The sequence below is a fragment of the Butyrivibrio sp. YAB3001 genome (assembly GCF_900112195.1).
Taxonomy (GTDB): domain Bacteria; phylum Bacillota; class Clostridia; order Lachnospirales; family Lachnospiraceae; genus Butyrivibrio.
Genome location: NZ_FOKR01000014.1, coordinates 1 through 57,671, shown reverse-complemented (window position 1 = coordinate 57,671; position 57,671 = coordinate 1). Strand labels below are relative to the sequence as shown.

Below are 57,671 nucleotides of genomic sequence, written 5' to 3'. Positions count from 1 at the left end.
ATCTCAAGTAAATCATCTACAGTTGAATTAACCTCTTTGAGTAAAGCACCTTCATTCTGAAGCTGATTTTGCCACCATTCATAACATCCATCCAAGAAAAAGATTTTTTGATCGTTCAGTTTTTCTAATGCTGCTGGATGCCATGGTGGAACAATACAAGCAGCAATATCTTTTTCACACTCCAGGACATCACAGGATGTTTCTATATTAAACGAATGAATATAAGCATCCAAAATCCATTTCATATTCTCTGGAAGAAGTTTTTTTGATATAAACTCACCAAGGTTACCATAGGAAGATATCAGTTCTTTTAAAGATGAATCATACTTACCTAATTCCGTATAGTAGCCATTCTTAGCTATATCAAATGCAAACTTAGCAAATGCTCTCCCCACTTTATCAAATTGCGCAGAGTATTCTAAGTGTGATTGTGGAATCTTCTTATCAACAAAGTCGCAAATATTAAACGAAAAGTCTAGTTCCCTTTCTTCATAAGCATCAAAGAATTCTTCGCTGCTCTTAGTAAATAACAGTGGGTTCAGCTTGTTTATTGTAGTTAACGGGATATAGCTAAAACCATCAGCCTTTGCAAAATCCTGTTCACATAAATCTCCAAAATAATGATTCCAGCTGCAAGAAGCCTCAAAATTCCACTGAAAAGTCTGTTTTTGAACAGGATGTGAATCATCTTCCGAATAGCAACAAACATCAAAAATCACCTTGTTCAAAGTTTTATTTGTACTCGCTGCTGATATAACTCCAGAAGTATCTATGTTCAGTTTCGCGCATGAAGGATCAAAAATATTTTCTGGTTTAGTAGATAATTGTATTCCATCCTCTCCCACGCTCCAGCCATAGGAATCTAATAATTCTATTGCTCCGTTTGTATGCCTGCAAATAGATTTCCAAGCATTTAATAATTGAATATCAACATCATCTTCATCAGAATTTGCAGCCCAAGAAACAATCTCTGCCTTTTTTATGTTAAATACAATCCTATCAGCACAGATCTCATCATTAAGCATATTAGTCAAAGAAATAAGCAGCGCTCTTGTGAATATTTCCAGTGGCTCACCAGACATTTTGATTACTGTATCTCTTTGCTTTTTTACTTTTTCAATTGGCACGCCAAAAATAGCTTCAATTATTGCAAAGTCAGTATGAAGAAATCTTTCAACGTTTCTTTCGAAGTCACTTCCGATAATAAAACCTCTTAATATCTCGCTAAGTTCATCATATGATTTAATTGCTTGCTGACTCCAGCCTTCCCAATCATCTGAAAACTCCCTATTCTCATCCTCGCCGTATTTTTCTATCTGTTTCAAATACTTTTCATATTGTGTTTTATTTACATTTGTAAACATGCCTCCACTTATAAAGTCATGCTCCAACTTAAGAACGTTCCTCGAAGAGTTAATATTTCTGACTGTCGGATAGTTATGTTTTCTTCCTGGAAGTCCCCACTCGCTTAACTCAGAATAAAATAGTTCTATAAAGTCCTGTAATGTATCAAATTTGCCTTTCCATCTATCCGCAATACTACTTAACTTGCAAATATCAACAGGAACATATTCAAATAAGTTCTTAAATAAAGCATCAACCGTATCACATTCTGATTCACTAAAACCGCAATCTTCCAGCTCGAATATTTCATTATAATTTTTGTTTAAATTAGCTATCAGAATGTCTGGAGTAATTGTAAAGCAATTATCTAATCCGCCCTTATCTTCTTCAGTTTCTGTTCCTAAAAGTATTAGGAGATCACTTTCATGTAAGTTTCTATAATAAGTTACACTTTCAGACTGAATCACCCATTTATTTTGAATTAAAGAATTCCTTATGGTTGTGTTATCACAGTTTTTCTCAAGTGAGTCCATCTTGGTTTTTGTCAGCTTAACATCAACCTTCAATCCAGAATCTTTGTAGGCTTCAACAATCCTTCTTGCAAAGTTCTCATATATTTCCAAGCTTTCAAATCCATCCACTCTTATAATGGTTTCTGTGCCTTTGGTAGGTGCTTGGTTCTCTATAAGCTGAACTAAACTGTTAACTACGTATTTCATACTAATCCTCCAACGTGTTGTGATATGGATTTACAACAATTGATGTAGCATCAGACAATTCTCTCAAGAATCCTGTATTCTTTAAAAACTGTTGAAATGCCACCATATTGTCACTAAAGCTGTTAGCCAATGATTCTGTTAAATCTTGAGAACTTATAGATTTTTTATACTCTTCAGGTCCAATAACAATGTTGTAATTGTCATAAAGCTTTTTCAAAAAAGTTGTTACTGTCATCTTCTCTCCAGGAGCGACCAATGCCAACACTAAAAAGCGAATAATATCCTCTGATAATGTCATCCTCTCAAACGAGCCTTTAATGGGAATGATGCATTGCATTTCCTTCCCTTTTGCCTTAAAAATATCGAACGATGCCTTTTTGGCATCTCGTGTCACTTTAAATAGCTGAGATTTATCGATTTCCCTCTCATCAGCCTCCATATTAATAGCAGTAAGAAAATCTGCCTCAATAGCCTTGTATCCTTTATTTGCAATTTTCTTTACTGTATCTGCATTATTGCCTCTCATATCAATAATCCAAGGCTTTTTTTCTATAGACAAATACTGCGCAACAGCACTTGTCATCATTCTCATTACTTGGAACATTACCCCCTTAGCCAAAATATCAATCCTAGTAATTGGATGAATCTCTGCAGATAGATAATTAATTAATTCGTCTACAGCATGTTCTTCGCAAGACTTATATGCTTCTTCAGGGATATATGCTAGTTTTAACTCTTGTGCTAACTCCTTTTTTGTAAATCCCATATCTTCTTCCCAGGAATTCTGAATGAATGTAGCCATTGTTGATATTTTGCTTGAATGACTAGACAACATATTGGAAAGAAGCCTTTCCAAATGTTCTCTTTTCTCTGAATTCTCATTTAAATACTGCAACAAATGTAAGTAATATAACTCACCACCCCTTGCCAAGAAGTTATGCTTTGTCATATCAAACTTAGTATCAACTGTAATTGGATTCTCTTCCCACTTTACTTCCTTAAGCCTTTTGTTTTCGGTTGGCGCTGCATCATTAAAAATCAATTCTGGACATATAGGTAGTAATGCTTGCGCCATCCAGGATCTCTTTTTTATTACGACAGCATAACCATGCAATAAATCTTGAATACTTTCTAGATATTTCAGCGCCTTTTCATCATCAATGTCCTTCATTCTTTTAAGAAGGATTTCCTCATGTTTTTTATATGCATATTCATCAAATTTTATACAACTGTTTTTTCTTGTCTTTTCATAAAAAAGAAATCTTCTCAGGCCCATTCTTGGATCAACCCAATAAGAGCAATCCTCACCTAAATCCATTCTATGAAATCGCATTTTACCGGTATTCAAATCCTCATTTTTGGCAGAAACAAAGACTAACAAAAACTCTATTAGATATTCATACAATGTCTGATCAGGGATGAATCGATTTCCCAACAGAGCAATTGAGAGATTATTGTTATTGTCTTTTAAATTCGTTGTTTTTGGGAATGTTTCCATTATTTAATCTCCTTAATATGCTTCCTTTATGTGATAAGGATTTGAAAAATCCAGCTGTATATCCTTATTACCGCTATTAGTTAATTCAATCATTTCAATAACATTTTCTATGCTATCATCACAAATAGCAGACAATTGTGATTTCAAGCTTTCTACACCATGTGTTAATTGAGGGTCAACATTTGTCACAACAACCCCTCTCTTTAATTCTTCAAAATAATCCAAAAGCGGAAGTGTTAATACTGTATCTAAGATATCTCCAGCAATCTTTAACCGCATTACATACCTTTCTTTTCCCTCATTAAATGAATTATCGTTTGTTTTCTCAGCTATAACTGACATTCTTCTTGCTGGAATCATACCTGTGATCAACTGAACGTTCTGCATCAAACCTGATTCTCTGCTCATTGTAAGCGGTATATCATTCATTCCACCCTTCTTTAATGTGGATCCTAAATAAATCATAGAAAGTGCATCAGAAACCAGAGAATTTTCACTGCTTCCAGGAGATTGTTTTCCTTCCCTAATATTTATATATCGCCCAAAATTTTTCGAGAATATATCTTTATAATCAGATTCCAAAGCCTTTTCATCAGTTATTATGTTCGCAAATATATAGGCTCGCCTTAAGAACTGATCCCATCCTTCAATATTTCTGTTTTCAATTTCCGCCTCAGCTATAATATTCCCAAATTCATCACTAAATATATATGAGTAGTCACGTTTAATTAAAAGACTCTCATCGGCGCTTAAGCGTTTCTGATCAAATCTATTCTTCTTTGTTTCGCGTATCGCAAGAATAACATCAGATCTAGGATTATCTTCTGTACCAATACACCCAAAAAACAAATTCGTGAACAACATTTTGTACTTTTCTACAGGTTTAACCTCATCACAATTTCTTCCGCCTGTAATCATATACGCCAACTGTTCCGTCATACTTCTAATGGTTAATCTAGTACCATATTCCATCATCCAAATGTAATTCTTATAGATAAAGTCTTCAACCTTCGATCTATTTTCTTTAATTAACCTCTGATTTCTGTACACAAAACAAAAATCTCTCTTTTCGCAATGACTGCAGTCTTCCCATAGTTCATCCTTAATGAGGTTATTTAGAAATTCTTTGGCAAAATATGTATTATCGACTCCTGCAACGTTAATCAACCGAATTGACTTTCCGTTTATATCTGTAATCTTCCCACTATTCTCATCAAGAGCTTCTATGATTTTGCTTTCTGTTTCTTCTTGATTCTCCGTATATATCTGATTGAAAGTATTAATAAGTGGTCCTGTATTAGCAACCATAAATACAAATTTACCACCTGCTGGGTATTCAAGCACTCTCTTTAACGTTTCAACTTTTTCTTCATCAGAAAGCTCACTAAAATCCTTTATGCAGCAACACTGCCTGCCGCTTTTCAAAGTAACTTCGTTTTCTTTTTCATATGCTTTAAATTCGATTCCAAGATCTCTCAAAACCTCATACATGATACTTGTTTTTCCATCTCCAGCATGGCCAGAAAGAATGATAATGTGAGGCTCATCATTCAAGAAAAACTTCTCTATATACTTTGAAAGGCCAATTTCAACTACAGTTTCCTTAAAAAATTCGCTACCTACATTTTTTTCTCCAAATGCATTTTCATTCTGGGCATTATAATTATGCAGCGAATTCAAATATGCTATATACCTTTTAGTTCTTGAATCCATGTTCTTATTCCTCCGCAATCTGCTTAAGCGCATCTATAATTGAGTCAATATCATATTGAGTATTAAACTGACCTAATCCGATTCTCACTGTTCCCAGCGAACTCTTATCCCTTAAGTATTCGTGTATATATGGAGCACAATGAAATCCAGTTCTTACAGCTATATCAAAATCTTCATCCAAAATCATTCCTACATCTTCAGACTTCAAACCATCAAATGTAAGCGAAATAATACCCACATGCTGCTCCAAATCATTAGGCAAATACATATGCACATTTTTTATTGTCTGCAATCGCCTTATTAAATACTCAGTTATTTTCCTCTCATGCTCAAAATTCTTTTTTACATCCAGCGCTTCTAATGCAGCATTTAATCCTGCTATTGCCACTATATTATTACTAGCCGCCTCATACTTTCCTTCTGGATGATTCGGCATATCAAGATTCAAAGAATCACTTCCTGTACCACCGGTAATATATTCCTCAAGCTCAATTCCAGAAACATTTATAAATCCGCCTATTCCAAATGGTCCATAAAGCGTTTTATGCCCAGCAAAAGCTAAGATATCAACATTATTATTTCGCACATCTATAGGTACAAGCCCCAACGATTGAGCGGAATCTAAAACACAAATAGCTTCATATTTCTTAGCTTCTCTAAATATTTCCTCAATAGGAAGTATGTATCCTGTCACATTACTAACATGTGTACAAATTACAACTGATGGTTTTTCTTTTGAAAACTCATATCTTGTTTTATCAAGATCAATCTCGTATCCTGAATCAATAGGCAGTAACTTAACCTTAAAACCAATCTTTTCAGAAACATTGTGAATAGTCCTTGCAACTGCGTTATGCTCATATGGAGACACATAAACTATAGAATTCTTGTTAAAACTAATCCCATGAATGACTTGATTTAATGCCACAGTTATTGAAGGAGAAAAAACTACAGCACTATCTATATCTGCGTGGACAATATCTCTTAATCGCCTTTTGGTATCCGCTATGAGTTCACTTGCTTCCCTTGCCAATTTGTATGAGCCTCTTCCAGCGTTTATTCCAAGCTCTCTATTCGCTTTATCCATGGCAACATAAACGCTTTCCGGCTTCGGAAAAGTAGTAGCTGCATTATCCAGATAAATCATAATTAGTACCTACCCTATTATTTTTTCAACCATTTCAAGCAATATAGCTACTCGATCATTTACACTTAGGTCGTCATATTCTTCAAGCGTATCCTCGAGGATATTTCTTAGGACACTACCCGTTCCTTCACTAACCCGATCATAATACCTTTCAATTTCCTTACCATTTCTTCCTGTAAATGATAATTTCAATTTGCCTTCATTGCTTGCATCTACCATTTTTTCAACGGATTCTTTGACTTCAATTATGCGCTTAGTAAAGTCCTTGTAGGACATATCTGTCCAATTTTCAACATATACGTCTGTTACTGCTTTAGCTACTTTTACAGCAACATCTACATCACTATATACGTTAAGATTTTCGATACATGTCATAAAGGCATTTATTCTACCACCAAGAAGGCCCTGCTTAGAGGTGTTGCTTTGTTTTTCATACCACTCTGTTAGTAAATGATATAGATCAAGTTTCTTCTTTCCGCCAAAGCAATTATAAATATAATCTACAATCTGCCCCTGAATCCATGGCAGATAAGCGCTATAAGCTCTTACACTATCTTTAATAATCTTATAGGCCTCATCTAAGTGTTTTACTTCAAGCTGCTCTGGAATAGTAGCAAACAGTACTTCGTAGGGATTATACTCAACTTGTTGTAGTTCTCTCTTAAGAATCTTCATGGCAAAAGATATTTTTTCATCGTGAACATACTCATTCATTTCAACGAGATTTCTACTAACCTGTGGCAAGGCCCTAAACCAGCGTTGCATACACACAAAAATATCTTTAATTCTATTATCAGAAAGATTTTTGCTATCTTCTACAGAGAAAAGCTGCTTTAGATTATTGATATATTTTTCCTTTTCTATATCTTCTTTCGAGACAAACAAATCGTAATCATCTGGTTTCTCGCACATATTTACAATAATATCAGCTGAAATCTGGACTTCTTTGTCTGCAAAATAAACAACGATATCTTCTTTTCTCTGAGCAAACGCATATGCAAGATAAATTGGAATAACTCCATTTCTAATACCAAATGGCTTTGAACTGAGTTTGTCCACAAGAATTCTCAAGCACTGCCTATTTCCGCTACTTGTTTCTATAAAATCATGGATATTTTCCATGACTTCCTTTAAGTCATCACTTTCCTGTCCTGACCGTAGTTTTGTTACTACAAAAAGAGATCTATATACTGTCGCCTCCTGATTTGTTCCAGAATAAAAATCCACGGTATCTCTGTGACTCAGAATAGCATCTATTATGTTTATCCTTGCCTTTCTAGTCTGACTTGTAGTTATATATGAACGATTAATAAGCTCATTGTTTATTACTGGCGACTTATAGAACAGATTCTTGCAGCAAGAATTAACTGCCATTTCCTCTCTTCCACCGCTCAATTCATGAACCTTACCATCAGCATAGTAGTACACTCTGCTCTGATCAGCTGAATAAACATCATTAAGGACGTCCTCAACTTCTGACGTCAAATCTTCCTCTAACAAAGGTAATTCTCTGTTCAATATTTCATTATCAGAAACAAACGCATGACTATTACGTAGTTCCTGGATTATCTCGTAATCAAGAAGCTTTTTTTCTACTTTGATTGATTTACTTGGTGCAATAAATACCAGTCTCTCACTCGCAAGATCTTTAACATGCTTCTTTACCTTATCCTGATTAGCATTATTCAGGCTAAATAAGGTAATAACTTTGCCATCCGCGTTAGTACCATTAAGCAATGTATCTTCAGAATTAACATTCAAAAACGTATCTACATCAACAAATTCATGCTGAAAATACCTGGTGATCATCTTTTCAGTGTTATAACGTTTTGGCAGTACATAATACTTTCCTGAAATGCTCAACAAAGCATGAGAATAGTCAACAGACCCACTCATCAGATCTCTCTGCCTCTTTATTTCAGTTTTCAACGCAGAGCCAGCTCTTGTCTTAAATGCAAAGGTCCCTGTTGATCCCTTTTGGTATAAAATCTTATTCTCTAAAAGTTCCGTAATAACCTTATTAGCATCTGAAACATCAACAGATAACGAAAGTATTTTGTTGCTCGCAGGCATTTCTTCATCTTTGTTAACTATAAGCAGTATGGCCAATGCCTTTATCAGCTTGATCGCCTCAGTGTCGTCACATTTAGAAATAGCGTATTCTGCTCCAAGCCACACGTTGTGAACCATCTCATTAGTGACTTCTTTTTTGAACAAACCACTAAAATAATCATAAATGAGATCAGCACCGACAAACCATGAATCTTCTTTGCAATGATTCATAACAAATCTAGCCATGCTATTAGGCTCATCATTAGAAATAAATGTGAACAATGTTCTTTCATTCTGAGCAACCTTCTCACTGATGTTTAGCAGAAGATATGCTGTAATAGGATTAAGCGGATAGCAGCCTTTTAAGACAGTACTATCAAAATCCTTATCATCAAAATTACTCTTAAATGCAGGAATCTGATAGTATTGTTGTCTGCTCTCTTCGCTTACAGCTTTCTTGTATTCTATAACCGTGCTAAGCTTCTTTTCATCCTTAACAATCGCATTCTTGATCAATTCATAATTGTTCTTAGATGATGTAACAAAAAACTTTTCTATAATTCTGCCTTCAATTCCAGTAAATGCATTTATTATTTCCTGAGATAAGTAATTTCCATATTCCTTAATACTCTTATGAGCAACCATTGTAATGAATATCTGTGCATTCTGCGAATCTGTCGATAGCTCACAGATATCCTGCAGAAGCTTCATATTCTTTCCAACTGAGCTTTTGTCCTTATCCTGCCCTTCAATGAACTTACTAAATTCATCGAAAACCACATAGATTCCGCTATATCCATATTCCTCTACTAGTTTTTCACTAATACTTTTATATAAGGGCAAAACATCAGAAGCTGCCAATGGATTAAACTCACTTCCTGCAGTTATCTTTGGGTATATCTGTACAAATACATCTAATGCATCCTTTGAGAAGCGCTTAAGTTCTGCACGTAATCCCTTCACTTCTCTGCCACATTTTTGGAGTTCTTTCACAAAGTGCTTGTATGTATCTGGATAATTTGTCTCCCATTCCTCAATTCTTGCATTTGCAAGCGAATAATAAGTATCAGGAGATATGTCTTCAAGCCCGTCTCTTTTTAACGCATCGTTAAGAGCCAACAAGAATACTTGATTAAGGTCTCCTTTCGAATCATTTAAGATAACTGGTAAAAATCTTTTCTTCTTATCCCAAATTCTTCTAATGTTATCAGCAGCTCTCTCTCCTATCTCATCCACTGCTCTAAACTTTTTTTCTAATTCAGAAATAATATGGTCATTCTCAACACTTCTTTCCATTGACAGCACTGCCAACATAACCAGAAGCAGATGTGACTTTCCCTTTCCATATGGGCCAATCATCAGAGTCGCCTGCTCTTTATTATTTAAAACCGCTTCTAAATAATCATTAAGAAACAATAATGATGACTTAGTTGGGATATAGCTTAATACCTTTTCCCCTTTGTTAAGGCTAAGATATAGATTAATTGCAGTTTTGAAATTATTGTTAAATCCCACAACTTCTTTAAGGCTATCTATACTCATTTTCACACGTCCTATCTCTTATTCTTGTAATACTCTTCCAGAACATCCATTGAATTAAACTCTTTAACTTTATAGATCATGTCAAGTCCAGCTGTCCTATCAACATGAATATATCCAAGTGCATCTAGCTTATCCAAAAAGTCATTGATCATCACCAATGTCATCTGATAAATCTTCTGCAGGCCATTTTCATTGGATGTCAGCTCTTCGATAGATATGGATTCTCTACCTTCAAACATATTGGCAAGCTCATACAACACAATCCACTCATTGATTATCCTTTTATCAGCATGTGTCTTTGAATATCTTCCATCGATCTTCTTTAACAATTTCAGTTCTGAAAAAGGAGATATATTCTTATCTTCTGGATCAAATATCTCTTTTGCATTTGAATACATATTCAAAAGAACATCAACATCACTTTTAAGCGAGTTTTCAGAGTATGTTGCTCCTTCAACATGCTTATCCAATTCCTTTTTTAGTACTTGTTGGATCTGATCCCTATTAAGGTCATCAATCTGACAACGGTTAAAAAACAAATACCAAGATGTTGCCTCTTCAACATTCTTTGCAATGTTGGAATGTAAAATCCAAAGTGTGAAAACGTCCTCAAAATACAGATCATTTTCATAAATCATATTTCCAATCTTGGTAAGACTCGCTCCTTTTCCTGGTGCTTCGGTTATAAGCCCAAAAGCTTTAAGCCAATACCTCAGGGACTTTACCATGTTGTTTCCTATGCCAAATACATCCGGAGCCTCTTCACTCTGAAAAATCCCAGGTTTCTCTTTTACAATTATTAATCCTTTATTAAGCCACCCTTCACGAAGGGCAAACTTCTCATGTCCTTGAAGTCTAATCTTTATCTTATTTGCAGCCATTTCAAGCCCTCTTTATTCCCAATACTTTTCTCATATAACATCCAGCATTAAAATGTCCAACACATTCCGTACATCTAACGCACTTATCATTGTCTATCGTATAGCTGATATTGCCTTGGCCATCATCCTTAACGCTTATAGCGTCATGCTTACATACAGCCTCGCAAGCCTTACAGCCCAAACACATCTGATACTTTGTGAGCTGACACTGTATTTTCATTTCAGCGGCAGCCAGGTTCTTCGAACCAGCTATCTTTGTGTCCTTAATAGTTACCTTAAGCTTAGTACTTCCCATTCTTCCTTGAAGAATAAGTACCACTTTTCCGTTCTTATTAAGTACATAAACTTCTCCAAGTCTCTTGTTTCCAAGTTCCTTGTTAATATATCCAAAAGGTTTAAAAAGTTCATAGAATTCATCAGTTATTGGCCTTTGAAGAACATAATTGAATGCATTCTCATCTGTAGCACATGGTTCAAAAGTCACAATAGACTTCTGTGCAGCCTCAAGGCCATTTCCTCCCTGACGAGCTTTCCATCCACCTTCAGCAACATAATCTTCCGGATCTGGTTTACCAATCTGCTTTGCAAATGCCACTAGAATATCATGCCAATGAACGTACTGATCATACATATGTACTTTTGCTAAATATTCAGACCAACCACCATTATTAGGACAACACCAGCATCCCACTCGTGTCCATCCCAATCTGTATGCATAGTTAAAATCTATTCCTGTGGTTAATATGTAAAGCCATACATCAAAATCTATCCATTCAATAATCGGTGATGCCACTGTTTGCTTAGTTATCTTCGGACTTTCGCTTTCTCTTTCATACTTGCTTCTGCTAATAGACTCACTATGTCGGATTCCTTGAAAGCTAAGAATATTAGTCTTATCTTTAAACGCTGATGAAATGGTCTTCTGGATAGCACCTGTCTTAAAAACAGTACAGCACCATCTCATTACTCTACTTGGCGGCCCAACAACATTGCATAGATCCTCAAAATTCTTTTCTCTATTTTTAGCTGTAAGTATCCTAACCCCCATAGATTCTTCGTTTTTGTTGAATCTCTTTTTGTATTCCATTGTGTATGGGAACTCAAGCGTAGTATCGCCAAAAATATGTAAAACCTTGTTTGTTCCTAAAGCTGTATTCACAAGATGTGACGTAACAGTGGAATCCTTGCCTCCACTAAAAGAAACCATCATGTCATCTATGCTATACTTATCTGTGTATTTCTGGATAAAACTTATAGCTTCTTCAGTAATATAATTGTATCTATCAGCATTTGCAGATATGAACTTTTTAATATGCTCATCAAAGTATTCATAGTTTAAGTCTTGTACAGCTTCATCATAAATGTCTTTGACTTTTTTTATCTCTTCTATCGGCTTAGAATTTTCTTTGCTAACTGAAAACTTTACCTTCTTCCCGTTGATAATATAGACATTTGAGCCATACCAAACAGAATCCTTCTGGTATTTAAAAGGATCCCCTGATATCAACGTTGATATTAGAATGTTTTCCTCTGGAAACACTGGACGAATATCTGTTGCGATATATTTACCTTGTTTTCCACATACAGGACATTCCTTTTCATAAATCGGAACTTCACAATGGTCACACCAATATATGGTAGAAGAATTCTCCGTAGGATGTCCACATTTAGTATTTATGCACTTTGCACCATTCATAGGCACTTTGCATTTAGGGCATATTCTTTCAATCATCTTTTTTCTCTTCCTATCATTTTCATACCCTTCTATGATACTAAAAAAGTAACGTTATTCATAGATACCCAGTGAGCGCACAGATTAATTATAATCAAGTTTGAGCGTAAGAGAATAAATTCACTCCATATTTTCAATTTCCCAATTTTAGTTAAAGGAATGATCTCTTTCTCTTACTATTCACTTTCTAACGCGGTAGCTCAGCTCCACATCACCATTATCTGTAACCTCAATCTCCAACTGGTTCTTCACCTTGCGTTTAATATAGTTTTTCACTTCATCATCATTCATGCTAATCCTTGTCCTGCCAAGCACGTCCGTCATAAGGCTGTATAAATTAAGCTCAAGTGATGCCTTAATCGATCTAGCAAGTTCTTTTTGTATCGCCTCGTTCTTGATTTCTTCTGCTCCACCAGCATAAAAACTATCGATGTAGCAATAGAAGATATCATTTTTCATAAGAGCTTCTTTAAGTGCGTAGCTGCACTTCTCATGTTCTACCATTACTAGGAATTTTGCCTGTGGAAGTTCTTCCATAAGTCCCCAGTAATCTGAATCGCTTGAAACTAGAACAAAGGAATCTACATTATTTGCATAAAATTCCCTACAAGTACGAGCAGTAACCTTTACATCAGCTAAAGACTTATTATCTTTAAGACGTTCAATCATAATGTACTCTACAGGGATATTAATGTAAGATCCCAGCAATTCCCATGCTGAGGCAGCATGAACATCATCGAACAGAATTATCTTTTCGATTTTCTTAAGACGCTCCGGTTCCAAGTTTCTAATAGCAGCGCATAAACTATATGGATCAGAATTCTCACAGTCTACTATAAATACGCATTTTTCGCTATTTTCTATAAAATCATATATATTTGCCTTGGTCCTATCACTTACATCAGAAACAAAACTCAGATTTCTGAATTCATCGTTATTCCACTGATATAATAAGGTCACAAACTTTTTATCGTTAAGGAGAATGTTTCCTTCATCCTGAGCAGGCCAGTTAAGGTACTGCTTATACGGATAATAATTCATATTCTCATAGTAGAATGCTGCTGCTTTCTTTGTTCCCTCTTCAGTTAAACCATCCGGCATAATAAAAATATCCGACAGATAATCCCAATTAAGCCATTCTGGAAAGAGATCTCTGCAATTGTTTATTCTGCTCTTTATATTCTTGTTCAGATTTACAAGATATGGAGTAGGATCCTTCAAATGCACATAAATCTCAATACCATCATCAGAAAGCGCCTGCATAGCACTGATAGGCATATATTCGGGCATTCCTAAGATGCTTCTGCCCTCTTGCTGAATTCCCTGACATATTTTTAGAAAATTATGTTCCATCTGAGTTCTAAGAATACAAAGATTTCTTATTATACGCGCTCTTTTATCAAGTTCTAATTTCTTATATATTTCAAGCTTCGGAGGTTCGTTCTCATTCTCAAAATATCTTTTATGTATGCCCAGGAGATATGCTACTTTTGACACAATGTCATACTGCTCTCCATGAGAACTATAACCAGCCTGCTCATTTATCATGGCTATAACATCTGCAAAATTCAGAGATGTATTATTCTTTGTTGTAATATCCATAAAGTCCCACCTTTTTATCTGTTTTCCCTTGATTTTTAGATTATCCTAAATCATCCTGAATCATCCTGAAGCCCACTTCCTCATAATCCTCATAATCCTATTCTGACAAATTAGGTGTCCCAAAAACCTCCCTAGGTTTCCAAACAAAGCAAACAAAGCAAACAAAGTCCTAAAAAGGGCAGCTCAAAAGAAGATAATCTTTAAAGCTGCCCCCCAATAATACTATTTCTCATTTATATATCTGAGCTTATATTCTTATCGCTTCTCCATAGCCAATCACAAAATCCCATCATCACGCTGTTGTTCCAATTTTTCATTTTAGGATGTTCTCTCATAAAATCTCTCAAAGCAACATTTCGATAAATCGGCTCTTCTCTTGAATCAAAACGTATCCCAACTCTGGAGCAGTATTCATCCAACGTGTTACGTGTTGAAACCGGAATATATTGGTCAAAGCAGTACACTGTCAACAATTTATACTTAAAAGCATTATTCAGTTCGCATTGCTCAATAGCCTTCAGATTTTCAGTTTTACCAGCATTTATCAATCCAACAATCTGCTGCTTAATATGTATAAAAGCCCCTTCAATATCATCACCAAATTGATTTGCAAACGTCTTTGATAACTTAATTTCAACGCCATTATTTAAATATACTCCAAAGACATCAAACCAAACATTGCCCATATGTCCGATAATATCCATCTCATACCTTAATGTCCGGCAAAATGAATTAGGATTTCCAAAGCCAGCCTTTGAAATCATATAATCATCAAGAGACAGATCTAGTATCGTTTCTGGCGGATACTTTTCAACAAAGCTTTGAACATATTTAGCACACTCTTTACTTGAAAGTAATGCTGCATCCAATTTGTTATTTATGAAATAATCCAAAGTATTCATGACAACCTCCTAAGAAGCTTTAAACCACATCCCTATTGTATTACTCCGCCACGTACTTGTGGCATGCTTAACAGTATTTTTAGAATAGTTTAAAAATCTTTCATCAAAAATCCACCAAATATATTCCCACACTTATCTGCTTGAAGGATCCTTTCTGGTTAATCTGTGTTATCTTTGCCTTCAGCAGCTTCCCAGCATCCATAAGTCTTGCAAATACTATGTTATCCTTCTCAGGAACGTATCCTAGCTTTTTCTTGTCCTCATTTAGGATAAGAATCGCATTATTATCAAATTTGTTTTCCTCACGTTGAAGGGTAAGCACATCACCCACCTTGATACTCTCAAGCACAGAACTATCTTCTAGGTGTGTTGTCCCGGCAATATATGAATCGAAAAGATGGATCTCTTTAATTAGAGGCTTAATGATATCCCCAAGTTCATGTCCTTCTATTGCCGCAACAGCACTTTCTTTTTTCTCTACTAATTCATTTGCCATGTAATCTTAACTCCTTTTCCCATGATACCTTCAAGGATTTCATCGAGCTGGTTGCTGTAATCCTCATAGGATTTCAGTTCTTCCTTAAGGTCAGTCTTCTTTGCTGCAACTGAATCTGTATTCTCTAGCAGATACTTATACTGATAAGGGTCTGTTTCGCGAATCTTAAGTATCTCCGCCTCAAATTCAGCAATCTTCTCGTCAATATTTGGAATCTCAAAGTCAGTTCCTTCCATATCCATCTCTTCAAGAGCCATGTTAACAAGCACTTCCAGTTCCTGGAGGCTCTTAAGATCATTGCAGTCATAGCTGATAACAACTCTGTTCCAGAGATCCATAAGAGTATGTGATTCAGATACCGCAGGGTTGATATCCGGATGTATCTTTTTAACAAGCCTATGGTAGATTCTCTTTATCTCAAGAGCATCTTTCTCAGTAATAGTGCCATCCTTCAAAGACTCTTCATGCTCTTTTACCATATCCTTTAGCTGTGCCTTAAACTCCGCCATCTCTTTTTCCAGGTATTCCTTCATAGCTTTCTGATCAACAGCTTTGCCATGGTTAAGAGCAGCCTGGCAATATTCAATTGTCTTCTTTTTCTGAATGCATTCTATCTTCTTTTTGAAGACGTCCAGGATAAGGTCCCCAAACTCTCTGACGTAGGCCCTATGATACTGAAAAGCCTCTTTCTTAAGGTTATCCCTTCGTGTAATCAGTTCCTCATATCTGGCATAGGAAGTGTTTTCGCCTCTTATAATTTCATCCATTTCAAATCACCTCGAATCCATACAGGTCACGGTAAACTGATGTAAGCTTTACATTATCTACTGCAGCATCCTTGAAGAAGTCATCGCGTGAGTGATACCACTTGCCATTGAAGCAGACAACACACTCATTGCCCTCCATTTCTGATTCTAGATGCATTTCTTTGTCATCGTAAAAGAATCTGATCTTATGAGGAGTCTTCAGAAGATAATAAAGATCATAAAAATCGAAGGTTTCTTCATCAAACTCTATAAGCTCATAGAGGTCATCAATAAGCCATTTCATGATATTGAGATTACCAAAGAAGGCATTAAACCTGATTCTCTGAGCAAGCCAGTCTTTTGCTCTCAGGTAGAGATTGATTGCTGCGTCTACGTCTTCCTCTGCAGTCTTGATTCGGGCAAGTCTGGTATACACTTCCGGTACCGGATCAAAAACATTGTCGCACTTTTGGACCTTTTCATAGAGCTTCTTGATCATGCTCTCATGCTTATTCTGGTCCTTATCGACGTAGTAACCGTTCTTGTACATGTCAGCAACCTTATATTCAGCAACAAGATTGCCCTTGTCCATCATCTTGGAGAAGCACTCGAAGGCTTTCTTGTAATCACGTTCTCCGGTCCTGCCATAGTACCAGATATAACCAAGGCACTCATATGCTTCGTCATAGTCCATGGTTGCAGCCATCTCGTAATATTTGAGTGCAAGATCAAAGCGCTTAAGTTCATAGTAGTAACCACCAAGCCACATCATGTCCCTGGGATCTTTTTCTTCCTCAATAAGGAAGTTCATTGCCTCTATAAACATGAACTCGTCTTCATCAGTTATTCTCTTGTTTTCATTGAAATCCTGAACTATTTTTCTTGCTTCTTTTACTGTCATAATGACCTCCGAATACGATATAACAATTATATCATTTACCGTTTCCCATATTGTACAAGGTTGGTTCTGATAAAAGGTCGCCTGAGAGGAGACCTGCGTATTACATGTCATCCATCTCATCTTCAAAATCCAACCAAGCTTCAAGCCTATCGTCTTCTCTATCCCTGCGAAACTGATCCTGACGGCGTTCAAATTCTTTGCGTTCTTTCCTGCTCATACCACCTACAAGATCCTTATACTGCTTATCTGTAAGCCTTACATCTTTGTCTTTCTTATTATTTCCAAAAAACATAATCAAAATCTCCTTCCTTAAAAGGGCACAGGGGCAGGAAATGATATATGATCATCCCCTACCCCAACTTATATTTTTCATTCGATTTCTTATCCAAGCTCCCCATCTCTTCTACAGACTTCATAAAACTCGCAGGTCACGCAGAAGTGTTTGCAAAATCTGTTGTTTCTATAGATGCATTTCTTTATCCAGTAAATGAGTCTGTTCATAAGCCCACATCCTTTCCGAACAACTACGCTGACTAACTCATCCCCATATATCTTTTTTTCTTAATCACAGTATAAATATTTTAAAGTCCCATAAAAATGACAACTATATGATGTGGTCTCCAAGGCATCTTCCACCACAAAAAGTACAATATATTGTGTCGCAATACAAAAAAGACTCCGTAACAATCGCAACGAAGTCTTAGAAATCTGTATTTAGTTTTATCTCAAAAAGGTAAAGGTACCTTCACTGCGGCAGGCTCCCGGTGGAGGTACTTTTTTAATATCCTATTTCTCTGCAGAACAGGTCCACAGACTGTACTCTGTATTCGTTTGGTCGTGAAGTGCTTTTCATCTGAATCTGCCCATCCGCCCTTATTTCCAACGTAATGACTGTTCCATCTGATTTAGTAACTGTCATCTTCTCACCTGAAGGAGCTCCTGCAACATCTCCTTTATTTGTAAACTCCTCAGAAAAGAGATTACGCCAGCGTCTCTTTATCTCTTCGATAATCTTTCTATACCTTACAAAATCCTTTGGATGGATCAAAAATATATATGAACGCTGCGTTCCTTTATGGAAAGTAAGAATAACTGGCTTTGCATCCGGAATCCTATCAAACATCACATTCTTATAGTCATCCCACTGAGTATAGGTTCTCCTGCCCTTATGACAGTAATAAACAACGTTGTAGCCTTCGTTATAGTATCTTTTCACCTCATTGGGGAATATATATTTGTCGGCATCCTTAGCCAGATAATCATTATTATCCATAAGACCGTTGTCCGGATCCATAAAGATTAAATCAGCTCCATCCAACGCCCCCATGCTTTTGTTAAACCAGGTGATTCTTCGATGCTCTTTCTCTGGCGGATTTCCCTGAATCTTAAGAAGTCCATCAAAGTATAATGCGTCTGAAATAATCCCTGCATCTTGCACAGCCTGAACAGATCTATCGCCATTATCAACAAGCTTTTTTAAGGCATCAAAAACTGCAGGGTCATACCTTCTCATATCCTCTTTTTCCAGATAGCTGATGTGCTTCCCATCATTAGAACCATCGTCCTCTGTGAGATACCAGTTTATTCCCACTTTAACTCCGGATTCAGAAAAAGCCCGAAGTAAAGAGTATTTTCCATAATCTCCTACATCTCCGACATATTGATTTTTCATAATGCCCCCTAATTACTTATCCTCTGAAGAATCCCTGCAACATCTACCCCAGGATGAGTAAAGTACATTCTGCAGATTTGTTCCGAAAGATCTTCTGATATTTTCAGTTTCGCAGCTATCTCTTCGTGAGAAGCTCCCTTGTCGGCAAGCTTCATTGCTTTGGTAATGATCGAGTCTATATTCTTTGGTAGAGAGCCGGTGCTTCCAGTGGTCTTTATAACTTTCTTTTCAAAAGAAAAACCATTCTTGCCCCGGATCTCAAGAATCGCATATGAGACTTCCTGATCTGGTTTTCTTTTTCCGCAGCATCCGGGATTAAACCAGACCTGTCCGTTCTTTTCGACCAGGGAGTACTTGTGGCTGTGCCCATAAATAATTATGGGAAGATCCATAATGAAATCATCAATCTTTCCCTTGTTGTGGAAAACATAGATCTTATTGCCTTCAAATTCGAGAAGCGCTTTCTCTGGAAGGTACACTGCCCAATCCTTGTCAGCATTTCCTCTGACCGCAGTCACCGGAGCTATCTTTTCAAGCTCATCGAGCACTTCCTTCTTGTCGATATCACCGGCATGAATTATGTGATCAACACCCTGCAGGCCTTCTATCACTTCTCTCCTGAGAAGCCCGTGAGTATCAGATACAATACCTATTCTCATCTTATGTCTCCATCTTAGTCTTCGGTTTCATCCTCTGTAAGATATGTTTTCAGCACTTCCATAATTTCTTTGTTCCGCTCAAGCAGGTTGTAAACACCATCTTCAGATAAAACTCCGCGCTTCAGATCTTCCGGATATAGTCCCTGCTCATCCGCCTCAAAGTCTTTTTTCCACTGCTTGCTACCATAGTAGTCGGACAGCTTCTGAAGGTCATCCTGCATGTGCTGAAGATCAAAGATATTTGCCTCCAATGCTTTGAGAGTCTCATTGGCCTTCTGATAGATTGCCTCCATCTTGTTCAGATTCGCTGGCACATTATCTCTCTGAAGACGCTTAGCGAAGTGATTCTTCTTGTGCTCGTATCTCTCGGCAGCTTCCTCTGGGAATAAATGAATACTTCTATTGTTCAGAACCTCTGCAACGCGCTTGTGGGCTTCCTCATCAGAAAAGCCTTCCTTAATCTGGTCCTTGTATATAGCGTACATCAGATTTGTGCAAAGAGCCTTGGCCCTCTGTTTCAGATCTGAGTAATGTTTTACTCTTGGTGGATGTTTCTTTTTGCTCATGATTAGTGTCCTTCTGTAATTATCAGCTTTTTAAATTATAACAAAAAACTACGCCACCAATAACTGATGATGACGTAGTCAAAACGCTTTCTACTGTTTATTCAGTTATTTTTTGCACAAATAATGCCATTTTGTCTATCTATCTCTAAATTATTAGAGAAAAACATCTCAATCCCTTCAGAATGATCAATTACCACTATTGTTTTTCCATTCTTTCTCAAGTCATCCAAAAACAATCCTACAGCTACCTTTTCGGACGGATTAAGTCCTTTAAATGGCTCATCTATTCCTATTATTTTCGAAGTAGTGTGAATGCTTCTCAGGAGCTTAATTCGGATATTTTCTCCACCTGACAAGGTTTTTGTCGGTTGACCCAATTTCAAATGTCCAACCTTAATCATTTCTGCTTCATGCAATGCATTGGATATCTTTTTGTCAATATCAGAGAAAAAGCCTGCAGCCTCACTAACCGTCATACTCCAAACATCAAACATATTCTTTCCATTAATCCTGAATTTCTCTATTTCAGGATTAAACCCAGTTCCATGACACACATGGCATTCTATCTCTATCTTTGAATCTTTATCGCCAAACTCCAAATATCCAGATCCGCCACACTTTTTGCAGCAACCTTCATTACCGGTAAGATTCGAGAATAACTTTTTGTCCTTTTTAAATCTGTTTCCAAATACCAATGCTATTTTATTGGCCACATCAAGAGCTGTCGCAACTGAAGAGTTCTTATTTCCAAGCAAAGCTTTCTGATTTATGTATACATATTCGTTCAGCACTTGTGGAAAATACTCTCTTAACAGTGTAGACTTCCCTACACCAGAATCCCCAGTAATAAGGTTCATTCGCCCATCTGCAATAGAAATATCTACTCCTTTGTATTGGTAAACATCACTATGTGCAACAATACGCATCATTTTATCGCACTTTGGAGCGCTAAACTTATGTTTTTCTTCCTGCAGTGCTAAATACTTCTCGGTATCAATTATATATCCTCCTTCGCTACCTCCTGTAGGCCCCAGACATATTACAGAATCCGCTTTCTGAAGAAATGATTTACCATGATCTACTATAACTATAGTATTGTCTTTTGCTAAATTTTCTATATTTCGCTGGATGATTGGGCGCTCATTTTTTGACAAGCCTGCAAGCGGCTCATCAAGCACAATCATCAAATTTGATAATTGCGTATTAAAGACCTGAACAAGCCTAAGCCGTTGAAGTTCTCCGCCTGACAATGTTGGAATACTTCTATTGAAGTACAAATGCCCTAGCTTCAATTCAACAGCTTTCTTTACAAATCCTGAAATCTTTGAAACAGCAAATTTCATGTGTACATCATTAACATTTGTTGTTAAATAATCCAACATAGGATAAAGCTGATCAAATTCAGTAGTTTGGAACTCTCCTATAGACATTCCATTAATGTTGTAATTAAGATGGTCTTTGTTGTAACGCATACCATGACACTTTGGACATTCCACATATGAATAAAAAGCTTTACTGATGGAATTTCCAGGCATCAAGTTTCTATCCGTCATAACTCCGTAGTACTTCGTTGTCCTACTTGCTATCCTACCAACCTTTTTATACTTAATTGAATACTTATTTATGCTCTCACCATAAAGCAGTTTTTCTTTTGCTTTCGATGGCAAATCTCGATATTGAGTATCTGGATCTATGCCTTCATCAGCACAATATCTGCATAGTAATTCAGAATAAAAATCTTTATACTTGTTCCAGCATCTAAACGGAATATTTCTTACTGTAGAATCATAATCTATTATTTTATTTACATCCAGAGCATTAACAAATCCGACTCCATGACAGCATTCGCATACATTTTCTTCTTTAGTCAACAGAAAAAAATCATCTTCAAGATCCAACATGGCCGAATATATCAAATTGATCTTATTGGATACACCAAAATAGGATCCTATCGTAGAGCGCGTATTATTGTTATAATTCGTCTGCTTAATCGGAACCGCAGGAAGCATGTTCCGAAAAGAACGCACTTTGTATGTAGGCTCAATGACATCATCAGCAAACATGGACATATACTCATGCTGACCTATCTGGGATATTGTAGAATACGCCAAAGTGGATTTTCCACTTCCTGATGGACCCAAAATCAGGTTGATCCCACCCTTAACAAGCTTGACATCAATGTTCTTTAGATTATTCGTTTCGATACCTTCAACAAATATATCATTACTCACTATGCTTGCTCCTTTCTTGCATAACTCTATACAAGTCTTCTATCAAGAAATTAAGCGTTTTCTTAGCATGTACACAAAATCGTGTATCTATCGAATGAATTGTATTACCCTCTTTAGAGTACATGGCATTTAGAGGACATCCGCCCCCACAAATTCCTAATGCAGGGCAATCCAAACACTCTTCCTTATTTACAGGAGAAAGCTTTGACCACTCAATAAAGTCTTCATTCGCCTTACAATCAAAATCATCATCATCAATTGTTGTGACGAAATACTTTTTATCATATAGACAGCCATGACATATTCCCACCTGACCATTAGGTGCGATTACAATTTGTCCTCCACTAGTGGCAGCACAGTCAGAATAATATACCTTCGCTTTGCTAAAAGCATCCAGCTTTCTAAGCATACGATCTTCCATTATTCCCAGTTCTCTTAGTTCCTTGAATTCGTCAATAATGAAATCCGCAGCTGCTTCGTTATATGATTCCGGTAATACAAATGTGTCGCTAGACATCATAATATTAAAGCCAAAACCCTTTATTCCATACTTCTTAACCAAGTCAATTACATGTTCTCTATGCTTAACAGTTTCTTCACTGAGAGTGACTGAAAGAGAAATGTTCGCTCCTAACTGCTGACATAAGCTTACCTTTTCCAAAATTTTCTTAAAAACAGTATTTCCATCCCTGTCAATTCGCATACTGTTCTCTTCTTCGGTAAAACCGTCAATTGAAACACCTATTCCAACTTTTAAATCAATAAGCTTTTTTATTCTCTCTTCATTAAGTAAAAGCCCATTTGTTACCATGGACATCTGCAAATTCTGCAAACAAGGTTCCGTTTCCTGTAGCTTAGTTAGCTTTTCTGCTATGTATACCAATATTGAATAATTTACTAAAGGCTCTCCACCATAAAAAATTACTACCGGCTTCTCCTTTTCAAAATCCAATCCCGATTTTTTCAGTTGTTTAACAAAAAAATCAACAGCTTTGCTTGCATTTTCTTCAGACATGCTTTCCAGGTTAAAATGTTTTCTCTTTTCATCATCATTATTGCCTAAAAAACAGTACTTACACGCAAGATTGCATTGTTCACTTAAAATCATATAACAAACACTTATCGCTGGTTCTGGTTCATGATCGCGTATAAATGTCAGTACCCTATCATCTTCATCTGCCTTATCCGATAGAATTTTCCATTTCTTGAGTAATTGGACTTCGTCCTTTATTTCATTAGGAGCATGCTCGAAATCATCAGAAAAAGAGCTTGCAAGCCACGCTTGCAAGCTCTGATACGATTCTCTCGATAAATACACAGGTTTCATTCTCAATGAATGATACAGCGCTACCGCGCCATCAACCTCAAATGTGTGAGCGAAACGAGAGAGCTTAACCATTAAGCAACCTCCCACTCAAGGTCTTCTGCGGTAATACCGCTCTTACAACCAGTACACTGGGAAATACATCTCTCACATCTGCCACATGAGCAGCTATTACAAGCTGTACAATTACATTTTGCCCCAACAATTTCACCATTAAAGTTGATATTTCCGTAAAGAGCATCATAATCTAATTGACTAGCGTTCATAAGGTTCCTCCTCATCCTTGATTATTGTCCGTTTTAATGACCCAAATTTCAACAATTGGACCAAATATAATTATAGCATTTGCCTTTTTCCCCTTCAACGGAATATCTTGAATTTAGCCTTTTTTAATAAAGCCTTGGTATTATCACCTTATTCCAGCTGCTCTTCTTAATTGTTCTTCAGAATAACCAAATGTATAATCCTCATCACATCCATTACTAAGCCAGATGTCTGCTGCATCATACACGCTCAGCCTTTCAGAATCGTCCTCATCATCCTCGTCATAATCATATCTGTTATGTCTCTTACCCATCTTAAAATCCTCCTAATTTTTTCTTTCTTAATCTAAATCTCTGTAAGTTTCATTATTCAATTGTGATTCCCTTATTCCTTAGCTTTACTACCTCCTTCCTGGTATTATGCTAAAGCTAACCCTGCAAATAGGTCTCCCATGCAAAAACTTAGATGCTCTGTTTCATCTTCCCTTGCAGTTTTATAAAATTCGTTAAGCTCATAATCAGGATTTTGTTCGAGCTTAGCAAATAGCATTGCTGTATTACGGGCATCTGCGAGGCCATCATGTGCTCTTCCTTCAGGAATAATATCTGAAGCAATAAGCGCCTCCTCTAGTTTATATAAGTTCTCTTTGCCCATCTTATGTCCAAATGTCTTTTGACAATCCACCCAATTAGCAATAATAATTTCTATACGTTCATCTTCAATTTCCTTAGCAATCACCTCATGTACGATCTGTTTAGGATCTGAATCACTCCATGAGACGCATCTGACATCTTCGTATGGTAACCACTCAAGGAATTCTTCCAGAGCTTCCTCAAATGAAGGCGCTGTCATCACATCAGCCTGTGATATACCAGTTAAACTTTCTATATAAAAATCAATATGTCCAAATTCCGGTCTAACATATGTACAGAACTCATCAACTATTTCATAGTCTTCATCAAGAAGAACTGCACCGATCTGTATTGTTTCCTGGCACCACTTGTAGCCAAATCTTTTATATCCTTTAGGGACCTTGCACATCTCCAGGTCTATCACCGCATAATACATAAACGCCTCCCACTCATAATTTAAAGGTAACGCTCTGTTCTTTTGATTTATAATCTAATTGTATTTCACGCATCACTTAACATACATATTGAAAACTACGATTTAGGACTCCATATTTCCACTAAAACAGAAAGATAAAATATTTGCTTTTTTATCTTATTTCACCTTTACGAGTCCATGCTCAGCAAAATGTTCTAGCGCATCTTTTATATACTGTTCTTTTCCATCGCCGTAGAATTCATCAACCTGTTTCAACACTTCCGAAAATAGTTCGCATATATCATCAACAAATTCACGCCTTGAACTCTGATCATTTACAGCCTCTGCAATTCCATCTCTTATTTCTTCTTTAGTGAAATGCTCGTCAGAATGCTTTGCCCCAAGGGAACAATAATAACAAAACAGCCTATATACGTACCTCTGTACAACAACATCACCTGGAAGTTCCTCAAAAAAGGCAATTCCTTCAAAAACAGTTTGCAACTTAAATATGTCTCTAGTATCAGGATCATCAAGATCAAGCTGTTCATACACTTCTTTCATTAATGCCTCAGCATCCCATCCTCTTTGTTTAATAAGTTTTTCAGCTCTAGGTGCTATTTCACTTACAATTTTCTCTGGCATCTCAAGAATAATTCTTGATGCCTTAACTTCGTTAAGAAGTGTATCTATTCTATTTTTCCTTTCTTTGAGCTTTTTTTCTAAAGCTTTGAATTCCTTTTTAAGCTTTTGTGGTTCGTTGATAAAAGCTTTTATTTCATTTCTTTTATATCCGGCTTCGACAAATAGAGTAATTAGCTTCAATGTGTCCAAAGTATCTTCATCATATTTCCATTGAACAAGCTTTCCTGCCTTTATCTCATCTTTATTTGATGGGTTCAGCAATCCAATACGATCATATTCTTGTAATGTCCGCCTTGTAATCCCTAGCTGTTCCTCAACCTCTTTAATAGATTTCATATGAATTTCCTCCTGACAAAAATGAATTTATCACTGCACGCTGCGTGCTGTAAATACTCTTTTTTATAATTTCTATTTATCTTATTTTTGGCGTTATTTTGGCGTTAGAATAGCTTTTGTCATTGCACGCTGCGTGCTATAAGTACAAAAAAACCGGGGCAGCCGAAGCTGCCCCAATACATCAAATAGCCATCCCTGAAGATCTATCAGATCTGCGTTCTGGTCTGTCATGTGATGCTACTGTTTCTTTGGTTCCCTTAAGTTTATCCAGAATTGATTTCTTAAGCCCCTGGATATCTCTTGGTTTCTCTATATCCTCTTTTGGCTCTTCCTTTGGGGTTGAAGGTCCCAAGATTCTGATCTGGCCAGTAGAATTGTTTAGAGCTGCTGCCTCATCAAGTGTTGCCATGGTCTTTTCTTCCATGACCTTGCTCTCGCAGTCAGAGATAATGCCGGAAGCAGTTTTGCGGATTGTGTCCATGGAAGCTTTAAGCTCCTTGAGGTCTTTACTCTGACTCCAGCTGGCAATATAGCCAAAAGAGTAGTCGGAAGTATCAAGTCCGAAGTGCTGGCAGACTACATAAGCTACAGATTCAGCCTCCACCTCTTTTTCATTTTTGCTCTTAGGATCCTGCTGCCCGTGAGATAGATCTGCAGTCTTGTCATGAAGTCTTGAGTGGGCCATCTCGTGGATCAGCGTCTTAAGTGTCTGGGCTTCAGACATATCTTTCTGAATGACGATCTTCTGGTCAGTCATCGAGAAGTAACCCTTAGCTCCTGTTGAGATATTCGCATACTCTATAGGAACTTTTGAGATGCCTTCAAGAGCCGCTATAAGCTTGGGATAATCTTCAACTGTTCCATTCAGTTCACTGACGCCAATTGCGGGAAGTGCTTTTCCTTCAGTATCGCTGACATCAAAAACTGATGTGATCATGAAGTTGGTGTACTCAACTTCTTTCACAGTTTCAGCGGAGCGCTTTTCAAACTGTTCCTTGGTTTCTCCAGGTCTCTGATACAGACACTTTTCTCCGTTGTCATCCCGGTCAAAATCGTTGCCCTGCCAGACTTTCTTTTTTACCTTAACTGGAGAAATGATCTTGATTCCTTTGGATCCTCTTTTCACATGTCGGTCAAAGTTCTTCTGCCAGGCCTCGTAACCAGCTACAAGTGTTGCATCCGGCCTCTGCATGGCAATGAGAATTGTATTGTTGACGCTGTAATGATGGAACTTGGACATGGTGTTAAGGTAGTCTTTGAACTTCTCAGAGTTCATGAAATCTCCCAGGCCCTGTTCGAGCTTCTGAGTGATCTCTTCAATCGGGAACATTACCCTGGTTTCATCGTAATCCATTTACTCGCCTCCCCTCTTTGATCAGTTAAACGGCAATCCCTCTTCGAAGCCTTCAGGAACATTGCTAAAACCATCATCCGTACCTACCTCTGCCTTTTCTGAAGCGCTCTTACTTTCAGCAAACTCCAGCTGCTCTACTACCACATCTGTGGTATAGATCTTAGTGCCGTCCTTGTCGTAGCTTCCGGTCTGGATACGGCCAGTGACAATGAATTTAATTCCTTTCTTACCAAACTTCTCCAGGAAGTCGGCCTGCTTTCCAAAAGCCACCAGGTTAATGAAATCTGCTGCCTGCTCCTCACCTTCCTTCTTATAATTTCTGTTTACTGCCAATGTGCCTCTGGCGACCTTCTTGTCGGTATCAGCGTTTCTGATATCAACATCTTTGGTGAGCCTTCCCATGATTATTGCCTTGTTCATACTGTAAATCCTCCATTTTCAAAAGATTTTGTGGGCCATACTACGCTAAGTGGCGAGCAGTGACATTTGCTAGCAAATGCCATTTTTTCGCTCGTTGGGGATTATGCCCCAAACCCCATTTCTGAGATTTTCACTCTCAGGCGTCGCTCCTACTTCGTTGGAGCTTCATTTTCCCTCTGCTGATATTTTTTCAGTTCATCGCCAAGGATCGCATCGATGTTTTTCTTGGCAATGAGGTAATCCTTCATGTCCTTTTTGGCCTGCTGATAGTCCTGATAGAGCTTTCTTTTCTCAGATAGAACCTCTGAGTATTCCGCATTAAGGTCCTTCATCTTAAGAATCTTTCCCTTTGGATATTTAGAAAAAGCTTCCTTGGCAGCCTTGTGGATTGTGATATCTTCCCTGTACTTTTCGAAATACTTTTTGCTGTAACCGGATTTCTTGTAGCCTTCATAAATCTCTTTAGTCTTAGCAAAGCCATAGATGTGTTTTCGCATCTCAGCTATTTCAGAAAGACGCTTCTCATAGCTTTTTATCTGTCCCGCCAGGTCATTAAAAAACTTGCTTGAGGCATCAGCCTTCTGTGCCAGAGTCTCATAATCACGAACATTGTTTTCCTGCAGGAATAAAAGAGCCTGGGATATCTGCTTGAGGTTAAATATCTTAGCCCATCTTTCATAACCAGGACCCTTTCCCTGTTTTAACTTTTCTTCAATATCCACAAGAAGGTCAAAGTCTCTTTTCTTGTAAACTGGAGCAGTGCCTTTTCTCCAGGCTTCTTTTGTTTTCCACTTGGAAGAATTCTCATCCTGCTGCATTTCCCCGGCAATGATTTTCACAAGATCTTCTTCTGTATAACCTGGGCCAAGAGACCGAAATCTTACAAATCTCTTTTGGTCTTTTCCCCTGATTGCTGTGTGAACACCAGGCTTAACCTCATAGCCTATCTCACCAAGAAATGCTAACAATTCCGCAAAAGATCTTGGGTTCCTGGAAAGAGCCATGTCGATGTCTTCACAAACGGTCGCCCTCTTAGTTTTCTTCCAGGGAAATTCAGTACGCTTAACTCTTTCTGCATAGGGCCTTGGCTTAATAACTGACAGTCCATGTTCAAGACAAATCTCATCACTAAGCCTCTGCAGTGCAATTCCTACTAAAAAGAAATCCTTGAACTTGTGGGTACAGTCCAAGGTCGTAGAGTTGTAAATGATGTGATTGTGAATGTGAGCTTTGTCGGTATGAGTAGCTACAAGAAAAGCATGATTTCCTTTGGTAAAGCGCATGGCAGTTTCGTAGCCAATAGCATTTGCCTCTTCCGGTGTAACTTCCCCGGGCTTAAAACTCTGTCTGATCTGATATGCCAGGATATCGCCTTTTATCTTTCGCCCGGTTATCCTAAGGTACTCTTTCTTGGAAAAGTCGAATTCCTGGGTGGCAGTTTTGATGTCGCACTCATAGGATGAAATATACTGTCCGTCCTCAGTCTTCAGATCATTGCTGGCGTACTTTATCCTATTTGCAATACTCTCCATAACGGACAGTCCTTTGTTTTGGTGCATTGTAATAAGTTTCGTTGCCGCCATGTCTTTTCCTCCAACAAAAAATAGGAGCCTCCAAGTATCGGAAGCTCCCGGTCTAAAAAAATCTATCATGCTCTGTTCCTAAGAAATCTCTCAATGTCCTCCAGTGTCATTTCAAGAAATACGCTGGCAGTAAGTGCAGCCAAACTAAACGCAACTGAGATTCCTACAATTGCAAGCTGCCAGTACTGCTGCTCTTTGATGATAAAGAAGGTTGCCACAGCCAGAACGAACCAGAAAAGCGTAACTGCATAAGCCCCAAGCTTATTTACGATCTTAAGTGCGAGCCTTGCTGCAATAACTATCAGAAATACAGGTAACAGAATCATTCGAAGCAAAAATTTTGTCATCATCATCGTAGCCCTCCTCGAAAAAAATAGTTCCTATACTGATGATAGTTTTATCAATTTCCCGTGGCAAGGATGTCAAATACTACTGTATTTTTGAAAGCTTGTTCAACATTTCTTTCATGAGCTCCCATATTTCATCAAGTCTGCGTTTTAGATCATCAATGTCATTCTTGTAAATAGCACCGGTAGTGTTTGCCTGTTTAGCGTACTGGTTCAGATTGTTGGCTGCATTACGAAGAAGAAACCTCACTTCCTTAAGCTCTTTTATCTCAAGTCTGATACAGTAACCATCAAGAGCCATTTTTCTAAGATAGGCACCAGGACTCCTGATGCCCACTTCAGACATTTTCTTTCGGATAAGCTTTGCTTCTCCTTCAGTGACGCGGAAGTTCATCTGCACAGTACGCTTGTCTCCGCTCAGCATCTCTCCCGTTCAGGCCACAAAACCAATGGCGGCTTGTGGGCTTCTTCATCTGGTGGAATTACGTTTTTAAGCTTACCGACTACAGAAGTTTTTTCCTCTTTCTCCGCAATTGTTTCCTCCGGAAGATTGTTGATAACACCATCCAGCTGGTTGTCGTTCTGCTCCAGCATGTCTTCCATGGTCCTGGTGTAGGACTTAAGTTTTACAGGATCAGAACTCTCGTCCTTTTCAGGTTCCGGTGGTAATCCGTGGACATCGCCCCACTTTTTTACATCACTCATGATCATTCCTCCGTTTCTGAAGTGTCAGATTCCGTAATTTCCTCATCATCTGAAGACGGAAGATAATCAGAATCATCGTCATCATCAAAATCAATATCCGGATCTTCCTCGTCATCTTTCTTTCCCTTCATCTTTTGGGAAGTAACATAGATATATCCGGCCACACCTGCTATTGCAGCGAGTAGAACTATCACCATGAGAAGTGTGGTGTTAACCTTAGGCTTTTCTTCTATTGGCTCTTCCGGATCAGGATCTGTGGGTTCCACTTCTTTGGTTTCCTGTGGCTCAGGATCTTTGTCTTTTTCCGAAATAGATTCAATATAGGCCTTGGCTTCCTCATCATCCATGAGGCTTAAAAGATCTGACTCATCAACCATATTCAGGAAGTGGACGTTCTCGGTTCCGTTGTCATCCCTGTCGATGATGATATAGAAGTAATTGCCGGCCTTGGTTACAACAGTGATAAACTGCTTGCCACCAGCTTCGATGCTGCCGTAGTCATCAACAAGAGTCATGTTGCCATCCGGAGTAAGTGGTCCCCAGGGTTCTTCCTCCGGCTCTTCCTCAGCTTCTTTTCCCTCGCAGTAAGTGTAGTCATACTTACAGACTTCGCATTCCTCGTTCACACAGTCCTCTGTGCATTTCTCTTCGCAGATACACTTGGCTTCCTTACTCTGGGCAAAAGCTGTTATGGGACTCATCCCAGCAGTCATCGCCATAACGCTAAGAAGCCCTGCGATAAATCTTCTTTTTAACTTAGTTTTCATTGCTCACATCCTCCGAATCCAAATAGTTTTTCATGTCTTCCTCTACCTCTTTAGCCTCCTCAGCGTCCATTTCAGCTATAATCTGATCAAGGTCTTCGTCGTAGTCATCGTCTTCAAAGACTCCAGGAAGCTTACCCTCTGATACTTTTGCAAGAACCTTCTGAAGCTGCTCAGGTGTCATGTTCATGGCGTGGACCATTCCATGGATCTGGGCATTCTCTTCTTCCTTGCATTTGCGCTCAAGCTCTTTTATCTTTGCATCGAGATCTGCTCTTCTGGCCTTGGCCTTCATGAGCTCAGCGCGGTACTTCTCCAATCTCTCAAACATAGCTCTCCTCCCTTACTTGATTCTTCCATTGCAGTAGAAATGTGATCTCCAATAAGCTGTGTCATAACAGGAATACTTGATAGGGTTGCCTGCATGGATCATGATCTTATTCACGGGATCTACAACGATTCCTACGTGACTAGCACCAGCGGTATCATAGGTTCCTTTGAAAAAGATAAGGTCCCCGGGCCTAACATCTGATGTGGCGACTCTGTCTGTCCTTGCCTTAAGGCCATTTGCTGTAGTTCTTCCGTAGTTCCATCCATTACCACAGTGATTGATAACCCAGCAGACAAATCCGGAACAGTCAAAGCCTGTATCAGGATTACTTCCGCCCCAGACATATTCCATACCAAGATACTTTTCAGCTTCATGAAGCATTCGGGCAAATTCTTCATCTGTCAGATATTCTGCAGGTACGCCATAATCTTCCTCACCAGGCTCTTCCAGTGAATACATGTCAGTGAAAAGATATTCCTTATTTCCTTTGGTCTCGCACAGGATGAGAAATCTCTGCATCTGATCTTCATCAAATCCAAGATGCTGAGCTACTTCTTCAAGCGTGTGGTTAGTAAGAGTAACATTTAAAATGTGGTACTCGTACTCAACCTCAACTTCTACCTCCACCAGTTCCCCGTCAATTTCCTGGTACTCCGTTTCTGTCCTGGTCCTTGTTTCTACAACTTCCTCAATCTCAAGGTCGTACTGCTTATCTATCAATTCCTTCAAATAATCCTGGACTTCATCCCTCTTGTAGTCTTCAAAAACCACAGTGAGTATTGCAGCAAGCACATAAGGGTTGTGACCGATCTCATCGAGATAGTAGTTGTACTCATCCATGTCCGGATAATCTTCCTCGATCTTATCTATCTTCTTCTGGATCTTTTTCTCTAGCTTTCGGTAATCTTTTTCAACCTGGACTATAACGTGGTCTTCTGCTGTATATGAGGTAAATACCATCACGTCCTCAGCACCGGAAAAGGCAATAGAACAAGAAGAAAAGCAGCCCATGATCACAGCTATTAAAAGACCTATGACAAGAGCAATCAGAATAACCTTAGGATTTTCAACAATAACTCTTTCAAGATTTGCCAGAGTCTCATGAAGCTTTTCAGCCAGGGAAGAAATCCCCTCCCTGGCTTTATCAGCAGCTTCTTTCTTCTGTCTTTGCTTAGAAGGATTAGGCTTTTCTGCCTTCTGAGGTTTCTGGTTAAGCTTCTCAGCATAAGGATTCTGCTTCTGAACAGTTTCTCTGTTGTGGCGCTTCTGAGTCTGCTTAGATTCTTCAGTTTTATTCTCCTGAGTTTTTCTGTCAGTCTCTTTTTCAATCCTGTTCTCGATAGCATTTCTGGTTAATGCCGCAGCATCCGAAACTGTATCGAGCCCCAAATTAAGAGCATCGCCGCCCACGTTCTGATCCTTATTCTGGCTCTTAAGGACTTCCTCCCGGGCTGATTTTGCCAATGCTTCATCAGCATAGATTCGTTTCCTTCCCTGTCTTTTCATCTGATCAAGGTGCTTTAGTTCTTCCCTGGTAAGAGAATTGTCCTTTTTGTCATGACGCAGCTTTTTTCTGTAGTTTGCAGCACGGACTGACTCAGATTTAAGCTGTGGCATTTTGCGCCTCCACGACTTCGTTTAACTTGGTTGTCAGTAAGTGATACAGCTCGGTATCCTGAGGGAATCTGTCAATAAACGGCAGAATGACATTTCCATAAAACAAAAGCCCTTCACCTTCTCCGGAATGTGTTACATAGGAGAGCTGATGAGGGCTGATGTTGAGCTGCTTGGAAAGTATCTGTCTGTCACCGGCAGCCTGATTTAGCATAAGGATAAAGTCGCTGTTTTCAAAGATGTTCTCAACCTCTTTTGAAGCCAGGAGGTCCTTCACATTCTGCGTGATACCTGTCGGCATACCTCCCCACTTACGGAATCTCTTCCATATCTCTACGGTGTACGCTGCGGTCTGTTCTTCACGCAGAAGAAGGTGCAGCTCATCCATATAATAGCGGGTGGATCTTCCCTGACTTCTGTTCTTGGTTACACGGCCCCAGACCTGATCCTGAACGATGAGCATTCCTATCTTCTTGAGCTGGTTTCCAAGGTCCTTAATGTCATAACACACAATTCGATTAGTAATATCCACGTTAGTTCTGTGGTTAAAGACATTGAGGGATCCTTTTACATAGATTTCAAGAGCCTTTGCAACATGATGTGCCTCCGGTTCATCCTGCTCAAGCAGTGCATTGTAGAGATCTTCTAAGAGAGGCATTCTCTCCGGCACCGGGTTCTCAAAATACTTGTTGTAAATGATACGAACGCATCTGTCGATTACAGTTCTTTCTACAGGCTTAAGTCCATCCTTACCACCCATGATCAGCTCGCACAAAGACAGGATGAATTCTGTCTTAAGGGATATCGGGTTGTCATCATCCGAGTAGTTCATGTTGATATCCATTGGATTGATATAGTGCTTGCTGGTTGGGGCAATCTTAATAACCTGTCCTTCAAAGCGCTTAACCAGCGCGGAATACTCGGACTCAGGATCACATATGATGATATCGTCGTCAGTTACAAGAAAGGCATTTGCAATTTCTCTTTTGGCAGCAAAAGACTTACCGGATCCCGGAGTTCCAAGGATAAGGCCGTTAGGATTCTTAAGGAGCTTTCTGTCTACCATGATGAGGTTGTTGGAAAGTGCGTTAAGGCCGTAGTACAGACTTTCTTTTCCAGACTGGAACAGTTCCTGAGTCGTGAATGGAATAAATATTGCAGTGCTGGAAGTAGTCAGGCCACGCTTAATGTCAATCTGATTGGAAGCTAATGGCAGTGCACTCATAAGTCCCTGCTCCTGCTGGAAATCAAGTCGTACAAGCTGACAGTTGTGCTTCTGAGCTATAGATGATGCCTGGAACACGTTGTTTTCAAGCTGCTCAAGAGTGCTTCCGGTGTTCATGATGGTGAAAGTGAGAAGGAACATTCTCTCATTCTGTGACTGCAATTCCTTCAGAAGTGCCTTGGCATCTTTGCCATAAGTGGCCAGATCTGAAGGAATGATGTCCATATCATATCCAGAACGAACTGCCTTTTTCTGCTCCTCAATCTTGGATCGATCTAGTTCAGTGATGGTGTGCTTGACTGTTTTGATAGCCTCATTCTGATCAATGGTCTGAATGTGCATTGTTACAATCTGGCTGGACTCCATCTTGAGAATATCTGACAGGAGCTGATCGCTGATGTCAGATGCAGTGATAGCCAGGAATGACATTGCTCCGTAAGTGTTGCCAATCTTAAAGGTTCTGCCATTCTTGAAATAGAATGAGCTTGGAGCAATGAAGTCTTTTACTGAAAGACCTGATGATGTGAGCCAGTTCCAATCGAAGTGGAATCTCTCATCTTCTCCAATGTGGAAGATACTGTGCATGATGCCAAGTCGTTCTTTTCCATTAAGAGTTCTGGCAACTACGCCTATTCTCTTAAAGTTGTTGAGAATATCCATCTCAAGGTGGATAAGTCTTGGCCTTGCAGTCTTAAGAGAATCTGCATGGATTCCGAAGGTCAGGTACTTAACCTTATAAAGGCCGTTATTACCTGCCTGCATCTGCTCAAAGATAACGCCGGAATACTCATCTCTTACTGAGTTAAACTTATCCTTGGTGTGCTCGATGGCGATGCTCTTTTTGAAAAGATCTGCATCTGTAGCCATGTTCATAAAAGAAATCTGGGCTGAAACTGAGCTGTCAAAGTAATTAAGAAAGCCGCACCACTCACCAAAGATTGAAGTCTGGTCCTCAGGAAGTGCCAACTGGTAGTTGATATCCTGGAACTCGATGGTCTTGGTATAAAAATCTTTTCCCACTCTGCAGATACCATCCTGAAACATGCGCTGGAAGGGGATTGTCTGCTGAGCTGTCCTTGGTATACCATCATTCTTCTGAGCTTTCTTTATGATGCGCTCAACTCTCCTTCTGTCCTTTCTTGAAAGATTAGAAGGGATGCGGTATTCCTTCTTGTTTTTCCTAAAAAAACTTGTAAAGTCTATCAAGCTTTCTTCCTCCTTCCTGCGATTTTCGCTATTTTCTTTCTGGTCTGTGAAACTCTGATAAGAGCTTCATAGTAGTTGTCCGTCTTGTAGGGACGTTCTTTAGGCCTTACAAATGTGGCCTGAATAAAATGCCTCAGGATGACTTCGAGAGGCTCTCCGTTTTTCTCATACATTGCCAAAAAGAACAATGGCATCATGATCAGCATCATGCACATGACCGCCGTGTTGATTGGCGCTATCTTTTTAATCAGAAAAAATGACGGAACTCCAATGAGCGCCGCCACTGAAAAACAGATGAGCTGTCTTTTAGTCAGGTTAAACATCACTTTGGATTTAACCTTGGTCAGATCCCTTGGCACCGATACATAAGATGCCATGTCTTTTCCTCCAAATCATCGTGCCTGGAAGACACTTTTTGTTACTGAGCTTGTTTTGAACAGGGCAAAACACAAGAGAACTGTGTAGCCCATCGCTCCCCACAGAGAACCTGCAATGTCAGATGAGAAGGTCACTGAGGTAATAAGAGCTGCGTAGATTCCGATGCATACCATAATGAGAAATCCCTGAAAACCAAGAGCGAGAAGTGATCTGATATAGTTCTGGCCGATCTGGCTCTGTTCTTTGTTTCCAAAGGTGGACATTGGAATTGGAGCAAGGCTGATGACCAGATAGATCTCGATCATACGGCCATAAACCACCAGGAATATGATCATGGACATCACGGATAATCCCAGCTTTACGATAAAAATCTCAAGCCATAATCCAAAGAGTTCCACAAATCCCATCGCTTCCAGAGTACTTCTCATAGTTGCTAATGCCGAAGCATCGATTGCTGTTCCTGCCGCTATAACACCGGCACTGCGATCGACTACGTGCTGAGCCACATCAAAAATAGCCAGTGAAATGTCAAAACAATGTGTGATCATCTCTACAGCTATAAAGGTTTTGATGAGCCACTTAAAGAATATCCATGACTCAAAGTTAGCCAGGTTGTTATGAGCAATAACCAAGTGGATCAGCTCATAGCAGGCTATATACGTCAGGATTATTCCCGCAATCGGCATGATAACCGTCTCTGAAAGATTCCTTACCATGGAAAACACTGCCGGGGCAAATCTTGACGGTGGTGCTCCTACATCTGCTGCAACGGAAGAAACCTTGCTGTTTACCATGTCAAACAGACTTGTCATGTTGGACATAACAGCATCTACCAGTAGCTCTTTTGTCAGTTCTACAAGCTGCTCAAATACACTTGGCATTGGTTACCCTCCTTTTGAAATGCAGCCGGAAGTTTTCACCTCCGGCCGCTTAGCGCTACAGACCTTCTTCAGACCTGTAGCTGATCCTCCCGGGGCAGATCAAAAAAGACCTGCAAGAAGGGGAACAAGGGTTGTGCCGATGAGGGCAACTCCGCCGCCCGCCATGAGCTGCTTCATTCCCTGTGACTTCGCGCCGGGATTGTCATTGCCATAACCCTCCATAAGGTTGATAGCTCCCCAAATACCAAGTCCTGCTCCAAGTGCGATTACAAGTGTCTGAAGTACGCCTACTGCGCTGTTGAAAAATGCCATAATAAAATTCCTCCCTTAATGAGTGAAGCCAGGGGCTTGATTGCTCCTGGCTTCGTAGTTGATAGTTTGTTGTCTTTCCCATATTCAGTTGTCTCTATTGGCCCTTTGCATGTGCACCTGCATTTTGGGCACAAAAATAGACCGCGGTCCTCGTCAGAGCCACGGCCTATGTACCCTTTCCACTATCAGCTACATAGGATTTTATTATGTAAAGTTCCAATGAGTAGGGCATAAAAAGCTTATGCCCAGTTCATTGGAAGATATTATTAGCTACCTTCAACCAAAATACTATTGATAACTAAAGCCATTAAGTCGCCAAGAGCCTCTCTCGCTTTTGGATCCTGATAGAATTCCTTCTTTTTTCTAGCAATCTCCTCTTTACTTAACTCGAGCACAAATTCCCCATAAAGATCTAATCCTGCGTCAATTGCGGTTAATACTGTTTCTATTGCCTGAAGTATTCTTAATGCATCAGTATAAAATGCCATATTTCTTATTCCTCCATTTCGACTACTTCGAATTCATCATCAGGTTTCAGCTTCATCTTGCGATTCAGGTACTTCTCGATATCGAACCAGTTCTTCTTGTCATAATCTGCTGTCAGCTTGTAGTTGGGATGCTGCGTCAGATCATATTTTTCCGAATAAAAAGGACGAACACCACGCACCTGAACAATGCAGTGATTTCCGTCCATTGTTGCAAGCTCATCCATGGACATAAGCTCATGGCCAAGCTTCTGATAATTTAGGTTGTAGCTCTGTGATGTTCCACGAGACTCACCGGTGTTGTACATGTCAATGGTCTCTTTCCCCAGGATAGCGTTGAGATCCTTAAGGGTAGACTGCTCGGATCCTCCAAGGAATATCTGCGAATCACAGTTACCGATGATGGTGTCAGCATTATCCTTGTAGATTGCCTTGAGCTGTGATTTAGCCTGAAGCACGAGACATGCTGAGATCTCACGGCTTCGGATTGTGGCAATCAGTTTTTCCAGGTTGGGAATCTGACCAATGTTGGCCGCCTCATCTATAAGGCAGCGTACATGAACAGGAAGTCTGCCACCATAGACATCATCTGCCTTTTCACAGAGCAAATTAAAGAGCTGGCTGTAGATCATTGAAATCATGAAGTTAAATGTGGAATCATTGTCGCTCATGATAAGGAAAAGGGCTGTCTTCCTATCTCCAACTTCATCAAGATTAAGTTCATCATAAGATGTTATTTCTCTTAGATCCTCAATATCAAAGGGAGCAAGTCTGGCTCCACAGCTTATGAGGATCGATTTCATGGTTTTGCCGGCTGCAAGGCGAAACTTTTTATATTGCCTTACTGCAAAGTGATTTGGATTCTTGGTTTCCAATGCTTCAAACATGAGGTCCACCGGATTCTGAAAATCCTCATCATCCTCTCTTACTTCCATGGCATTTAAGAATTCCAGAAGTGTGCTGAAGTTCTGCTCTTCAATAGGTGCCTCATAATGGATATATCCTATAAGCGCCGTGTAAAGAAGAGTCTCAGCTTTGGTCCAGAATTCCTCCCCTGCTTTACCATCGCCTTTAGTGTTAGCAATGATGGTGGTTACGAGCTTTAGAATGTCGGTCTTTGAGTGAATATACATAAATGGATTGTAATGCATGGACTTCTTAAAGTTGATGGTGTTGAAAATCTTGATGTCGTAGCCATTCTTAAGAAGTGCATTAGCGCACTCACAGACTATCGTTCCCTTTGGATCGCAGACAACGTAGCTCGAGTGACACTGTAAGAGATTTGGCTTTAGTACAAACCTTGTTTTACCTGATCCGGAGCCTCCCACTACAAGGATGTTTTTATTTCTTGCATACTTTGGTTCCTTTGGTCTGCTGCTCATAGTAAGTCTCTCTGTTTTGGAGAGTATGACGTTGTTCTGGAAGGTCGGATCCATAAAAGGTTCTATATCCTGTGCTTTTCCCCATCTGGCTGAGCCGTACTCTTCATTGTGTTTGAATTTCTTGGCATTCTTACCTTTTAGATAAACTGCCAGACGTAGTCCGGCACCAACGCAAACACCTACAAACAGGTCAAATGGATGAATGCTTGGAAGGATATTGGAGAAAGCCTGTGAAAAACCTCCTCCAGTAACAAGTCCCTGTACCTTTTCAGACATATTGGATCCATCCGCTATACGCCAGGCTTCACCTAAATTTGTTGCAAATGCTCCCACCAGAAAGTAAGGAACATTCAGGATTAGGAGCTTCTTAAGCTTCTTTGTGTTCATCGTTCTTTCTCCATGGTCTTTTCTTTTACTTTCTTTGGAAGAGATGCTATAAGCTCTGTAAGTGCGTGAAGCTTTTTAAGGACGCTAGGTCTTTCTTTTCTCAGAAGTTCCTTTGCTGAGTATTCCTGCACTATACGCTGCAGTGCATCAGCATCTCTGGACTTAAAGAAGACAGTGTACTTTGGCGGATCCACTGTTTTATCTTTTACAATCGCAAAATCAACGCCGTACTTCCTGGCAACTTTCTGAAAGTCCTTAAGACCAGTCTTGGCTACATCGATAGTTGAAACTCCTGCATCCTGTCCAATCAGTTCTTTCACAGTCTGCTTGCCATGCTTTGGCTGATTAGCAAGAGCCTCTTTTTCAAGCTTCTTATTCTTACGATGAGCAAGGTACCACCTGATTGCTTTTAGCAGTACTCTTGCCGAAAGCTTTGTAGTGTTCACAGCCAGGTTCTCAGTCCGCTGGACAATTTCTTCCTGCATCTGCTCACCCCTTTCCGGTTATCATTTTGTTTTCTTGTCTACATTGAGGATTCCATCAAGTGTAGTAGAAACAATGCCAAGCCTCTTAGCCAGAGCGATGTCTGTTTTGACATTTTCATCAGTAGCTTTGCCGCAGACTACAACTACTCTGGATCTGCGAAGAAGTTCCTCCGCCATGTCAATCCTGTCCTTGTGCTCCTTGTTGTCGTCATCATCAAGGAATTCCTTCTGCAAGAGAAGCGGACATATTGGAGAGTATCCTGCCTGGTAGAGTCTTCTACAGTACTTGATTGCTGTCTCTTTTGCCTCGATATCATCCTCACTCCATGCTGAGGTTACATACGCTAATGGTCTGCTCATTCTTTCCTCCTAATAGAAAGAGCCTTCCGCTAAGAAGGCTCATAGTTCCTGTTTGTGATTCTGTTTTCTCTGCCATTGCTCCAGGAGCTTAATGATGGTGTCCTCCATCTGCTTCGGAGTATATGACTTTGGAAAGTACTTCTTCAGTACTTCATTCTTGATGGTTACTCTGTCCAGATCTGACTTCTTTTCTTCAGACATGATGGCGCAGAGGGCTTCTTTCGTACAAAGGCCAGCCTGCTGCATCTTCTTCATACGCTGTGCCTGAGAGAGTGATGGAATAGCCTGGGCATAATCCATGGCGTAGAGAAGATTCTTCTGATTCTCTTTCGTAAGATAAGAGATCTCAACAGCTGGATTTAATCCCAACTTTTTGTCATCAACCATATCCAGTAGTTCAGGTACAAGCTCAGTTAATCTGACTATTCTCATAACCTGTCTTTCGCTTGTATTGGCCTCTTGAGCAATTTTTGTTTTTGCCCAATTGGACTTTGTGCCAACTTGGCACAAAGTATTTTCCGGAAACTTAACCGGTATCACTCGATCAGTTCGCTCACCCTGATGCTTAATTGCATCCATCTTCATCTTGAAGGCAAAAGCTCTTTCACTGGGAAGTATCTCCTCTCTGGAAAGGTTCGAATCTACCATTAAAATGACAGCTGCATCATCATCAAGATTCCTGACAATAGCAGGCATAGTCTTAAGACCAGCCAACTCACAGGCATGATGCCTTCTGTGTCCGGATACAATCTCATATCCACCTTCTTCTCTTGGCCTGACTATAGCAGGAGTCAGTACGCCAAACTTTTCAATACTCTCCACAGTCTTTTGCATGTCCTCGTTGTCCAATACTTTAAATGGATGATCCTTAAAGGGGTAAAGATCTGCTATGGCTATTTCCTGGACTTTTTCTCCTTTTCCAACTGATTCTTTTCTCGACTCTTCCGTAGAAAAGATATCATCGTAGCTGGCTAAGCTGATGTTGGCGCCTCTTTTCCCCATCAGATAACACCTCCTTCGTCAGATTCTTGTAAGCTGCTGCCACTTTTCCACCCGGATCATGAGTAAAGATGCTCTTTCCTTCGGCAGATATTTCAGCAGCTCTTACAGAATGAGGAATGTCTGAATCAAATACTCTGATCTTACTTCCATAAGTTTCCCTGATAAGCTCACTTATCATCCTAGCATCGGTAGTCCTGGCATCCACCATGGTTAGCAGAATTCCTTCAATCTTAAGCTTGGGATTGATTTGTCTTTTAACCTTTGATATTGTTCCAAGAAGCTGTTCCAAACCCTTGGCAGAAAGATACTGAGCCTGCACCGGAATAAGACAGTTATCCGCTGCACATAAGGCATTTACAGTGAGCATTCCAAGGCTTGGTGAACAATCAATCAGAATGTGGTCGTACTGTTTGTTCACAGTATCGATATACTGCTTTAATACCTTTTCCCTGCTAATCACATTGGCAAGGGACATTTCAGTTCCGGCAAGTTCGATATTCGCAGGCATGAGATCTACGCCCTCAGGATGGGATAAAATTCCTTCTCTGTTCCCAATTGGCTGTTCATTCAGAATCCTATCTATCATTGTTGAAATAGTCGGATACAGTTCGTCGGATCTGGGATACCCAAGACTAATGGTCAGACTTGACTGCGGATCAAGGTCTATGAGAAGGACCTTTTTCCCTTCCTTAGCGAGCCCAACGCCAAGATTTTCTGTAGAACAAGTCTTCCCAGTTCCTCCCTTTTGGTTGACTATTGCTGTTACGTTCGCTCTGTGTGACACATTTCCACCTCCTAAATCAGCCCGTTTGCCATATCATTGTTTACAAGGGACTGATAGTAATTGTTGATTGTCATCGGTGCATTGTAGAGTGCCGCCAAGACATACTGCTTGATATTGCGGACTTTGGTACTATTCTCTTTCAGCCCTGTAAGCACATATTCAATGTGGTTACTCTCCAGCTTCATGAATGCACTTCGTACTACTGCAGCAGGCTTATCATCACCTGCAATGCGGATGATAGCTCTTTTACTACAAACAGTATCCAGAATCAGTTCAAAAATTTCCTCTATCATGTCTCTGTCCATTGGATTGTTCTTCAGAAGGTTTTCATAGGAAAGCTGCTGGTAAAAATACTCTCTGTAGCTTTCCCTCTCATCCATCTCGTCTGATAAGAAAGGATCAGTATTACTCAAATAAGTATTATTAATCTCAGTCTTATTAGTTAGTGATTTTCGAGGTTCTTGAAGAGTGATTTTCACTGTTCCAGAGTAGTGATTTTCACTATTCTGGTTTAGTGATATCCGAGGCTGAATGAAATTCTTCACATAAATTCTGTTTGGTTTTCCAAGGCCCTGTCTCTTTTTCTCGATAAGTCCGATGGATTCCAGTTCTGATAGGAGTTTTTGTGCCTTTTGATCAGCACACCCAAGCGCCGCTTCTATTGCTTCCACTGTGCAATAAACAAATATTCTTCCCTGCTCATCAATCCACTTGTTCTTGGTAGAAAGGCTAACCCTGTCAAGGAGCAGCCCATACAGCGTTTTGGCATCCGAAGAGATTCCCTTAAACCTCAGATCTGTATAAAGAAGCTTTGGAACCTTGTAGAATGCGAACTGTTCCGACTGCTCGCTGTAAAAGTAGTCGAAGTTCATAGATTACCACCCGTATGCCAAGCTAACCAAATCTCTTAAGTCATTCAGATCTTTTTCCGGATTCGGAATAATATCATGAGATAGTGGTCTGTCCCTGAATGGATTGACATTCTTTCCATACTTACATTTGGCATAGAGACAGGTTCTAAACTTCCAATCAGGCTGATAACACTCACATTCCTGACAGCATTTGGGAACTGTCATCTCCCCTGTGGGTATTTCTTCCATGAATCGCCTGAGCCTTTTGAACTTCACGTACTCTTCATCTGACATTTCACGTTGCATACATGTTTACCCCTTCCTTTCCTAAGATCCTTTTTGTGCACCATCCGATGCATGGGGAGCCATTCTTGTAAGGGCATCCGTCGCATGGCGTTGGTACCATGCGCGGACGCTCCAAAAGATAGTAGCAATTCATTTTGCCAAGCCTACACCCCATCCTATCGTTATCCCAGAAAAAACAATTACTGCAATCCCCCGGCTTGTCTCCTGAATATCTTGCGTCTACCATCAGAGTGCTTCTCCTCCCTTAGCTTTTGATTTAGGATCTTTCAGCTTTTCGCCTTTCTCATTGATGATTGAGGCATTCTTAACTTTCTCCCCAAGTTCCTTGAGAACCGATGGTTTCTCACCAATGTCCTCACCGTCCTTCTCAGCCGCTTCCTTTGCAGCCTGTCTCTCCTCATAGTGAAAAGCCAGCTCGAAGATACCGTCCTTACTGTCATAGTGATAAACGTTATCTGTGAGCTTATCTTCAGGACTAACCTCAGAAGCATTTACCTGCTCAACCATATCCTGGAGATTTCGGTAATCGGCCATTCCGTCATCTGCAATAAGGATGACCTCATGTCGTGAGCTTGGAAGTACGAAGAAATCGCCATCGAGCTTTTCGGAAGCATCCTTAAGGAACTCGGGATAAGCAAGGATTCCGGCACCGTTCACCTTGTCCTCAGTAGATGCCACAAAGATGATGTCTTTACCGTCACGCTTAAGACCTTCTGCGAACATATCGAACATGTCCACGCCCATCATTTCTCTGAGGGTGTCAGTCATGGTCTTGATCACTGCAGGACGATAGTTGGGAGCATTGGCAATAGCATCCTCATGAAGCTGATCTGCGGTGATGCCGTAGTTCTCCAACATATTGTTGGTAACTGTAATGGACTGCATCTCGCCGTTTGCGTGAACATCGAGAACGAAGCGGTAATAAACTGCCATGTCCTCAAGGTCTTTGTGAGGGATGTTCTCAAGGAAAGTTTCATTGCCCTTCTTGGAAATAACTTCCACAGACAGCTTGTTCTTCATCTGCTCATAATCAGTGAGCACTGCTGTGTTAACCTCCGGAGCATTGTCTAACGATCTTGCAGCCAGGTCTGCAATTCCATGACGGATTTCTGAGTAATCCCTTCCTTTCTCGTAGTCATCATAGAAGGTCTCGATATTGAAGTTGATTCCGATCTGACCATCAGCAGGCTTGATTGTCATGGCCTCATACTCGACGTTTGCCTTGTTGGTGTGGGTGAAACCAATCTCAACATTTTCATAGCCTCTTGTGTAAAGAGACTCCTTGAGATCCTCCGCCAGCACTCCCTTGAACTCATCAAAAGTCATGTGATCCATAAGCTTGTTTCCTCTCTTTCTTTGAAATGGATTTTTGAGTAAAGAAATAGGACATCCACTTCTGTTTTTTGATCACAAAAGTAAATGTCCTATGTAAAAATCTCCCCCAAAGTTGGGGTAAATTTCTGACTCAAAAAATAACGATTTTTTTCCATTTTTTGAGCCGAATTTATGGTTTTCCCTTGTTTCGTTGTAAGTTTTCCCTGGTCATTCAAGAGACCCAAAACCGCGTAAATACTAGGGTTTGCCCTGCTTTAGTAATATTATGAAACTTCCGTCCTCACCACCAACCCTCTCAGAAGCCTTTTCCATGAAATCCTGATAAGCAATTACTCCTGCTCCGTGGACATTTCCCTCTACAGAAGCAACAAAGATCTGTTCCTGCTCAGGTGGAATATTAAGGCCAAGCATTTCAAGATCCTCAACTCCCATCTGCTTAGCAAGGACCTGTGCCATTCCCTCGATCACTATAGGCTTAACCTCCGGAGCATGAATCAACGCGTCGGCATGAAGCTGCTCAGCTGTGATTCCGTACTGCTCAAGCATCTGGTTTGTTACCAGGATTGAACCTCTTTCTGATGAAGTTGTGTTCACCTCAAAGCGGTAAACAACAGCCATATCCTCCATATTCTTGTGAGGCACAGTCTCAAGAAGTGCAGCATTTCTCTCAGCAGAAACAACTTCCATCGTCAGTGTTTCCTTCATCTTGCTGTAATCCTTGAAAGAGTCGATATCAAAGTCAGGTCTGCTGTTAAGTGCGCTCTCCGCAAGCTCAGCAGCCTTTGAAGTAATGACATCAATATCGATTCCCTTTTCGTACTGCTGGTAAAGAGCTGTAGCATTGATGTTAACACCAATGATGCTGTCCTCAGGCTTAACAGTAAGTGCCTCATAGGAGGAATTCATCTTCTCCATTGTCCTGGCCTCGACCTCAACCTCCATTCCATACTTGGAATACATGATCTCCTTCACGCTGGAAGCAAGTTCCTCTTTGAATTGTTCAAAATCCATACATTTCCCTTTCTTCTTTGTTTTTTGGACATTACAAAAGCGCCACCCCGGTAGGAATACCGGAAGCAGCGCTTCACAACAGTTATTCTTTTGCAAAAGAAAAACCAAAGAATGAATCGATTTTGTTCTCTCGTTCATTCCTTGGCTCATTATAATAATATCATGCCCAAAATCGCATGGAAACTACCATTTGGGTGTCATTTAGGTGCCACTTGGGTGACATTTGGGGACGCTTTTTCAATTGGTAAATTATGCGCCAACCACATTAGTCATTTCTTCATTTGCATTTCTATCTTCAAAAAGCTTCCTGATCCGTTCTTCCTGCTCTTTTTCAGACTGCTTTTCTTCTTTCTCAAGAAGTGCTTCGTGAATAGTCTCAAGTTCTTTATCAATGCTGTCCATGAGTTTATCCCATTCCTTTATGCTCATCTCCTGGCTGCCTATCCGAATCTTGATCTCAGTTTCATTATTGATATGTAACCCCCCAGGGGGCTTGAAAGTCCCGGTCCTAACATGATAACCTTGGCTCTGAAGTGAGGTTTAAAAACTATGGAGAAAATAAATATAGCCGGACACGAACTTACCTCCGGCAAGACGATAAAAGATCATATACATGTCGGCGGAACTGAGATACACATTCCCCACATCATCATCTGCGGAGAAAAGCCGGGCAAAACCGTACTAGTTACAGCAGGTATCCATAATGCGGAATATGTCGGCATTCAGGCAGCTATTGAGCTCTCTAATGAGATTTCTCCCAAAGACCTTTCAGGAAATCTTATCATCATCCCATTAGCCAACAGGTCAGGTTTTGAAAACAGAACCATGTCCCTTGTTTATGAGGATGGCAAGAATCTCAACAGAGTCTTCCCGGGAGACAAGGATGGTTCAGCCGCGGATCGCCTGGCTAGCCTTCTGTTTGATGTTTTTATCAAAAACGCTGATGCTTACATTGACCTGCATAGCGGAGACGGATACGAGACTCTTATCCCCTACGCATACTACGTGGGAGCTTCTCCTGCCAGTGATATTGCAAAAAAGATGGTGGACTGCGTCAACGCCTCCTACTGCGTAAAGAGTACCTGTACCACCGAAGGCGCCTACAACACAGCATCCATGGCCGGAATCCCCAGTGTTCTAATAGAGCGCGGTCAGTTAAGCCTGCTTCCAAAGGATGAGGTACAGGCAGACAAAGAGGATGTGCTGAACATTTTGAAATTCCTTGGTCTTATTGAAGGAGAGTACAAGACATATCCCAAGACAGAACTCAGAGAATTCAGCGACGATGCCCCATTCACCGGCTGCTGGTATCCGGAGAAAAAGGTGGGAGAGAAATTTTCAAAAGGTGATAAATTTGGTGAGATAAGGGATTACTTTGGAAGGCCCCTTCACACAGCCATTGCCGATACTGACGGAGTTCTGATCCACCAGTGCTCATCTCTTAGCATAATAAAGAATGGTCCCATGGTGACCTACGGAGTAATACAAAAACAGGATGCATGTTGAATGCATCCTGTTTTTGTATTACCTTTTAACGTATGTGAATGTTGAAGCTATCTCTTTGCTGTCATAGATTCCGGGAATTCCTTCCGCCAGCGGAGTTCTTGTAACGGCCATATACACACCCTTTTTCTCCACTGAGAAGAATATCCTGCCTTCCTCATCTGTGTTCAGGATTCTCTCAAAATACTCTTTTCCATCATAGAACACAACAACTACCGTGGATCCCTTAAGCGGGAATTTGTCGTGAATAAGCTTTAAATGAAGTACGTCGGTGTCTGCTTCCCAGGGATCGGGAACGAAACTTACTCTGGACTCATGGATAAATTCGGGAGTTCCCTTCTTATCTCCAACAGTTATGTTTGTCACATATATCTGAGGATAGTTCTTGGCATCAAGAATATCAGGATATGTCCTTCTGTCACCCTCGTAATACACGTCTTTTTCATCTCTTACATAATTGTTGTCATAGATACACATAAGGGTGTAAATGCCCTCAGAAACTGGCGTAAAGCGAAGCTCATAATAGTCTCCCTGCTCATCGCCCGGACCCTTTACCGGTGTTATTGCTATTCTGTTTCCTTTTTCATCTGTGGCGAAGGCTCTTATCTCATCAAGACGAAAGAATCCGTCCGGCCTCATGTGATGTCCCCACCTCATTATTCCGCAGACTTCTTCCCCCGGCTCATATACACTCTTGTCAGTGATTATCCAGGCTTCGTGGCCATATACCATCATATCTGTAGTATCAATTCCTCTTCTCATCTCAAACTCCATTCATATTATTAGACTATTGCTTTCTGAGCCTTTACCAGAAACATCCTGTCAGGCATATAAAACTGGTCTTTCTCGCTATAGAGTCTATCTCCCGCTCCAAGATCAGTAACTATATTTTCATAACCGATTTTTTCAAGACAAGCCTTGTCCCACTCCGGTCTGTCCAAAGTGCTGATAGATAACATGTGGTAAATATCGTGGCACTCCTCTACCATGGCGTCGGTCACATTTTTGTGGGCAAGGTTCTGCATCTGATCATAGTGATGAAATCCCTTTGCATACTCCGCATCATACACAAGCAGCATTCCTCCCGGCTTTAACACTCTGTGCCACTCCATGTAGGCTTCCACCGGATGCGGAAGTGTCCATACAAGATTTCTATTTATCACCAGATCAAAAGAGCTATCGGCAAAATCCAGTTTCTCGGCGTCCATAACCATAAGGCGCGCCTTTGCTCCATGGCGCGAAAGCAGCTCTTTTCCCTTATCTATCATCTCAGGCGTAAGATCCACACCGGTCACGTCAAAATCAAAATCCGACAACACCATTTCGAAAAAGCCTGCTCCGCATCCAACATCCAGAACAGACAGCTTATCATCAGCTGAAAAGTGCCTTAAAAACTCCGCCTGCCACAGCTGTTTTTTCCTGCTGTGTATCTCCTCGTGTTTGTGCTCGCTAAAGCTCTCAGCTCTTTTGGACCAGTAGGTCACTACTTTATCTTTGATATCTTCAGCTTCCTCCTCAAAAGGAATCTGCATAAGTTTAGTCATATTACTACGTATACCCCAATTATCTTTCTAAAAGTTTGTTACTCAATAAGATTATCAAGCAGTTCTTTTGTGTACTCATGTTGCGGATTTCCAAGGACTCTGCCGGTCTCTCCCTCTTCCACGCACTCTCCGTTTTTCATTACCATTATCCTGTCGCACAGCATGCTCACCAGAGCAATGTCGTGGGAGACAAATATGATAGACACCCCTTCTTTTTCACGCAGCTGCTGCAAAAGAGCTACTACCTGGGCCTGAGTTGTAACATCCAGCGCACTTGTTGCCTCGTCGCACAAAAGAATACCGGCATCAGAACAAAGTGCCCTTGCAATTGACATTCGCTGGCACTGTCCTCCGGACATGTTGCCTGCCTTTTTCTCCAAAAGACTCTCATCAAGCCCGACAGCCTCAAGGATTCGTGACAGTTTTTCATGGCCACAGCCCTTTGCAGCTTCCACAACGGCTTTTTTCATCTTCATTCTTGGGTCAAAAGACATCTGGGCATCCTGAAATATCATCTGCAGAAAGGTTCCAGTAAAGGCCGGCGACTTACCTGTATACTCTGTTCCCTTATAATAAAGATTTCCACTATCAGGCTTTTCCAGGCAGCTGACATGACGAAGAAGAGTACTCTTTCCGCTTCCGCTCTCGCCTACGATTCCAAGAATCTCTCCATTTTTCAGGAAGAAACTCACATCCTTTAAAGCCTGTAATTTTTTACCTTTATCAACGTAGCTTTTATTTAGATTTTTTCCTTCTAAAATTATATCTGAATCCGGCATATCAGCTCACCTTCAGTCTTGGTACGGCCTTCAAGAGATTTTTTGTGTACTCGTTTTGTGGATTCTCCAGGATCTCTTTTGCAGGGCCATACTCAAGCATCCTGCCACTTTTCATGATTCCAATGTAATCAGCCATTTTAGATGCGATACCCAAATGGTGGGTAACCATCAAAATAGTAGTACCCTTTAGTTTGTTGATCTCAAGAAGCTGCTCCACAACCATCCCTGCAGTCTTAACATCCAGGGCGCTTGTAACTTCATCGCATAATAAAATCCCCGGCTCCAAGAGCATTGTTGTGGCAATGGCCATACGCTGGTTCATGCCTCCTGACAGCTCATAAGGCCTTGATGCAAGCGCTCTTTTAGCATCATTAAGTCCCAGAATTTGGAGTGTCTTCTCAACTTCATCTATTTTAAAGTCGATGTTATTACTTTTTAGCGCCTCCATTATCTGTGCCTTGTAAGTCCTTATGGGATTAAAAGATCCGCCGGGATTCTGAGGCACAATGCCAAGTAAAATGTCTTTTGGAGTCTCTATACTTCCGCATGTTTTAGTCACGCCTCCAAAGCCATGAATAGCCTTAAGAAGCGTAGATTTACCGCTTCCGCTCTCGCCGACGATACAGACTCTTTTACCTGCTTCCACTTCAAAAGAGATATCATTTATAACACTCTCATCGCCATAGCCGGCAGAGAGATTGTTTATCCTAAGTATTGTATCCATGCTTAATCCTCATCTCTATATTCCATGACGCAGTCCCCAAGATAGTTAAATACTATGATGGTGACTATGGTAGCAATTGCCGGATACAGCACAGCCCAAGGTGCTATTTGTATATATGCCCTGGACTCATTGATCATTGACCCCCACTCAGCAGTGGGTGGCACAACTCCAAGCCCCAAAAAAGACAGGCCCGAGATACCTATCATGGTGGTTCCTATCTGTGTAAGGGCATTTGTAAGAAGTGGTGCTATTATATTGGGAAGTATGTGGGCCATCATTATAGCCGGCCCACTCTTTCCTGCCAGTTTTGCAGCTTGCACGTAGGGGCAATTCTTTATGGCAAAAGTATGACTCCGTGCAAGTCTGGCAAACCCGGTCCACATAGTTATTCCCAGCGCAATCATGGCACTTGAAAGTCCTCCTCCAAGAATGCCCGCAACCGCGATGGCTACTACCATCTGAGGAAATGCCAGCATAATATCGGCAATCCTCATCATAATTTCATCCAATATTCCGCCATAATATCCGCTAAGGATTCCAATAATGCTTCCCAGGATAAAAGAAATCGCAACCAGTATAAATGTAGCTGCTATAGTTGTCCTTGCTCCGTATAAAACTCTTGAAAACACGCATCTTCCCAGGTTATCTGTTCCAAACAGAAATTCCCCGGACGGAGCTGACCTTATGGCTGATGCGCTTGTTGCATATGGATCATTAGGTGCAATAACACTTGCGAAAAGAGCTATAAGCACCAAAAGCAGTGCAACACCTGCAGATATTATTACTTTTATTCTGTTAATCTTTTTCCGTTTATGGTTCATTAAAAAGACCTCGGATCCAAAAGCCTGTAGGTAATATCAACTATCAGATTTATAACAACATAGATTGTTCCCATAATAAGCACAAAGCCCATGATCACAGGGTAGTCCCTGGCTGTTATGGAATCCATCACAAGTTTGCCGATACCCGGCCATCTGAATATATTCTCAATAACAACACTGCCTCCCATCAGGGTTCCGATCTGAAGGCCGATTATTGTAAGTATGTGTCCAAGGCTGTTTCTAAGGACATTGTTGATAAGAATAAATCTGCCCTTTACCTTTCTGGACTTCATTCCCACAACATACTCTTCTCCAAGCTGATCCAGGAGTTCACTCCTAACCTGTCTTGTAAACCTTCCTGCCATGGGTATCGCCAGAGAAAGTGCAGGGAGCATAAGTCCTTTGATGCTTCCATCTGCAATTACGGGAAAGACCTTGATATGTATGCAAAACAGATACATCAAAAGTACTGATATCAGGAAATTCGGAAGAGAATTACCTATAAATGAAAAGAGCCTAACAATATGGTCTACCAATTTTCCTTTTTTAACCGCTGACCATATCCCCAGTGGAAAAGAGATTATAAGCGCCAAAAGCAGACTGGTTAAAGCCAGTCCACATGTGTTCTTAAGCCCTTTTATCAGTTTTGGCGCGACCGGAAGATCATCCTTAAAGGAAACGCCAAAATCTCCCCTAAGAACGTTTCTTAGCCAGTCTGCATATCTAACGATAAAGGGGCGGAGGAGGCCAAGCCTCTCCCGCTCCGCTTGCAGTATTTCTTTTGTGACCACCACACCCTGGGAGGTGAGTCTCTTTTCCGCAGGGTCACCGGGAGCCAGATACATTATGCCAAACACAAGAAAGCTCAGCACTAAAAGTATCAGGGCAAGTCCCAGGATCCTTTTAAGTATTTGTTTAGCCATTAATGTCAGTCTCTGCGTCTACTCCATAGAAATCGAAAGGAACATACTCAGCAAATCCGCTTACGCCCTTACGAAGAACTGTAGTGTTATTGAAAAGTCCAACATATCCAAATGCATTGTCATCTATAGCAATCTGAACGATCTTGTTGGCAAGCTCTGCTCTCTTTGCAGTATCTGTCTCAATTCTGAGCTGCTCAATCATGCTCTGGCATTCAGCACTCTCAAATCCACCTACATTGTAGTAAGCTCCGTCTGCAAGAGTTGAGTCGATGAAGTAAAGAGGATCACCTGACTTATCAGCGATCATGCAGTAAAGAGCAAGATCAAAGTCAGCGTTTGCAATGTAAGTAGCATCCGGATCTTCCTCAACTCTAAGTGTTGAATCAATACCAACAGCCTTAAGCTGTTCCTGGATCAGAATTGCAAGAGTATCAAGAGATCTTGCTGCATAGTATGCAATGCTGATGCTGAGCTTATTACCATCCTTCTCGTAGATGCCGTCAGCTCCAAGTGTATAACCATCGGCCTCCAAAAGCTCTTTTGCCTTGGCAGTATCTACTGCAGGAACATTTACCTTGCCATAAGCAGCTGATGTTGAGAATGGTCCAACTGCTGCAGATACTGTACCAGAAAGGTACTCTGCGATCTTGTCCTTATCAACAGTGAGATTGATCGCTTCTCTCACAGAATCATCAAGTGTATTCTCATTGAGAATGTAGTACTGAAGACGTGCACCGGGAATTGAAACTACATCGTACAGGTCAGGGCTCTGGTTATAGACCTCAAGAGCTGCAGATGAAACGCTGTTGTAGCAGTCGATCTCGCCGCTCTGCATAGCAAGGAGCTTGGGATCATCCTCCTGCATGTAGTAGAATACAGCGCCGTCAAGCTTGACATCACCGCCCCAGTAGTTCTCATTCTTTACAACCGTAACATCACCCTCAGGTATAAACTCTTTTACAACAAACGGGCCTGTGCATACAGGCGCATTGTCAAAATCTGTTGTTGCATCAAGATCTATCATTCCGCACTCAGGGCTTGCCAGATCGTTCTTAAGAGTTGGATAAACTTCCTTTGTATCGATAACGATTGTCTTGTCATCTGTAGCAGTCATTTCAAAATCGCCCAAATAAGCAAATCTGCTGTTCTCTGCAGCAAGACGCTGAAGGTTTCTGATTACCATATCAGCTGTAAGAGGGTTTCCGTTTGAGAACTGAACACCATCATTAAGTGTAACAGTCCATGTGCTTCCATCTGCAACTGCGTCCTTAGCAAGGCATGGAACAGCGCTCATGGTCTCGTCGAGCTTAAACAGTGCCTCTGAAACTCCATAAATGGATGTGTACCATCCATAATATTCCTTGTGCACATCAAGACTTGGATAAGCAAAAGATGCTGCAGTGTGAAGAATCTTTTCACCTGTAGCTGTAGCCTGACTTGCGTCAGCTGTCTGATCATCAGATGTTGTCGCCTGTGTATCAGCAGATGCCTCAGATTCTGTTGTCTGAGTTTCTGTTGTCTGAGTTCCTGCACCGGAACCACAGGCTGCCATTGATAATGTCATGGTTGCAGCAAGAAGTGCTGCTAGAAATTTTTTCTTCATAATATAGTATCCTCCACTGTGCTTAAATTACCTCACACAATGGAAAGGATAGCATTGTGAAATCCACTCCACAAGCCCCCTGGGGGGTTATCGCTACGCTGATTATAGTTTTTTTCAATGACTTAAATTATACGCCAACCACAGTGGTTATTTCTTCATTTGTGTTTCTATCTTCAAAAAGCTTTCTGATCCGTTCTTCCTGCTCTTTTTCAGACTGCTTTTCTTCTTTCTCCATAAGTGCTTCGTGAATAGTCTCAAGTTCTTTATCAATGCTGTCCATGAGCTTATCCCACTCCTTTATGCTCATCTCCTGGCTGCCTATCCGGATCTTTATCTCAGTTTCATTATTGATAAGCTTATAGAACAGTTCTGTCCTGAATGCATTTATCTGCTCTGCCAGTGTAGCTTTATCTACCTCCGGCTCTTTCTCAGCATCTGGTGTTTCTGATTCTGCAGCAGCTTCCTCTGCAGTCTCAGCTTTCTCTTCTTCTATCTCTATGCGTTTCCTGGTGCAATGATTATACTCATGGATAGCACGCATTATAGCGTTTAGATCCTCGGGCGTAAACATACTCGCTGCTTTAGAGAGAGTATCAATGTTGTCCACGTTGACATGAAGGCTTCCACCACTAGGAAGGGCAATCTTAAGGACCTTATCCTTTTCATACATATTTCCGAGCGTTATGGCATTTTGCTTGTAATCACAGACAAAAGTAACTCCTTTGTACTGTATGACTCCATCCTTCTCCAGAAAGCTGTATGGACATTTTTTCTCAGTTTCAGCCTGTAGCTTCTGTCCAAAGCTTTCAGTCTCACTTATGACGGGAGTTGTCTCTTTTCCAGCTGCAGATCCTAATGGTCTTGTTAAATAATCATTTGCTATCGCTGCTATACCCATGATTGCCTCCAGATAACAAAAAACGTGCCCTTTCAAGGATGTTCATTCCATTGAAAAGACACGCATTTCCGTTGCTATCTTTTATATCGGCAATATTCTTTAAATGTTTATGGGTATGATTAGATTAACTTCGGATATAATCGACAATACACTTTTTCTGCGCCATACAAAAATAGCTCATTTTACACGAAAAAGCGAATAATTATTCAATCATTTGTCACTAATGAGAGTGTCAAGTTAAGTGTGTAAGTTTTTTTATTTTGTTAAAATCGGTGACCGTAAGATCACCGATTTTTAACGTTATGAATGGTAAAACGGTATTACTTTGATACCCTTGTTTTAATGTCTTCAATGATGGTTAAGGCTTTATTTTCTATGCGGATAATCTCATTTTCATCAAGGTCTGCATCCGGAAGATGATCGACAATAAATCCAGCTACTTTAAGCGATAAATTCGCGAAAATTCTATCGCAAACAGCAAACGAAGATCCTTCGATTATGGCGATGACATCTGATAATTCAAGCTTTTTCAAAACCAACTGTATGAGCAGATCATCAGCCTGAACCATAGAACCTAACAGTTCTGTATTGCTAGAATAAGGCTGTTTGTTGGCATTCTGTAATTGCCAGTTTTTGATTATTCGCTTTAGTAAGGTATTTCTATCCAATAGCTCATCGATAGATACATCGAAGTATTCAGATAAAGTGCAAAGCATTTCTATATCCGGGATAGCATTTCCACTTTCCCATTTTGAAATAGTGCTCTCTGAAACTCCTATGTCATTTGCCAAAATCGCCTGTGTTATGTTACGGGATTTTCTCAGCTCTCTTATCCTATCTTTTAAAACATCCTCAACCATATGAATACCTCTCATAAATCAAGTATAACCTACATGCTTAAGTGTTTCACTTGATTCGTATTCATTTTTCTTGCATCAAAGTTAATATTTTTCGTAACGCATAGCCATATCATTAGTTCCTTCAATTCATATCGCATCAATCCATCTCAATTGTGTCAACAATGCTGACACTTTTACAACTTGATTACTTATTTTTTATAATCTACAAGTATTCCCACTAATTATTCAGATATAAACGGCTATCTCATTTATTCTGCTACCATTCTCAAAATAGTAATATAGGCATTACAATCCCCTATATACTTCGCCGACTATCCTGTAATATTACTACTTCAACAACTGTCTTTTACACGCCTACAGCCAACCTCTTCTCCAATCCAAAAAAGAGAGAAGATAATAATTGCAATTACCCCATTTGTTTTATTAAAGAAAACCCAAAAAAACCATGGAATAGTGCCAAATGAAAAAAAATTGTTAATTATAATATGATATGGTCTTATTATGATTGTAATTAAAATAGATGCAGTTACTGCAAGCAAAAACCTTTCGATAGCTTTACCAGATAAATATCGTCCAGTTCTTACACCTACTACGTATGTAATAATAGCAAAACACGGAACAATAACTGTAACCATAAAAAGCAAATCTAGCATATACTGCAGCCATTCTGGCAAAAAAGGCAATAATGTTTCCCAAACAATAAGAGATGTCAAAAATATAAATAATGGTCTTAGTTCTTTTTTCATGCTCTGGACTCCGCGATTTAAATCATATCAATCCATATAAATAATTTTTAATATCAAAGCATCACAAAAGGAAGGCTAGCATTTAGAGTGCCTGTTAACTCACTATTAATAGTAACTTATATGTGACTATCTTTGCTGTTATCGGCTATAATGCTCCATTCCCCTAGGGAAAAAGCTCAAACTGCAATATATAGGTCTAAATATCTTTTACCATATATCCGCACGTAAACGGAAAGAAATCAAACTTCTTTGTTCCGGTATGCACAGCTCCATTCTGCTCGTACCATTTTCTAAGCAGTTGATTCTCTTCAACAATTCCTATGTTAATAAGCTTACATCCTTGATTTCTTGCTGTTTCATATGCATGTTCCAATAATCTCTTGCCAATTCCACCGTGTCTATATTCAGGAATAACTGCAAGGTTATTGAGCTCACATTCATTATTATCCTGCATGAGCAAAGCGTAGTAGCCACATATAGCGCCATCTTGTTCATAAACAAACATTCTACGAGGCTCATTATCCATTTGCCAATACAAGCGCTCTTCTGTAGTCGCAAATGCAGTGAATCTTGGAGCATTATCTAAAGTAAATCCAAATTCATCAGCTACAGTTTTGAAGCTATTTCTTATAATATCTACACATACAGGAACATCGTCCCTTTCAACTTCTCTAATCATTTTTTTTATTCCTCATCGTGCATTTAACTGGAATTCAAAGGTTTTTATCCGGAGATATCGCCGTACAACTCCCGCTGAATTCTTGTTGCCTCCTCGGAAAATGAAATCGTATGCCAATAATCCTTGACAGCAATCTCAATCACCTTAATTGGCTTTACCGGTGTTCTGGAAAGCCATTCCCATTCATCGACAAGTTCAAAGGAATCCGACGGCAGAACATATACATAGCCTTTTCCGTTTGGATTAATGGCCCCGTAGCGCAGGTAGCTTATGATCCCGTCAGAATCAAATGATAATTTTCCCTCAGGACAGTCCGGGTAGAAGCGAAACGGCAGTGCAAAAGGAATTACTTCCTCCATCGTTGTTGCCGCGTAAATCCCCACTTGGGCTTCAGCCTCACATTGTCCGTTCGCCTGTCGCGGCATCAGGATGTCAAATAAATACTGGCTGCCGTGGTATAACACCTTTGGTTTCTCCTTCATAGACAACCTCCACACTTTGCTTTGATTCTGCGTTCGTTAAAACTGTAATTGTTGTTCCTTAACTCACTTTTTTTATTGGTTAAGGAGCAAAAACCAAATTTGCTGTAATATATCCTAAGCTGATAAAACTGGAATATTCATTTCACCATTTTGTGTCTTCACAAGATTCTGAACGCTCCTTAAGCCAATTCCATAATTTATTGTACTTTTCTTCCCCATAATTCTTCCGTTATCAATCCTTATATTTCCTTCTAATGGATCTTTATCTCACGTTTAAAAAGGGGCTTTCGCATAACAAATATTTGTAATTATATGTCCAATCATACATCCTACTACATGCAGTATTATATCATCTATATCTGCGCTTCCAGTACATAGAAAATATTGAGCAAGTTCAATAACTACTGAAAAGAGCATCCCTGCTGCTATGACAAATACAAATTTTTTACAATTAGTCACTAAAGGTAATCCTATTCCAAACGGCAAAAAACAAACAATATTACCAACCAGATTCTCTAATGCCCATAAATCTGTTATATGTTCAAACTGATCAATTATCGTGCGTAGAGGCACAATATTATA

Annotated in this window: 60 protein-coding genes (1 of these 60 running past the window's edge); 1 reads left to right on the top strand and 59 read right to left on the bottom strand. The window is 40.0% G+C overall.

Annotated elements, in window-relative coordinates; genetic code table 11:
- The 46 genes from BM086_RS14310 to BM086_RS14090 all read right to left on the bottom strand — a co-directional run.
- Positions 1-2,063, bottom strand: partial view of an ATP-binding protein gene (locus BM086_RS14310; protein ID WP_092327985.1) — the 5' portion only. Its footprint begins 3,268 nt before the window's first position; the window shows 2,063 of its 5,331 coding nt (coding positions 1-2,063); the start codon lies at positions 2,061-2,063; its stop codon lies beyond the left edge, outside the window.
- Position 2,064: 1 nt separating this feature from the next.
- Entirely contained in the window at positions 2,065-3,561 is a 1,497-nt protein-coding gene (locus tag BM086_RS14305; RefSeq protein WP_092327982.1) for a hypothetical protein, read from the bottom strand.
- A gap of 12 nt (positions 3,562-3,573) precedes the next feature.
- Positions 3,574-5,274, bottom strand: coding sequence for a hypothetical protein (locus BM086_RS14300; RefSeq protein ID WP_092327979.1), 1,701 nt, complete (start codon positions 5,272-5,274; stop codon positions 3,574-3,576).
- A gap of 4 nt (positions 5,275-5,278) precedes the next feature.
- Complete coding sequence (locus tag BM086_RS14295) at positions 5,279-6,421, bottom strand: aminotransferase class V-fold PLP-dependent enzyme (RefSeq protein WP_092327976.1); 1,143 nt, start codon at positions 6,419-6,421, stop codon at positions 5,279-5,281.
- 9 nt (positions 6,422-6,430) lie between these two features.
- Positions 6,431-10,015 carry a hypothetical protein gene (locus tag BM086_RS14290; RefSeq protein ID WP_092327973.1) on the bottom strand — a complete coding sequence of 1,195 codons (3,585 nt, stop codon included), beginning with the start codon at positions 10,013-10,015 and terminating at the stop codon, positions 6,431-6,433.
- An 11-nt stretch (positions 10,016-10,026) separates the two neighbouring features.
- The gene (locus tag BM086_RS14285; protein WP_092327970.1) at positions 10,027-10,896 is read right to left on the bottom strand and encodes a DUF4007 family protein; all 870 of its coding nucleotides are present in this window, start codon (positions 10,894-10,896) and stop codon (positions 10,027-10,029) included.
- Between the two features lies 1 nt (position 10,897).
- Positions 10,898-12,628: a phosphoadenosine phosphosulfate reductase domain-containing protein gene (locus BM086_RS14280; RefSeq protein WP_242952219.1), complete on the bottom strand. Its 1,731-nt coding sequence runs from the start codon at positions 12,626-12,628 to the stop codon at positions 10,898-10,900.
- A 180-nt stretch (positions 12,629-12,808) separates the two neighbouring features.
- Positions 12,809-14,230 (bottom strand): hypothetical protein, encoded by a 1,422-nt coding sequence (locus tag BM086_RS14275; protein ID WP_242952218.1) that lies wholly within the window; start codon positions 14,228-14,230, stop codon positions 12,809-12,811.
- Between the two features lie 233 nt (positions 14,231-14,463).
- Positions 14,464-15,132 carry a hypothetical protein gene (locus tag BM086_RS14270; protein ID WP_092327967.1) on the bottom strand — a complete coding sequence of 223 codons (669 nt, stop codon included), beginning with the start codon at positions 15,130-15,132 and terminating at the stop codon, positions 14,464-14,466.
- Between the two features lie 103 nt (positions 15,133-15,235).
- Complete coding sequence (locus BM086_RS14265) at positions 15,236-15,628, bottom strand: HIRAN domain-containing protein (RefSeq protein WP_092327965.1); 393 nt, start codon at positions 15,626-15,628, stop codon at positions 15,236-15,238.
- On the bottom strand, positions 15,613-16,395 hold the full coding sequence (locus BM086_RS14260; protein ID WP_092327962.1) for a hypothetical protein: 783 nt from the start codon (positions 16,393-16,395) through the stop codon (positions 15,613-15,615). Before BM086_RS14260 ends, BM086_RS14265 begins: the two co-directional genes overlap by 16 nt.
- Before the next feature lies 1 nt (position 16,396).
- Positions 16,397-17,275, bottom strand: coding sequence for a tetratricopeptide repeat protein (locus BM086_RS14255; RefSeq protein WP_092327959.1), 879 nt, complete (start codon positions 17,273-17,275; stop codon positions 16,397-16,399).
- 100 nt (positions 17,276-17,375) lie between these two features.
- Positions 17,376-17,567 (bottom strand): hypothetical protein, encoded by a 192-nt coding sequence (locus BM086_RS14250; protein WP_092327956.1) that lies wholly within the window; start codon positions 17,565-17,567, stop codon positions 17,376-17,378.
- A gap of 486 nt (positions 17,568-18,053) precedes the next feature.
- Positions 18,054-18,947 (bottom strand): hypothetical protein, encoded by an 894-nt coding sequence (locus BM086_RS14245; RefSeq protein WP_092327954.1) that lies wholly within the window; start codon positions 18,945-18,947, stop codon positions 18,054-18,056.
- 8 nt (positions 18,948-18,955) lie between these two features.
- The gene (locus tag BM086_RS14240; RefSeq protein ID WP_092327952.1) at positions 18,956-19,606 is read right to left on the bottom strand and encodes a metallophosphoesterase family protein; all 651 of its coding nucleotides are present in this window, start codon (positions 19,604-19,606) and stop codon (positions 18,956-18,958) included.
- A gap of 14 nt (positions 19,607-19,620) precedes the next feature.
- Entirely contained in the window at positions 19,621-20,172 is a 552-nt protein-coding gene (locus BM086_RS21445) for a DUF4298 domain-containing protein (protein ID WP_242952217.1), read from the bottom strand.
- Between the two features lie 101 nt (positions 20,173-20,273).
- On the bottom strand, positions 20,274-22,403 hold the full coding sequence (locus BM086_RS14230; RefSeq protein ID WP_092327950.1) for an ATP-binding cassette domain-containing protein: 2,130 nt from the start codon (positions 22,401-22,403) through the stop codon (positions 20,274-20,276).
- The gene (locus tag BM086_RS14225) at positions 22,396-23,802 is read right to left on the bottom strand and encodes a FibroRumin system radical SAM peptide maturase (protein ID WP_092327947.1); all 1,407 of its coding nucleotides are present in this window, start codon (positions 23,800-23,802) and stop codon (positions 22,396-22,398) included. The genes BM086_RS14230 and BM086_RS14225 overlap by 8 nt, the downstream gene beginning before the upstream one ends.
- Positions 23,802-23,993: a hypothetical protein gene (locus BM086_RS20590; RefSeq protein WP_141107757.1), complete on the bottom strand. Its 192-nt coding sequence runs from the start codon at positions 23,991-23,993 to the stop codon at positions 23,802-23,804. Before BM086_RS20590 ends, BM086_RS14225 begins: the two co-directional genes overlap by 1 nt.
- A gap of 143 nt (positions 23,994-24,136) precedes the next feature.
- A complete protein-coding gene (locus BM086_RS21020) occupies positions 24,137-24,304 on the bottom strand; it encodes a hypothetical protein (RefSeq protein ID WP_175560289.1) in 168 nt (55 codons plus the stop codon).
- Positions 24,305-24,408: 104 nt separating this feature from the next.
- Positions 24,409-25,059 (bottom strand): 3'-5' exonuclease, encoded by a 651-nt coding sequence (locus BM086_RS14220; protein WP_092327945.1) that lies wholly within the window; start codon positions 25,057-25,059, stop codon positions 24,409-24,411.
- Between the two features lie 156 nt (positions 25,060-25,215).
- Positions 25,216-26,019: a MerR family transcriptional regulator gene (locus BM086_RS14215; RefSeq protein WP_092327942.1), complete on the bottom strand. Its 804-nt coding sequence runs from the start codon at positions 26,017-26,019 to the stop codon at positions 25,216-25,218.
- A 181-nt stretch (positions 26,020-26,200) separates the two neighbouring features.
- Positions 26,201-27,373, bottom strand: a complete 1,173-nt coding sequence (locus BM086_RS14210; protein WP_092327941.1) for an ArdC-like ssDNA-binding domain-containing protein — start codon at positions 27,371-27,373, stop codon at positions 26,201-26,203.
- A 21-nt stretch (positions 27,374-27,394) separates the two neighbouring features.
- On the bottom strand, positions 27,395-27,793 hold the full coding sequence (locus tag BM086_RS14205) for a single-stranded DNA-binding protein (RefSeq protein WP_092327939.1): 399 nt from the start codon (positions 27,791-27,793) through the stop codon (positions 27,395-27,397).
- Positions 27,794-27,942: 149 nt separating this feature from the next.
- On the bottom strand, positions 27,943-29,376 hold the full coding sequence (locus BM086_RS14200; RefSeq protein ID WP_092328153.1) for a relaxase/mobilization nuclease domain-containing protein: 1,434 nt from the start codon (positions 29,374-29,376) through the stop codon (positions 27,943-27,945).
- 65 nt (positions 29,377-29,441) lie between these two features.
- Positions 29,442-29,729 (bottom strand): hypothetical protein, encoded by a 288-nt coding sequence (locus tag BM086_RS14195; protein ID WP_092327936.1) that lies wholly within the window; start codon positions 29,727-29,729, stop codon positions 29,442-29,444.
- 76 nt (positions 29,730-29,805) lie between these two features.
- Positions 29,806-30,147, bottom strand: coding sequence for a plasmid mobilization protein (locus BM086_RS14190; protein ID WP_242952216.1), 342 nt, complete (start codon positions 30,145-30,147; stop codon positions 29,806-29,808).
- Positions 30,141-30,428 carry a DUF4316 domain-containing protein gene (locus tag BM086_RS14185; RefSeq protein WP_175560288.1) on the bottom strand — a complete coding sequence of 96 codons (288 nt, stop codon included), beginning with the start codon at positions 30,426-30,428 and terminating at the stop codon, positions 30,141-30,143. The genes BM086_RS14190 and BM086_RS14185 overlap by 7 nt, the downstream gene beginning before the upstream one ends.
- A gap of 2 nt (positions 30,429-30,430) precedes the next feature.
- Positions 30,431-31,195 carry a DUF4366 domain-containing protein gene (locus tag BM086_RS14180; RefSeq protein WP_092327930.1) on the bottom strand — a complete coding sequence of 255 codons (765 nt, stop codon included), beginning with the start codon at positions 31,193-31,195 and terminating at the stop codon, positions 30,431-30,433.
- A complete protein-coding gene (locus tag BM086_RS14175; RefSeq protein ID WP_092327928.1) occupies positions 31,185-31,523 on the bottom strand; it encodes a DUF4315 family protein in 339 nt (112 codons plus the stop codon). The genes BM086_RS14180 and BM086_RS14175 overlap by 11 nt, the downstream gene beginning before the upstream one ends.
- A 12-nt stretch (positions 31,524-31,535) precedes the next feature.
- A complete protein-coding gene (locus tag BM086_RS14170; RefSeq protein ID WP_092327925.1) occupies positions 31,536-33,140 on the bottom strand; it encodes a C40 family peptidase in 1,605 nt (534 codons plus the stop codon).
- Positions 33,127-35,568: a VirB4-like conjugal transfer ATPase, CD1110 family gene (locus BM086_RS14165; protein ID WP_442857342.1), complete on the bottom strand. Its 2,442-nt coding sequence runs from the start codon at positions 35,566-35,568 to the stop codon at positions 33,127-33,129. Before BM086_RS14165 ends, BM086_RS14170 begins: the two co-directional genes overlap by 14 nt.
- Entirely contained in the window at positions 35,565-35,945 is a 381-nt protein-coding gene (locus BM086_RS14160; protein WP_092327922.1) for a PrgI family protein, read from the bottom strand. The genes BM086_RS14165 and BM086_RS14160 overlap by 4 nt, the downstream gene beginning before the upstream one ends.
- 15 nt (positions 35,946-35,960) lie before the next feature.
- A complete protein-coding gene (locus BM086_RS14155; RefSeq protein ID WP_092327919.1) occupies positions 35,961-36,827 on the bottom strand; it encodes a VirB6/TrbL-like conjugal transfer protein, CD1112 family in 867 nt (288 codons plus the stop codon).
- A gap of 99 nt (positions 36,828-36,926) precedes the next feature.
- A complete protein-coding gene (locus tag BM086_RS14150; protein ID WP_092327916.1) occupies positions 36,927-37,139 on the bottom strand; it encodes a Maff2 family mobile element protein in 213 nt (70 codons plus the stop codon).
- A 266-nt stretch (positions 37,140-37,405) separates the two neighbouring features.
- Positions 37,406-37,627: a hypothetical protein gene (locus tag BM086_RS14145; protein ID WP_092327913.1), complete on the bottom strand. Its 222-nt coding sequence runs from the start codon at positions 37,625-37,627 to the stop codon at positions 37,406-37,408.
- Between the two features lie 5 nt (positions 37,628-37,632).
- Complete coding sequence (locus tag BM086_RS14140; protein ID WP_092327911.1) at positions 37,633-39,393, bottom strand: VirD4-like conjugal transfer protein, CD1115 family; 1,761 nt, start codon at positions 39,391-39,393, stop codon at positions 37,633-37,635.
- The gene (locus tag BM086_RS14135; RefSeq protein ID WP_092327908.1) at positions 39,390-39,878 is read right to left on the bottom strand and encodes a PcfB family protein; all 489 of its coding nucleotides are present in this window, start codon (positions 39,876-39,878) and stop codon (positions 39,390-39,392) included. The genes BM086_RS14140 and BM086_RS14135 overlap by 4 nt, the downstream gene beginning before the upstream one ends.
- 21 nt (positions 39,879-39,899) lie before the next feature.
- Positions 39,900-40,238, bottom strand: a complete 339-nt coding sequence (locus BM086_RS14130; protein WP_092327905.1) for a DUF7768 domain-containing protein — start codon at positions 40,236-40,238, stop codon at positions 39,900-39,902.
- Positions 40,239-40,277: 39 nt separating this feature from the next.
- Positions 40,278-41,240 (bottom strand): ParB/RepB/Spo0J family partition protein, encoded by a 963-nt coding sequence (locus BM086_RS14125; protein WP_092327903.1) that lies wholly within the window; start codon positions 41,238-41,240, stop codon positions 40,278-40,280.
- Entirely contained in the window at positions 41,197-42,024 is an 828-nt protein-coding gene (locus tag BM086_RS14120; protein ID WP_092327900.1) for a ParA family protein, read from the bottom strand. Before BM086_RS14120 ends, BM086_RS14125 begins: the two co-directional genes overlap by 44 nt.
- 11 nt (positions 42,025-42,035) lie before the next feature.
- Entirely contained in the window at positions 42,036-42,896 is an 861-nt protein-coding gene (locus BM086_RS14115; protein ID WP_092327897.1) for a DUF6017 domain-containing protein, read from the bottom strand.
- Positions 42,897-42,899: 3 nt separating this feature from the next.
- Positions 42,900-43,181: a hypothetical protein gene (locus BM086_RS14110; protein ID WP_092327894.1), complete on the bottom strand. Its 282-nt coding sequence runs from the start codon at positions 43,179-43,181 to the stop codon at positions 42,900-42,902.
- 225 nt (positions 43,182-43,406) lie between these two features.
- A complete protein-coding gene (locus BM086_RS14100; RefSeq protein WP_092327888.1) occupies positions 43,407-44,516 on the bottom strand; it encodes a DUF5688 family protein in 1,110 nt (369 codons plus the stop codon).
- Between the two features lie 237 nt (positions 44,517-44,753).
- A complete protein-coding gene (locus BM086_RS14095; protein ID WP_092327885.1) occupies positions 44,754-45,527 on the bottom strand; it encodes a DUF5688 family protein in 774 nt (257 codons plus the stop codon).
- Between the two features lie 249 nt (positions 45,528-45,776).
- Positions 45,777-45,956, bottom strand: coding sequence for a hypothetical protein (locus tag BM086_RS14090; protein ID WP_029319344.1), 180 nt, complete (start codon positions 45,954-45,956; stop codon positions 45,777-45,779).
- Between the two features lie 120 nt (positions 45,957-46,076).
- Here BM086_RS14090 and BM086_RS14085 point away from each other — a divergent pair, with 120 nt between their 5' ends.
- Positions 46,077-47,033: a succinylglutamate desuccinylase/aspartoacylase family protein gene (locus BM086_RS14085; protein ID WP_022779916.1), complete on the top strand. Its 957-nt coding sequence runs from the start codon at positions 46,077-46,079 to the stop codon at positions 47,031-47,033.
- 18 nt (positions 47,034-47,051) lie between these two features.
- On the opposite strand, the gene BM086_RS14080 is transcribed toward BM086_RS14085, so the two are convergent.
- From BM086_RS14080 to BM086_RS14020, 13 genes are all read right to left on the bottom strand, one after another.
- Complete coding sequence (locus tag BM086_RS14080; RefSeq protein WP_022770374.1) at positions 47,052-47,792, bottom strand: DUF4198 domain-containing protein; 741 nt, start codon at positions 47,790-47,792, stop codon at positions 47,052-47,054.
- Positions 47,793-47,812: 20 nt separating this feature from the next.
- Positions 47,813-48,574 carry a class I SAM-dependent methyltransferase gene (locus BM086_RS14075; protein WP_022770373.1) on the bottom strand — a complete coding sequence of 254 codons (762 nt, stop codon included), beginning with the start codon at positions 48,572-48,574 and terminating at the stop codon, positions 47,813-47,815.
- A gap of 38 nt (positions 48,575-48,612) precedes the next feature.
- The gene (locus tag BM086_RS14070; RefSeq protein ID WP_022779914.1) at positions 48,613-49,353 is read right to left on the bottom strand and encodes an ABC transporter ATP-binding protein; all 741 of its coding nucleotides are present in this window, start codon (positions 49,351-49,353) and stop codon (positions 48,613-48,615) included.
- A gap of 1 nt (position 49,354) precedes the next feature.
- Positions 49,355-50,077, bottom strand: coding sequence for an ATP-binding cassette domain-containing protein (locus BM086_RS14065; protein ID WP_026519960.1), 723 nt, complete (start codon positions 50,075-50,077; stop codon positions 49,355-49,357).
- Positions 50,078-50,079: 2 nt separating this feature from the next.
- Positions 50,080-50,898 (bottom strand): ABC transporter permease, encoded by an 819-nt coding sequence (locus tag BM086_RS14060; RefSeq protein WP_022779912.1) that lies wholly within the window; start codon positions 50,896-50,898, stop codon positions 50,080-50,082.
- Positions 50,898-51,821 carry an ABC transporter permease gene (locus tag BM086_RS14055; protein WP_026499101.1) on the bottom strand — a complete coding sequence of 308 codons (924 nt, stop codon included), beginning with the start codon at positions 51,819-51,821 and terminating at the stop codon, positions 50,898-50,900. Before BM086_RS14055 ends, BM086_RS14060 begins: the two co-directional genes overlap by 1 nt.
- Positions 51,814-53,424 carry an ABC transporter substrate-binding protein gene (locus BM086_RS14050; RefSeq protein ID WP_092327882.1) on the bottom strand — a complete coding sequence of 537 codons (1,611 nt, stop codon included), beginning with the start codon at positions 53,422-53,424 and terminating at the stop codon, positions 51,814-51,816. Before BM086_RS14050 ends, BM086_RS14055 begins: the two co-directional genes overlap by 8 nt.
- Before the next feature lie 127 nt (positions 53,425-53,551).
- Positions 53,552-54,322: a hypothetical protein gene (locus BM086_RS14045; protein ID WP_092327879.1), complete on the bottom strand. Its 771-nt coding sequence runs from the start codon at positions 54,320-54,322 to the stop codon at positions 53,552-53,554.
- A 320-nt stretch (positions 54,323-54,642) separates the two neighbouring features.
- The gene (locus BM086_RS14040) at positions 54,643-55,182 is read right to left on the bottom strand and encodes a helix-turn-helix domain-containing protein (protein WP_092327876.1); all 540 of its coding nucleotides are present in this window, start codon (positions 55,180-55,182) and stop codon (positions 54,643-54,645) included.
- 332 nt (positions 55,183-55,514) lie between these two features.
- Entirely contained in the window at positions 55,515-55,928 is a 414-nt protein-coding gene (locus BM086_RS14035) for a hypothetical protein (RefSeq protein ID WP_092327873.1), read from the bottom strand.
- Between the two features lie 196 nt (positions 55,929-56,124).
- On the bottom strand, positions 56,125-56,607 hold the full coding sequence (locus BM086_RS14030; protein ID WP_092327871.1) for a GNAT family N-acetyltransferase: 483 nt from the start codon (positions 56,605-56,607) through the stop codon (positions 56,125-56,127).
- Positions 56,608-56,651: 44 nt separating this feature from the next.
- Positions 56,652-57,089, bottom strand: a complete 438-nt coding sequence (locus tag BM086_RS14025; protein ID WP_092327868.1) for a hypothetical protein — start codon at positions 57,087-57,089, stop codon at positions 56,652-56,654.
- A 273-nt stretch (positions 57,090-57,362) separates the two neighbouring features.
- Positions 57,363-57,671 (bottom strand): VanZ family protein (locus BM086_RS14020; protein WP_141107756.1); only part of this gene is annotated, 309 nt, incomplete at its 5' end.

Coding starts and splice junctions, on each gene's coding strand:
- BM086_RS14305 (WP_092327982.1), bottom strand. CDS start 3,561: ATGGAAACATTCCCAAAAACAACGAATTTAAAAGACAATAACAATAAT.
- BM086_RS14300 (WP_092327979.1), bottom strand. CDS start 5,274: ATGGATTCAAGAACTAAAAGGTATATAGCATATTTGAATTCGCTGCAT.
- BM086_RS14295 (WP_092327976.1), bottom strand. CDS start 6,421: ATGATTTATCTGGATAATGCAGCTACTACTTTTCCGAAGCCGGAAAGC.
- BM086_RS14290 (WP_092327973.1), bottom strand. CDS start 10,015: ATGAGTATAGATAGCCTTAAAGAAGTTGTGGGATTTAACAATAATTTC.
- BM086_RS14285 (WP_092327970.1), bottom strand. CDS start 10,896: ATGGCTGCAAATAAGATAAAGATTAGACTTCAAGGACATGAGAAGTTT.
- BM086_RS14280 (WP_242952219.1), bottom strand. CDS start 12,628: ATGATTGAAAGAATATGCCCTAAATGCAAAGTGCCTATGAATGGTGCA.
- BM086_RS14275 (WP_242952218.1), bottom strand. CDS start 14,230: ATGGATATTACAACAAAGAATAATACATCTCTGAATTTTGCAGATGTT.
- BM086_RS14270 (WP_092327967.1), bottom strand. CDS start 15,132: ATGAATACTTTGGATTATTTCATAAATAACAAATTGGATGCAGCATTA.
- BM086_RS14265 (WP_092327965.1), bottom strand. CDS start 15,628: ATGGCAAATGAATTAGTAGAGAAAAAAGAAAGTGCTGTTGCGGCAATA.
- BM086_RS14260 (WP_092327962.1), bottom strand. CDS start 16,395: ATGGATGAAATTATAAGAGGCGAAAACACTTCCTATGCCAGATATGAG.
- BM086_RS14255 (WP_092327959.1), bottom strand. CDS start 17,275: ATGACAGTAAAAGAAGCAAGAAAAATAGTTCAGGATTTCAATGAAAAC.
- BM086_RS14250 (WP_092327956.1), bottom strand. CDS start 17,567: ATGTTTTTTGGAAATAATAAGAAAGACAAAGATGTAAGGCTTACAGAT.
- BM086_RS14245 (WP_092327954.1), bottom strand. CDS start 18,947: ATGAAAAATCAATATGTCGGAGATGTAGGAGATTATGGAAAATACTCT.
- BM086_RS14240 (WP_092327952.1), bottom strand. CDS start 19,606: ATGAGAATAGGTATTGTATCTGATACTCACGGGCTTCTCAGGAGAGAA.
- BM086_RS21445 (WP_242952217.1), bottom strand. CDS start 20,172: ATGAGCAAAAAGAAACATCCACCAAGAGTAAAACATTACTCAGATCTG.
- BM086_RS14225 (WP_092327947.1), bottom strand. CDS start 23,802: ATGGTTAAGCTCTCTCGTTTCGCTCACACATTTGAGGTTGATGGCGCG.
- BM086_RS20590 (WP_141107757.1), bottom strand. CDS start 23,993: ATGAACGCTAGTCAATTAGATTATGATGCTCTTTACGGAAATATCAAC.
- BM086_RS21020 (WP_175560289.1), bottom strand. CDS start 24,304: ATGGGTAAGAGACATAACAGATATGATTATGACGAGGATGATGAGGAC.
- BM086_RS14220 (WP_092327945.1), bottom strand. CDS start 25,059: ATGTATTATGCGGTGATAGACCTGGAGATGTGCAAGGTCCCTAAAGGA.
- BM086_RS14215 (WP_092327942.1), bottom strand. CDS start 26,019: ATGAAATCTATTAAAGAGGTTGAGGAACAGCTAGGGATTACAAGGCGG.
- BM086_RS14210 (WP_092327941.1), bottom strand. CDS start 27,373: ATGGATTACGATGAAACCAGGGTAATGTTCCCGATTGAAGAGATCACT.
- BM086_RS14205 (WP_092327939.1), bottom strand. CDS start 27,793: ATGAACAAGGCAATAATCATGGGAAGGCTCACCAAAGATGTTGATATC.
- BM086_RS14200 (WP_092328153.1), bottom strand. CDS start 29,376: ATGGCGGCAACGAAACTTATTACAATGCACCAAAACAAAGGACTGTCC.
- BM086_RS14195 (WP_092327936.1), bottom strand. CDS start 29,729: ATGATGATGACAAAATTTTTGCTTCGAATGATTCTGTTACCTGTATTT.
- BM086_RS14190 (WP_242952216.1), bottom strand. CDS start 30,147: ATGCTGAGCGGAGACAAGCGTACTGTGCAGATGAACTTCCGCGTCACT.
- BM086_RS14185 (WP_175560288.1), bottom strand. CDS start 30,428: ATGAGTGATGTAAAAAAGTGGGGCGATGTCCACGGATTACCACCGGAA.
- BM086_RS14180 (WP_092327930.1), bottom strand. CDS start 31,195: ATGAAAACTAAGTTAAAAAGAAGATTTATCGCAGGGCTTCTTAGCGTT.
- BM086_RS14175 (WP_092327928.1), bottom strand. CDS start 31,523: ATGTTTGAGAGATTGGAGAAGTACCGCGCTGAGCTCATGAAGGCCAAG.
- BM086_RS14170 (WP_092327925.1), bottom strand. CDS start 33,140: ATGCCACAGCTTAAATCTGAGTCAGTCCGTGCTGCAAACTACAGAAAA.
- BM086_RS14160 (WP_092327922.1), bottom strand. CDS start 35,945: ATGGCATCTTATGTATCGGTGCCAAGGGATCTGACCAAGGTTAAATCC.
- BM086_RS14155 (WP_092327919.1), bottom strand. CDS start 36,827: ATGCCAAGTGTATTTGAGCAGCTTGTAGAACTGACAAAAGAGCTACTG.
- BM086_RS14150 (WP_092327916.1), bottom strand. CDS start 37,139: ATGGCATTTTTCAACAGCGCAGTAGGCGTACTTCAGACACTTGTAATC.
- BM086_RS14145 (WP_092327913.1), bottom strand. CDS start 37,627: ATGGCATTTTATACTGATGCATTAAGAATACTTCAGGCAATAGAAACA.
- BM086_RS14140 (WP_092327911.1), bottom strand. CDS start 39,393: ATGAACACAAAGAAGCTTAAGAAGCTCCTAATCCTGAATGTTCCTTAC.
- BM086_RS14135 (WP_092327908.1), bottom strand. CDS start 39,878: ATGCAGGAAGAAATTGTCCAGCGGACTGAGAACCTGGCTGTGAACACT.
- BM086_RS14130 (WP_092327905.1), bottom strand. CDS start 40,238: ATGAGCAGACCATTAGCGTATGTAACCTCAGCATGGAGTGAGGATGAT.
- BM086_RS14125 (WP_092327903.1), bottom strand. CDS start 41,240: ATGGGGAAAAGAGGCGCCAACATCAGCTTAGCCAGCTACGATGATATC.
- BM086_RS14115 (WP_092327897.1), bottom strand. CDS start 42,896: ATGAACTTCGACTACTTTTACAGCGAGCAGTCGGAACAGTTCGCATTC.
- BM086_RS14110 (WP_092327894.1), bottom strand. CDS start 43,181: ATGCAACGTGAAATGTCAGATGAAGAGTACGTGAAGTTCAAAAGGCTC.
- BM086_RS14100 (WP_092327888.1), bottom strand. CDS start 44,516: ATGGATCACATGACTTTTGATGAGTTCAAGGGAGTGCTGGCGGAGGAT.
- BM086_RS14095 (WP_092327885.1), bottom strand. CDS start 45,527: ATGGATTTTGAACAATTCAAAGAGGAACTTGCTTCCAGCGTGAAGGAG.
- BM086_RS14090 (WP_029319344.1), bottom strand. CDS start 45,956: ATGAGCATAAAGGAATGGGATAAACTCATGGACAGCATTGATAAAGAA.
- BM086_RS14085 (WP_022779916.1), top strand. CDS start 46,077: ATGGAGAAAATAAATATAGCCGGACACGAACTTACCTCCGGCAAGACG.
- BM086_RS14080 (WP_022770374.1), bottom strand. CDS start 47,792: ATGAGAAGAGGAATTGATACTACAGATATGATGGTATATGGCCACGAA.
- BM086_RS14075 (WP_022770373.1), bottom strand. CDS start 48,574: ATGACTAAACTTATGCAGATTCCTTTTGAGGAGGAAGCTGAAGATATC.
- BM086_RS14070 (WP_022779914.1), bottom strand. CDS start 49,353: ATGCCGGATTCAGATATAATTTTAGAAGGAAAAAATCTAAATAAAAGC.
- BM086_RS14065 (WP_026519960.1), bottom strand. CDS start 50,077: ATGGATACAATACTTAGGATAAACAATCTCTCTGCCGGCTATGGCGAT.
- BM086_RS14060 (WP_022779912.1), bottom strand. CDS start 50,898: ATGAACCATAAACGGAAAAAGATTAACAGAATAAAAGTAATAATATCT.
- BM086_RS14055 (WP_026499101.1), bottom strand. CDS start 51,821: ATGGCTAAACAAATACTTAAAAGGATCCTGGGACTTGCCCTGATACTT.
- BM086_RS14050 (WP_092327882.1), bottom strand. CDS start 53,424: ATGAAGAAAAAATTTCTAGCAGCACTTCTTGCTGCAACCATGACATTA.
- BM086_RS14045 (WP_092327879.1), bottom strand. CDS start 54,322: ATGGGTATAGCAGCGATAGCAAATGATTATTTAACAAGACCATTAGGA.
- BM086_RS14040 (WP_092327876.1), bottom strand. CDS start 55,182: ATGGTTGAGGATGTTTTAAAAGATAGGATAAGAGAGCTGAGAAAATCC.
- BM086_RS14035 (WP_092327873.1), bottom strand. CDS start 55,928: ATGAAAAAAGAACTAAGACCATTATTTATATTTTTGACATCTCTTATT.
- BM086_RS14030 (WP_092327871.1), bottom strand. CDS start 56,607: ATGATTAGAGAAGTTGAAAGGGACGATGTTCCTGTATGTGTAGATATT.
- BM086_RS14025 (WP_092327868.1), bottom strand. CDS start 57,089: ATGAAGGAGAAACCAAAGGTGTTATACCACGGCAGCCAGTATTTATTT.